This is a genomic window from Mesorhizobium sp. M1348, assembly GCF_040317925.1.
In the GTDB taxonomy this organism is placed as follows: domain Bacteria; phylum Pseudomonadota; class Alphaproteobacteria; order Rhizobiales; family Rhizobiaceae; genus Mesorhizobium.
On sequence record NZ_JAMYLH010000002.1, the window covers coordinates 445,772 to 498,681 of the forward strand.

65 protein-coding genes, 2 tRNA genes and 1 pseudogene (2 of these 68 running past the window's edge) are annotated in these 52,910 nt (G+C 63.1%); 29 read left to right on the top strand and 39 right to left on the bottom strand.

What is annotated here, in order from left to right:
- The 3 genes from NKH13_RS06265 to NKH13_RS06275 form a co-directional block, all read left to right on the top strand.
- Positions 1-296 carry the 3' portion of an RNA polymerase sigma factor gene (locus NKH13_RS06265; RefSeq protein ID WP_352911351.1) on the top strand. The gene continues 376 nt to the left of window position 1, outside the view, so only the last 296 of its 672 coding nucleotides appear in the window; the start codon falls outside the window, past its left edge; its stop codon occupies positions 294-296.
- Positions 297-400: 104 nt separating this feature from the next.
- Positions 401-925 carry a DUF4142 domain-containing protein gene (locus NKH13_RS06270; RefSeq protein ID WP_352911354.1) on the top strand — a complete coding sequence of 175 codons (525 nt, stop codon included), beginning with the start codon at positions 401-403 and terminating at the stop codon, positions 923-925.
- Positions 926-936: 11 nt separating this feature from the next.
- Complete coding sequence (locus NKH13_RS06275) at positions 937-1,251, top strand: cupredoxin domain-containing protein (RefSeq protein ID WP_352911357.1); 315 nt, start codon at positions 937-939, stop codon at positions 1,249-1,251.
- A gap of 107 nt (positions 1,252-1,358) precedes the next feature.
- Here NKH13_RS06275 and NKH13_RS06280 read toward each other — a convergent pair whose 3' ends face one another.
- From NKH13_RS06280 to NKH13_RS06290, 3 genes are all read right to left on the bottom strand, one after another.
- Positions 1,359-2,579, bottom strand: a complete 1,221-nt coding sequence (locus NKH13_RS06280; RefSeq protein ID WP_352911360.1) for an anion transporter — start codon at positions 2,577-2,579, stop codon at positions 1,359-1,361.
- Positions 2,580-2,637: 58 nt separating this feature from the next.
- Positions 2,638-2,714: transfer RNA gene (locus NKH13_RS06285), tRNA-Arg, on the bottom strand.
- Positions 2,715-2,764: 50 nt separating this feature from the next.
- On the bottom strand, positions 2,765-3,070 hold the full coding sequence (locus NKH13_RS06290) for an ETC complex I subunit (RefSeq protein WP_023677641.1): 306 nt from the start codon (positions 3,068-3,070) through the stop codon (positions 2,765-2,767).
- Positions 3,071-3,230: 160 nt separating this feature from the next.
- Here NKH13_RS06290 and NKH13_RS06295 point away from each other — a divergent pair.
- A tRNA-Pro gene (locus NKH13_RS06295) sits at positions 3,231-3,307 on the top strand.
- Between the two features lie 123 nt (positions 3,308-3,430).
- On the opposite strand, the gene NKH13_RS06300 is transcribed toward NKH13_RS06295, so the two are convergent.
- Positions 3,431-4,258 carry an alpha/beta fold hydrolase gene (locus NKH13_RS06300; RefSeq protein WP_352911363.1) on the bottom strand — a complete coding sequence of 276 codons (828 nt, stop codon included), beginning with the start codon at positions 4,256-4,258 and terminating at the stop codon, positions 3,431-3,433.
- A 129-nt stretch (positions 4,259-4,387) separates the two neighbouring features.
- On the opposite strand from NKH13_RS06300, the gene NKH13_RS06305 reads away from it, so the two are divergent.
- Positions 4,388-5,416, top strand: a complete 1,029-nt coding sequence (locus tag NKH13_RS06305; protein ID WP_352911366.1) for a GlxA family transcriptional regulator — start codon at positions 4,388-4,390, stop codon at positions 5,414-5,416.
- A 387-nt stretch (positions 5,417-5,803) separates the two neighbouring features.
- Here NKH13_RS06305 and hdaA read toward each other — a convergent pair whose 3' ends face one another.
- Genes hdaA through NKH13_RS06320 form a run of 3 tightly spaced genes read right to left on the bottom strand, consistent with a single transcriptional unit; the run spans position 5,804 to position 8,281 of the window.
- On the bottom strand, positions 5,804-6,505 hold the full coding sequence (gene hdaA, locus NKH13_RS06310) for a DnaA regulatory inactivator HdaA (RefSeq protein ID WP_254820322.1): 702 nt from the start codon (positions 6,503-6,505) through the stop codon (positions 5,804-5,806).
- Positions 6,506-6,510: 5 nt separating this feature from the next.
- Positions 6,511-7,752 carry an AI-2E family transporter gene (locus NKH13_RS06315; RefSeq protein ID WP_352911368.1) on the bottom strand — a complete coding sequence of 414 codons (1,242 nt, stop codon included), beginning with the start codon at positions 7,750-7,752 and terminating at the stop codon, positions 6,511-6,513.
- Positions 7,724-8,281, bottom strand: coding sequence for a CDP-alcohol phosphatidyltransferase family protein (locus NKH13_RS06320; protein ID WP_352911370.1), 558 nt, complete (start codon positions 8,279-8,281; stop codon positions 7,724-7,726). The genes NKH13_RS06315 and NKH13_RS06320 overlap by 29 nt, the downstream gene beginning before the upstream one ends.
- Positions 8,282-8,404: 123 nt before the next feature.
- Here NKH13_RS06320 and NKH13_RS06325 point away from each other — a divergent pair, with 123 nt between their 5' ends.
- A complete protein-coding gene (locus NKH13_RS06325; RefSeq protein WP_352911372.1) occupies positions 8,405-9,115 on the top strand; it encodes a hypothetical protein in 711 nt (236 codons plus the stop codon).
- Positions 9,116-9,198: 83 nt separating this feature from the next.
- Here the strand turns inward: NKH13_RS06325 and NKH13_RS06330 are convergent, their stop codons facing one another.
- Complete coding sequence (locus NKH13_RS06330) at positions 9,199-9,705, bottom strand: hypothetical protein (RefSeq protein WP_352911374.1); 507 nt, start codon at positions 9,703-9,705, stop codon at positions 9,199-9,201.
- Between the two features lie 65 nt (positions 9,706-9,770).
- Here NKH13_RS06330 and purM point away from each other — a divergent pair, with 65 nt between their 5' ends.
- From purM to NKH13_RS06360, 6 genes are all read left to right on the top strand, one after another.
- Complete coding sequence (purM, locus tag NKH13_RS06335) at positions 9,771-10,835, top strand: phosphoribosylformylglycinamidine cyclo-ligase (RefSeq protein ID WP_352717616.1); 1,065 nt, start codon at positions 9,771-9,773, stop codon at positions 10,833-10,835.
- Positions 10,832-11,539, top strand: a complete 708-nt coding sequence (gene purN, locus NKH13_RS06340; protein ID WP_352911376.1) for a phosphoribosylglycinamide formyltransferase — start codon at positions 10,832-10,834, stop codon at positions 11,537-11,539. The genes purM and purN overlap by 4 nt, the downstream gene beginning before the upstream one ends.
- A gap of 166 nt (positions 11,540-11,705) precedes the next feature.
- Positions 11,706-12,407 carry a class I SAM-dependent methyltransferase gene (locus NKH13_RS06345; RefSeq protein ID WP_352911379.1) on the top strand — a complete coding sequence of 234 codons (702 nt, stop codon included), beginning with the start codon at positions 11,706-11,708 and terminating at the stop codon, positions 12,405-12,407.
- Between the two features lie 48 nt (positions 12,408-12,455).
- Positions 12,456-12,659 (top strand): hypothetical protein, encoded by a 204-nt coding sequence (locus NKH13_RS06350; protein WP_352911381.1) that lies wholly within the window; start codon positions 12,456-12,458, stop codon positions 12,657-12,659.
- Between the two features lie 11 nt (positions 12,660-12,670).
- Complete coding sequence (locus tag NKH13_RS06355) at positions 12,671-12,772, top strand: hypothetical protein (protein ID WP_352911382.1); 102 nt, start codon at positions 12,671-12,673, stop codon at positions 12,770-12,772.
- A gap of 4 nt (positions 12,773-12,776) precedes the next feature.
- Complete coding sequence (locus tag NKH13_RS06360) at positions 12,777-13,292, top strand: SixA phosphatase family protein (RefSeq protein WP_352911385.1); 516 nt, start codon at positions 12,777-12,779, stop codon at positions 13,290-13,292.
- Positions 13,293-13,406: 114 nt separating this feature from the next.
- Here the strand turns inward: NKH13_RS06360 and NKH13_RS06365 are convergent, their stop codons facing one another.
- The 8 genes and pseudogenes from NKH13_RS06365 to NKH13_RS06400 form a co-directional block, all read right to left on the bottom strand.
- Positions 13,407-13,679: a DUF680 domain-containing protein gene (locus NKH13_RS06365; RefSeq protein WP_352911386.1), complete on the bottom strand. Its 273-nt coding sequence runs from the start codon at positions 13,677-13,679 to the stop codon at positions 13,407-13,409.
- Positions 13,680-13,949: 270 nt separating this feature from the next.
- Positions 13,950-14,182: pseudogene (locus NKH13_RS06370) on the bottom strand (DUF680 domain-containing protein).
- A 378-nt stretch (positions 14,183-14,560) separates the two neighbouring features.
- On the bottom strand, positions 14,561-16,783 hold the full coding sequence (locus NKH13_RS06375) for a cation:proton antiporter domain-containing protein (protein WP_502914280.1): 2,223 nt from the start codon (positions 16,781-16,783) through the stop codon (positions 14,561-14,563).
- A 185-nt stretch (positions 16,784-16,968) separates the two neighbouring features.
- Positions 16,969-17,667: a DUF2270 domain-containing protein gene (locus tag NKH13_RS06380; protein ID WP_352911389.1), complete on the bottom strand. Its 699-nt coding sequence runs from the start codon at positions 17,665-17,667 to the stop codon at positions 16,969-16,971.
- A gap of 56 nt (positions 17,668-17,723) precedes the next feature.
- Positions 17,724-19,832, bottom strand: a complete 2,109-nt coding sequence (locus NKH13_RS06385; protein ID WP_352911392.1) for a molybdopterin-containing oxidoreductase family protein — start codon at positions 19,830-19,832, stop codon at positions 17,724-17,726.
- Between the two features lie 42 nt (positions 19,833-19,874).
- The gene (locus NKH13_RS06390; RefSeq protein ID WP_352911394.1) at positions 19,875-20,069 is read right to left on the bottom strand and encodes a hypothetical protein; all 195 of its coding nucleotides are present in this window, start codon (positions 20,067-20,069) and stop codon (positions 19,875-19,877) included.
- Between the two features lie 4 nt (positions 20,070-20,073).
- On the bottom strand, positions 20,074-21,951 hold the full coding sequence (locus tag NKH13_RS06395; RefSeq protein ID WP_352911397.1) for an ABC-F family ATP-binding cassette domain-containing protein: 1,878 nt from the start codon (positions 21,949-21,951) through the stop codon (positions 20,074-20,076).
- A 437-nt stretch (positions 21,952-22,388) separates the two neighbouring features.
- Positions 22,389-22,568, bottom strand: coding sequence for a hypothetical protein (locus NKH13_RS06400; RefSeq protein ID WP_254820275.1), 180 nt, complete (start codon positions 22,566-22,568; stop codon positions 22,389-22,391).
- 132 nt (positions 22,569-22,700) lie between these two features.
- Between NKH13_RS06400 and NKH13_RS06405 the strand changes: the two genes are divergently transcribed.
- The 3 genes from NKH13_RS06405 to NKH13_RS06415 all read left to right on the top strand — a co-directional run bounded on the left by NKH13_RS06405 (position 22,701) and on the right by NKH13_RS06415 (position 25,515).
- Positions 22,701-22,874, top strand: a complete 174-nt coding sequence (locus tag NKH13_RS06405; RefSeq protein WP_023677660.1) for a hypothetical protein — start codon at positions 22,701-22,703, stop codon at positions 22,872-22,874.
- A gap of 93 nt (positions 22,875-22,967) precedes the next feature.
- Positions 22,968-25,049 (top strand): ATP-dependent helicase, encoded by a 2,082-nt coding sequence (locus NKH13_RS06410; protein WP_352911400.1) that lies wholly within the window; start codon positions 22,968-22,970, stop codon positions 25,047-25,049.
- Positions 25,050-25,212: 163 nt separating this feature from the next.
- Positions 25,213-25,515, top strand: coding sequence for a DUF982 domain-containing protein (locus tag NKH13_RS06415; RefSeq protein WP_352911403.1), 303 nt, complete (start codon positions 25,213-25,215; stop codon positions 25,513-25,515).
- Between the two features lie 12 nt (positions 25,516-25,527).
- Here NKH13_RS06415 and NKH13_RS06420 read toward each other — a convergent pair whose 3' ends face one another.
- From NKH13_RS06420 to NKH13_RS06430, 3 genes are all read right to left on the bottom strand, one after another.
- Positions 25,528-26,316 (bottom strand): GGDEF domain-containing protein, encoded by a 789-nt coding sequence (locus NKH13_RS06420; RefSeq protein WP_352717597.1) that lies wholly within the window; start codon positions 26,314-26,316, stop codon positions 25,528-25,530.
- 130 nt (positions 26,317-26,446) lie between these two features.
- Positions 26,447-26,812: a hypothetical protein gene (locus NKH13_RS06425; protein ID WP_352911406.1), complete on the bottom strand. Its 366-nt coding sequence runs from the start codon at positions 26,810-26,812 to the stop codon at positions 26,447-26,449.
- 52 nt (positions 26,813-26,864) lie between these two features.
- On the bottom strand, positions 26,865-27,377 hold the full coding sequence (locus NKH13_RS06430; RefSeq protein WP_352717594.1) for a DinB family protein: 513 nt from the start codon (positions 27,375-27,377) through the stop codon (positions 26,865-26,867).
- Between the two features lie 77 nt (positions 27,378-27,454).
- Here NKH13_RS06430 and NKH13_RS06435 point away from each other — a divergent pair, with 77 nt between their 5' ends.
- From NKH13_RS06435 to NKH13_RS06455, 5 genes are all read left to right on the top strand, one after another.
- On the top strand, positions 27,455-28,165 hold the full coding sequence (locus tag NKH13_RS06435; RefSeq protein ID WP_352717592.1) for a glutathione S-transferase family protein: 711 nt from the start codon (positions 27,455-27,457) through the stop codon (positions 28,163-28,165).
- Between the two features lie 414 nt (positions 28,166-28,579).
- Positions 28,580-29,215: a 5,6-dimethylbenzimidazole synthase gene (gene bluB, locus NKH13_RS06440; RefSeq protein ID WP_352911410.1), complete on the top strand. Its 636-nt coding sequence runs from the start codon at positions 28,580-28,582 to the stop codon at positions 29,213-29,215.
- Positions 29,216-29,371: 156 nt separating this feature from the next.
- On the top strand, positions 29,372-29,668 hold the full coding sequence (locus NKH13_RS06445) for a DUF1905 domain-containing protein (RefSeq protein WP_352911412.1): 297 nt from the start codon (positions 29,372-29,374) through the stop codon (positions 29,666-29,668).
- A gap of 142 nt (positions 29,669-29,810) precedes the next feature.
- A complete protein-coding gene (gene ndk / locus NKH13_RS06450) occupies positions 29,811-30,233 on the top strand; it encodes a nucleoside-diphosphate kinase (protein WP_023719783.1) in 423 nt (140 codons plus the stop codon).
- A 153-nt stretch (positions 30,234-30,386) separates the two neighbouring features.
- Positions 30,387-30,995, top strand: coding sequence for a class I SAM-dependent methyltransferase (locus NKH13_RS06455; RefSeq protein WP_352911415.1), 609 nt, complete (start codon positions 30,387-30,389; stop codon positions 30,993-30,995).
- Positions 30,996-31,066: 71 nt separating this feature from the next.
- Here the strand turns inward: NKH13_RS06455 and NKH13_RS06460 are convergent, their stop codons facing one another.
- Together NKH13_RS06460 and NKH13_RS06465 are read right to left on the bottom strand one after the other, a co-directional pair.
- On the bottom strand, positions 31,067-31,336 hold the full coding sequence (locus tag NKH13_RS06460) for a hypothetical protein (RefSeq protein WP_352911417.1): 270 nt from the start codon (positions 31,334-31,336) through the stop codon (positions 31,067-31,069).
- Between the two features lie 271 nt (positions 31,337-31,607).
- On the bottom strand, positions 31,608-32,063 hold the full coding sequence (locus tag NKH13_RS06465; RefSeq protein ID WP_352911420.1) for a MarR family winged helix-turn-helix transcriptional regulator: 456 nt from the start codon (positions 32,061-32,063) through the stop codon (positions 31,608-31,610).
- 65 nt (positions 32,064-32,128) lie between these two features.
- Here NKH13_RS06465 and NKH13_RS06470 point away from each other — a divergent pair, with 65 nt between their 5' ends.
- Positions 32,129-32,599, top strand: coding sequence for a cupin domain-containing protein (locus tag NKH13_RS06470; RefSeq protein WP_352911423.1), 471 nt, complete (start codon positions 32,129-32,131; stop codon positions 32,597-32,599).
- Positions 32,600-32,678: 79 nt separating this feature from the next.
- Here the strand turns inward: NKH13_RS06470 and NKH13_RS06475 are convergent, their stop codons facing one another.
- A complete protein-coding gene (locus NKH13_RS06475) occupies positions 32,679-33,446 on the bottom strand; it encodes a YbaY family lipoprotein (protein WP_352911426.1) in 768 nt (255 codons plus the stop codon).
- 295 nt (positions 33,447-33,741) lie between these two features.
- On the opposite strand from NKH13_RS06475, the gene NKH13_RS06480 reads away from it, so the two are divergent.
- From NKH13_RS06480 to NKH13_RS06495, 4 genes are read left to right on the top strand one after another with little or no spacing between them, the layout of a single operon-like run.
- A complete protein-coding gene (locus NKH13_RS06480; protein ID WP_352479258.1) occupies positions 33,742-34,065 on the top strand; it encodes a BufA1 family periplasmic bufferin-type metallophore in 324 nt (107 codons plus the stop codon).
- Between the two features lie 33 nt (positions 34,066-34,098).
- On the top strand, positions 34,099-35,019 hold the full coding sequence (gene bufB, locus NKH13_RS06485) for an MNIO family bufferin maturase (RefSeq protein ID WP_502914556.1): 921 nt from the start codon (positions 34,099-34,101) through the stop codon (positions 35,017-35,019).
- Positions 35,006-35,806 carry an HvfC/BufC family peptide modification chaperone gene (locus NKH13_RS06490; protein ID WP_352911430.1) on the top strand — a complete coding sequence of 267 codons (801 nt, stop codon included), beginning with the start codon at positions 35,006-35,008 and terminating at the stop codon, positions 35,804-35,806. Before bufB ends, NKH13_RS06490 begins: the two co-directional genes overlap by 14 nt.
- A 5-nt stretch (positions 35,807-35,811) precedes the next feature.
- A complete protein-coding gene (locus NKH13_RS06495) occupies positions 35,812-36,306 on the top strand; it encodes a DoxX family protein (protein ID WP_352911433.1) in 495 nt (164 codons plus the stop codon).
- 20 nt (positions 36,307-36,326) lie between these two features.
- On the opposite strand, the gene NKH13_RS06500 is transcribed toward NKH13_RS06495, so the two are convergent.
- The 5 genes from NKH13_RS06500 to NKH13_RS06520 form a co-directional block, all read right to left on the bottom strand.
- Positions 36,327-36,797, bottom strand: a complete 471-nt coding sequence (locus NKH13_RS06500; protein ID WP_352667162.1) for a molybdenum cofactor biosynthesis protein MoaE — start codon at positions 36,795-36,797, stop codon at positions 36,327-36,329.
- Positions 36,798-36,800: 3 nt separating this feature from the next.
- Positions 36,801-37,058, bottom strand: a complete 258-nt coding sequence (gene moaD, locus NKH13_RS06505) for a molybdopterin converting factor subunit 1 (RefSeq protein ID WP_023677674.1) — start codon at positions 37,056-37,058, stop codon at positions 36,801-36,803.
- A gap of 1 nt (position 37,059) precedes the next feature.
- On the bottom strand, positions 37,060-37,656 hold the full coding sequence (pgsA, locus tag NKH13_RS06510; protein ID WP_023719790.1) for a CDP-diacylglycerol--glycerol-3-phosphate 3-phosphatidyltransferase: 597 nt from the start codon (positions 37,654-37,656) through the stop codon (positions 37,060-37,062).
- A 100-nt stretch (positions 37,657-37,756) separates the two neighbouring features.
- On the bottom strand, positions 37,757-39,835 hold the full coding sequence (gene uvrC / locus NKH13_RS06515; RefSeq protein ID WP_352911436.1) for an excinuclease ABC subunit UvrC: 2,079 nt from the start codon (positions 39,833-39,835) through the stop codon (positions 37,757-37,759).
- Complete coding sequence (locus NKH13_RS06520; protein WP_352717574.1) at positions 39,832-40,608, bottom strand: SDR family oxidoreductase; 777 nt, start codon at positions 40,606-40,608, stop codon at positions 39,832-39,834. Before NKH13_RS06520 ends, uvrC begins: the two co-directional genes overlap by 4 nt.
- A 420-nt stretch (positions 40,609-41,028) precedes the next feature.
- Between NKH13_RS06520 and NKH13_RS06525 the strand changes: the two genes are divergently transcribed.
- On the top strand, positions 41,029-41,679 hold the full coding sequence (locus NKH13_RS06525; protein ID WP_292662341.1) for an outer membrane protein: 651 nt from the start codon (positions 41,029-41,031) through the stop codon (positions 41,677-41,679).
- A 77-nt stretch (positions 41,680-41,756) separates the two neighbouring features.
- Here NKH13_RS06525 and NKH13_RS06530 read toward each other — a convergent pair whose 3' ends face one another.
- Positions 41,757-42,353, bottom strand: coding sequence for a glutathione S-transferase family protein (locus NKH13_RS06530; RefSeq protein ID WP_352911438.1), 597 nt, complete (start codon positions 42,351-42,353; stop codon positions 41,757-41,759).
- 494 nt (positions 42,354-42,847) lie between these two features.
- Between NKH13_RS06530 and NKH13_RS06535 the strand changes: the two genes are divergently transcribed.
- Positions 42,848-43,309 (top strand): hypothetical protein, encoded by a 462-nt coding sequence (locus NKH13_RS06535; protein WP_292662348.1) that lies wholly within the window; start codon positions 42,848-42,850, stop codon positions 43,307-43,309.
- Positions 43,310-43,760: 451 nt separating this feature from the next.
- Here NKH13_RS06535 and NKH13_RS06540 read toward each other — a convergent pair whose 3' ends face one another.
- Positions 43,761-44,291 carry a DinB family protein gene (locus tag NKH13_RS06540; protein ID WP_352911441.1) on the bottom strand — a complete coding sequence of 177 codons (531 nt, stop codon included), beginning with the start codon at positions 44,289-44,291 and terminating at the stop codon, positions 43,761-43,763.
- 61 nt (positions 44,292-44,352) lie between these two features.
- Here NKH13_RS06540 and NKH13_RS06545 point away from each other — a divergent pair, with 61 nt between their 5' ends.
- Positions 44,353-44,988 (top strand): TetR/AcrR family transcriptional regulator, encoded by a 636-nt coding sequence (locus NKH13_RS06545; RefSeq protein ID WP_352911443.1) that lies wholly within the window; start codon positions 44,353-44,355, stop codon positions 44,986-44,988.
- A gap of 153 nt (positions 44,989-45,141) precedes the next feature.
- Here the strand turns inward: NKH13_RS06545 and NKH13_RS06550 are convergent, their stop codons facing one another.
- The 5 genes from NKH13_RS06550 to NKH13_RS06570 form a co-directional block, all read right to left on the bottom strand.
- Entirely contained in the window at positions 45,142-45,894 is a 753-nt protein-coding gene (locus tag NKH13_RS06550) for a sulfite exporter TauE/SafE family protein (RefSeq protein WP_352911445.1), read from the bottom strand.
- 125 nt (positions 45,895-46,019) lie between these two features.
- Positions 46,020-46,472 (bottom strand): hypothetical protein, encoded by a 453-nt coding sequence (locus tag NKH13_RS06555; RefSeq protein ID WP_352911446.1) that lies wholly within the window; start codon positions 46,470-46,472, stop codon positions 46,020-46,022.
- A 124-nt stretch (positions 46,473-46,596) separates the two neighbouring features.
- Entirely contained in the window at positions 46,597-47,445 is an 849-nt protein-coding gene (locus NKH13_RS06560; RefSeq protein ID WP_352911448.1) for a 23S rRNA (adenine(2030)-N(6))-methyltransferase RlmJ, read from the bottom strand.
- On the bottom strand, positions 47,442-48,053 hold the full coding sequence (locus NKH13_RS06565; RefSeq protein WP_352911450.1) for a hypothetical protein: 612 nt from the start codon (positions 48,051-48,053) through the stop codon (positions 47,442-47,444). The genes NKH13_RS06560 and NKH13_RS06565 overlap by 4 nt, the downstream gene beginning before the upstream one ends.
- A 4-nt stretch (positions 48,054-48,057) precedes the next feature.
- Positions 48,058-48,729 carry a TetR/AcrR family transcriptional regulator gene (locus NKH13_RS06570; protein ID WP_352911451.1) on the bottom strand — a complete coding sequence of 224 codons (672 nt, stop codon included), beginning with the start codon at positions 48,727-48,729 and terminating at the stop codon, positions 48,058-48,060.
- An 85-nt stretch (positions 48,730-48,814) separates the two neighbouring features.
- Here NKH13_RS06570 and NKH13_RS06575 point away from each other — a divergent pair, with 85 nt between their 5' ends.
- On the top strand, positions 48,815-49,216 hold the full coding sequence (locus NKH13_RS06575; RefSeq protein WP_352911453.1) for a carboxymuconolactone decarboxylase family protein: 402 nt from the start codon (positions 48,815-48,817) through the stop codon (positions 49,214-49,216).
- Between the two features lie 117 nt (positions 49,217-49,333).
- Here NKH13_RS06575 and NKH13_RS06580 read toward each other — a convergent pair whose 3' ends face one another.
- The 5 genes from NKH13_RS06580 to NKH13_RS06600 form a co-directional block, all read right to left on the bottom strand.
- Complete coding sequence (locus tag NKH13_RS06580; RefSeq protein ID WP_352911456.1) at positions 49,334-50,209, bottom strand: aminoglycoside phosphotransferase family protein; 876 nt, start codon at positions 50,207-50,209, stop codon at positions 49,334-49,336.
- A 120-nt stretch (positions 50,210-50,329) separates the two neighbouring features.
- Positions 50,330-50,779 (bottom strand): DNA polymerase III subunit chi, encoded by a 450-nt coding sequence (locus NKH13_RS06585; RefSeq protein ID WP_352911459.1) that lies wholly within the window; start codon positions 50,777-50,779, stop codon positions 50,330-50,332.
- Positions 50,780-50,816: 37 nt separating this feature from the next.
- Positions 50,817-52,313, bottom strand: a complete 1,497-nt coding sequence (locus NKH13_RS06590; RefSeq protein ID WP_352911461.1) for a leucyl aminopeptidase — start codon at positions 52,311-52,313, stop codon at positions 50,817-50,819.
- A gap of 85 nt (positions 52,314-52,398) precedes the next feature.
- Positions 52,399-52,782, bottom strand: a complete 384-nt coding sequence (locus NKH13_RS06595) for a VOC family protein (RefSeq protein ID WP_292664497.1) — start codon at positions 52,780-52,782, stop codon at positions 52,399-52,401.
- 73 nt (positions 52,783-52,855) lie between these two features.
- On the bottom strand, positions 52,856-52,910 hold the 3' portion of the coding sequence (locus NKH13_RS06600; protein WP_352911464.1) for a flavin-containing monooxygenase. Its footprint extends 1,112 nt past the window's final position; only the last 55 of its 1,167 coding nucleotides appear in the window; its start codon lies off the right edge, out of view; its stop codon occupies positions 52,856-52,858.

A 52,910-nucleotide genomic window follows, 5' to 3' on the forward strand; every position in this document is an offset into this window, starting at 1 on the left:
TGGCGCAACGGCAGATCCTTGAGCTTGTCGAACGGGCAACCGACAGTCTTCCCGATGTCTACCGGATGGTGTTCGTGGCGCGCGTCATCGAAGGATTGAGCATCGAGGAGACCGCCGAACTGCTTGGCGTGCGACCAGAAACCATCAAGACCCGGCTGCACCGCGCCCGTGCGCTGGTGCGCAAGGCGCTGGACGACCAGATCGGCCCGGTGCTGCCCGACGCCTTTCCGTTCGCGGGCCGGCGCTGCGAACGGCTGACCAATGCCGTGATGCAGCGGCTTGGTCTTTCCGGATAGGTCGCGCCGATTTTCGCGGGAACGTTTGCCGGCGACCTGCATCCAATGAGCGTCACTGAAAACGAAGCCCGATGCAGCTCCGCGTCGGGGTGAAGGAGAGCATCATGTTTATTCGACCGACCGCGGCACTGGCCGCATTTTTGCTGCTTAGCGCAGCGCCCTTGTCGCAAGCTGCCGACAAGCCGACCGATCCGCAGATCGCGCATATCGCCTACACAGCGGGCGTGCTTGACGTCGAAGCGGCCAAGCAGGCGCTGAAGAAATCGAAAAACAAAGAGGTCGTGGATTTCGCCAAGGACATGGTGCAAGATCACGAGGCGGTCAACAAACAGGCTCTCGACCTGGTCAAGAAGCTCAAGGTCACGCCTGAGGACAATCCGACCAGCAAGGCGCTGACCAAGGCGGCGGCCGAGGAACGTACCAAGCTTGCCAAGCTCAAGGGTGCGGCGTTCGACAAGGCCTATGTCGCCAGCGAAGTGGCCTACCACAAGCAGGTCAACGGCGCGCTCGAAACGCTGCTGATCCCGTCGGCCAGCAATGCCGAGCTGAAGAGCCTGCTGGAAACCGGCCTGAAAATATTCCAGGGCCACGAACAGCACGCCGAGCACGTCGCCGGCATGCTGAAGTGAGGATAGGGCCAATGGTGTCGAGGCGGCATCTGTGGGTCGCGCTGGCGCTGACCATCGGCGCCGCGCCGGCCAAGGCCGAAACCATCGAGGTGACGATCGACAAGCTTGTGTTTTCGCCGGCAAGGATCGAGGCGAAGGTCGGCGACACAATCAGGTGGGTGAACAAGGACGTGTTCGCCCACACGGCAACCGTCAACGGCGGCTGGGAAGTGATGATCCTGCCGAAGAAGGCGGCGAGCCTGACGGTGAAGAACGTGGAATCAGTCGATTATTTCTGCCGCTTCCATCCGAACATGAAAGGCCATCTCACGGTGACGTCGCCCTGACAGGCTACTGCATGTCGCGCAAAAGTGTGCAGCGGTTTTGCGATAACGACATGCATAAACAAGAGCCTAAAGCGCGTCGCATGAGGCGGGTCGAATGCGACGCGCTTTTAGGCCGCCAGCCATGCCGTCCCTACAAGAAGCGTGACCAGCGTCAATGGCAGGCCGACCTTGAAGAAGGCGATGAAGCCCAGCGGTTTGCCGGAGACCCGCGCGTGCTCGGCAACGATCAGATTGGCGACCGAGCCGAGCAGCGTGAAATTGCCGGCCAGTGTCGAGCTCATGGCGACGACCAGCCAGGCCCGCTCGGGGTTTTCCAGTCCGGGCACGAACGGCTTCAGCGCCAGCACGGCCGGGACATTGCTCATGATGTTGGACAGCACTGCGGTGAAGCCGGACAGCCGCCAGACATCATTTAGTCCAAGGTCTTTTGCCGAAGCGATGATGTCGGGCGTAAGCAGCGTCTTCTCCGCCCCGGCGACGACGATGAAAAGCCCGGCGAACATGAACAGCAGCGGCCCATCGATCTCGCGATAGATGCGCTCAGGCTTGATGGCGCGGGTCAGCAACAGAATCGCGCCGCCGATCAGCGCCGCCTTGGCAACGGGAACGCCGGCAAAGAAGGCGACCGCCAAACCGATACAGACGACCACCGCCTTGAGCACCTGCCCCGGCAGCATGCGACCGCGATAGACTTCGGGGCTGAGCTCGGCCTTGCGCGAAAATTCGGCGCGGTAGACGATGCGGATGATGACGATGACGGCGACGAGGCCGAACAGGGCCACCGGCGCAAGCGCCGCCGAGAAGGCCGGATAGGAAATCCCCGACAGGGCGCCGATGACCATGTTCTGCGGATTGCCGGTGATGGTGGCGACACTGCCGCAATTGGATGCGGTCGCCGTGGCGATCAGGTAGGGCACCGGGTTGCGGTTGATGACGCGGGTGACGTGGACGACGATTGGCGCCATGACCAGGCAGATGGCGTCGTTGACGAGGAATGCCGACAGGACGCCGGTCAACAGCGTCACCATCACCAGCAGCATGAACGGCGCATGCGCATGCTCGATGGCGAACCCGCCGAGCGCGCGAAAGGCGCCCGACACTTTCAGATGCGCCACGACGATCATCATGCCGAGCAGAAGCGTGATGGTGTCGAAGCTGATGGCGCGGTAGGCGTCTTCCATGTCGAGCGCGCCGATGGCGATCATCGCCGCACCGCCGAGCAGCGCGATGCCTGCCCGGTCGAGGCGCAGCCCGGGTACCCTGCCGACGGCAACGCCGGCATAGGTCAGGACAAGGACCAGCAGTGCCGCCGCGCCCATCGCTGTCATGTTTCGGAAATCCTGTGCGACTGGCGAGTGAACGTGTCCGGAATGGACCTAAAAATATTGGCGATCCCGACAGGATTCGAACCTGTGACCATCGGCTTAGAAGGCCGGTGCTCTATCCAGCTGAGCTACGGGACCGCTGGCCGGCCGCATGACCGGCGGATTGTGCCGGCAGGGCCGGTATGGGATCAATGCGTCCAGGGCGTCCTGCGGTCATAGCGGAAATTCTCCGCATAGGAAATCTGGCGGCGCTTGATTTCCTTCGGCTCCTCGACGCGGAAAGCCAGCCCTTCCTTCTCGGCATAGGCGACCGCCTCTTCTCTTGTGTCGAAGGTCAGCCTGATCTGGCTTCGCATGTCGCCGGACGTGGTGTAGCCCATCAGCGGATCGATCTTCTTGCGCTGCTCCGGATCGAATTCCAGCACCCAATAGCCGGTCTTGGCCTTGCCGGACTGCATCGCGGTTTTGGCTGGGCTGAAAATGCGGGCTGACATGACCACCTCATTGCTGGTTGCAAGCACACGACCCCGACACCAGATTACTGTTCTCTGGCCATGCACTAGCCCGTCATTACTGCGCAATGCCGCCGGCAGCAAGGCCGATGGCTTTTTACGCTTGCTTTGGTGGGCCGAAATCACTAGGCAACAGACCGTTCGGAGTGTAGCGCAGCCTGGTAGCGCATCTGGTTTGGGACCAGAGGGTCGGGAGTTCGAATCTCTCCACTCCGACCATTCATCAAGCGAATCTCGTCGGCAGCGCAAGCGGATCACGCTCGAGCGTGTCTCCGTCGTCGGTCATGCTTAAGCGACGGACGGACAGCACGAGCCCGCGCTGCCCGTCCGACATGCAAGCCGTCAGCCCTGGATGAAGGCCAGCAGATCCGGATTGATGATCTCCGGGTGGGTGGTGCACATGCCGTGCGGTAGGCCCTTGTAGACCTTGAGCGTGCCGTGCTTCACCAGCTTGGCCGCAAGCAGCGCGGAATCGGCGATCGGCACGATCTGGTCGTCGTCGCCATGCATGATCAGGACCGGAACCTCGATCTTTTTGAGGTCGTCGGTGAAATCGGTCTCCGAGAATGCCTTGATGCAGTCGTAATGGGCCTTGGCTCCGCCCATCATGCCCTGGCGCCACCAATTGTCGACGGCGCCTTGCGAAACCTTGGCGCCGTCGCGGTTGAAGCCATAGAACGGGCCGGCCGGCACATCCCTGTAGAACTGGGCGCGATTGGCGGCCAGAGCGGCGCGAAAGCCGTCGAAGACCTCGATCGGAAGACCGCCGGGATTGCTGTCGGACTTGACCATGATCGGCGGCACGGCGCCGATCAGCACCGCCTTGGCAACACGCCCCCCGCCGCCATAAAGCGCGACGTAACGCGCCACCTCGCCGCCACCGGTCGAGTGGCCGATGTGGATCGCATCCCTGAGATCGAGATGCGCGGCCAGCGCCGCCACGTCAGCAGCATAGGTGTCCATATCGTTGCCGGTCGCGGTCTGCGACGAGCGGCCGTGGCCGCGGCGGTCATGGGCAATGACGCGGTAGCCCTTTTCGAGGAAGAACAGCATCTGGTTGTCCCAATCGTCGCCGCTGAGCGGCCAGCCGTGATGGAAGACGATCGGCTGGCCCTTGCCCCAATCCTTGTAGAAAATCTCGGTGCCGTCATGGGTGGTGAATGTGCTCATCGTTCTACTCCTTGATGGAAAGTTGGGGGGTAACACGGAAGCTTTTAGCCCCTTCAGCTGGACAAATTATAACAGCGTGGTCAGGGTGAGCATTGGCAAAACGGACATTCAACGTGGCAAAACTGACAAATGACGGCTGCGCGTGATCTGATCGAAATCGGCCTTGTCTTGTATCCCGGCGTGCAGGAAGCAGCCGTGCTCGGCCTGACCGATCTTTTCATGCTGGCAAACCGGCTGGCTGTCGAGCGGTCGCCGGACGCGCTGAGGCTTCGCGTCAGCCATTGGCAGTGGCAGGAGGCGAGCCAAACGGTCATCCGCACCTTCGACAGCGGGTCCGGTGCTCGCCATGGACCTGCCATGGTCATCTTGCCTCCGACCCTAGGTGATCCGATTCCGCGCGAGGCGGCAGCACCCTATGCCGGCTGGCTCAGGGACCGTCATGCCGCAGGCGCGACGCTCGGCTCGGTCTGCGCCGGCGCCTTCGTGCTTGCCGAGACCGGCCTGTTGTCCGGTCGCGCGGCGACAACGCACTGGGCCTATCGCGACGCGCTGGCGCTACGCTTTCCAGACATCCTGCTCGACGCCGACAGGCTGGTCATCGACGATGGCGACATCATCACCGCGGGCGGCTACATGGCCTGGACCGACCTCGGGCTGAAGCTGGTGGACAGGGTGCTCGGGTCGGCCGTCATGATGGACACGGCGCGTTTCATGCTGGTCGACCCGCCGGGCCGCGAGCAACGTTTTTACAGCCCGTTTGCGCCGCGGCTGACCCATGACGACGAAGCGATCCTCAAGGTGCAGCATTGGCTTCAGGCGAACGGCGCGCGCGACGTGACGCTCGGCGCCATGGCCGAGCATGCCGGGCTGGAGGAGCGGACTTTCCTGCGCAGGTTCCGCAATGCCACTGGCCTCAGGCCGACGGAATATTGCCAGCACCTGCGAGTCGGCAAGGCGCGCGAGATGCTGGAAACCACGATACGGTCGATCGACCAGATCGCCTGGGAGGTCGGCTATGACGATCCCGGCTCCTTCCGCAAAGTATTCGCCAGGATAACCGGGCTGGTGCCCGGCGATTATCGCCGGCGCTTCGGCGCGGAACGAGCGGTGGTTGCAGGCGGCGATCGGGCTGAAGCGATAGCGAGGCTAGAGCAATGACCGATCGACCAAGCACGACCTGCGATGAGTGCGGCAGTACATACTTCGCCGACAGCAGTGCAATGGCCAGTGCCGAATGCGCATCTTGGCTCTATGGATATCCAAACTGCCAGCATCATTTCGAAAACGGCCGATGCACGGTCTGCGGGTGGGACGGCTCTCAATCAAAATACGTCGCCGACCTCGCTTCCAGGCGAGACCGATAGCGATCGGGATTGCCGCATGACGGCAAGCTCGCCGGGCGAGAACCCCAACCACCCATCTCCCGGCGAGCCCACTAACCTGATTTGATACGCAATCAGGACCGGGATTAGCCGGCAAGCTCTTTGCTGCAAGACAGATGCCAGCCTTTTTTCTCGAAATGGGACAGTGGCGGAACTGGAATCGTCAAATCTCGAACTCGCCCTGCCCTTCGTCCATGGCGCTGACCGTCTCGGCTGCCAGGGCGCGGGTGATCGGCGTCTTGCGCTCGAGCGCGGTGCGGTCGAGCCGTTCGACCACCCGCATGGCGGTGGCCAGCGAGCGTTCGATGCGGCGCACCAGATATTGCACGACATGCGGCTCGACCTCGACCTGGCGGTCGGCGAACAGCTTTGTGATGACGCCGGCCAGCAGAAGATCGTCGGGTTCGTGGATCTCGACGGTCGCCGCCGCCTTGAGCCGCGACGCCAGGTCGGGCAGCCTGACACCCCAGGCGGATGGAAAGCGCCGCGCCGTCAACAGCAAGGTCGAGCCGGCGCCGCGCACCGCGTTGATCAGGTGGAACAGACCGTGCTCGTCGACCGGGCCGGCGTCGACATCGTCGATCAGGGCCGGATGCGCGCCGAGATTTTCGATGCAGTCGCCGATGCGGCCTGCCTCCACTTTCACCGCGTCGGCGCGGGTCCGCCAGATCGAGGCCAGATGGGTTTTCCCCGAGCCGGCCGGCCCGGCCAGCACAACGACCGGCGACGGCCAGTCCGGCCAGCGGTCGACAAGCGCCGCCGCCTGGCTGTTGGTGCTGGAGACGACGAGCTCGTCGCGCGAATAGCCGGTGCCGTGGCCTAGATCGAGCGGCAATTGACGCGGCGGATCGATCTTGTCCGGCATCTGGCTCAACCGCGCGCGCCCCCGCGGCGGCGCACCTGCAGCGGCGGCACCGGCTCGTCGGCATGGCCCTTGTAGAGCGGCGATTCGAGATAGCGCGCGATGGCGAAGCGCACCAGAACGGCAACGGCGGCGGAAGCCGGTACGGCAATCAGCAGGCCGACGAAGCCGAACAGCGCGCCGAAGGCAAACAGCGCAAACATCAGCCACACCGGATGCAGGCCGACGCTTTTGCCGACTAGCCTGGGCTGCAGGATGTTGCCCTCGATGAACTGGCCGACGAAGAACACGCCGGCCACTGCCGCGACCATGGTCCAGTCCGGCCAGAACTGGACGAAGGCGACGCCGACGGCCAGCACCAGGCCCGTCAGCGAGCCGACATAGGGGATGAAGGAGATCAGCCCGGCGAACAGGCCGATGAGGATGCCGAAATTCAGTCCCGTCAGCGTCAGCCCGGTGGCATACATGGCGCCGAGCACCAGGCACAGCGTGCCCTGGCCGCGCACGAAGCCGGCGGTCGCCGTGTTGATGTCCCTGGCGATCGTCCTGACGGTCTTGACATAGTCGCGCGGCACCCAGCTGTCGACGATTGTCACCATGCGGTCCCAGTCGAGCAGCATGTAGAAGGCGACGACCGGCGTCACCACGAACAGGCTGATGACCGAGACCAGCGCCACGCCGGAGCTCCAGATCGAGGTGAAGACAGTGGTCAGGAGGCCGAAGCCGGAGGTCAGCAGCGAGTTCAAGCCTTCGCGCAGGCCGTTGGCGTCGACGCCAAATTTCTCTTCCAGCCATTTCGGGTCGAAGCTGGTGATCAGGCCTTGCAGCCGAGTCAGATAGTCCGGCAGCTTACTGGCGAAATCAGCCATCTGCGAGGCGAGCACCGGAACCAGGATGACGACGGCCAGCACCAGGACGACGATGAAGGCGATGAGGATGACCACCGTCGCCATCAGCCTGGACAGGCCGAGACGCTCCAGCCGGTCGGCGACGGGATCGAGGAAATAGGCGAGCACCATGCCAGCGACGAAGGGTAGAAGGATGCCGCTGAAGACATAGAGGAAGACGGCGAGGATGATGGCGCTGACCAGCCAGAAGCGGATCTGGCGGCGAAACGACGCCGATGCCGCAGCCTCCGCTGCCGCGGCTTCGGCCTCGGCGTCGATGGACCGTTCGTCAGGTGCCCGGTGTTCAGGTGCCCCGTGTTCAGGTGCCCCGCGTTCAGGTGCCGGGTGTGGAGCCTTCGCCATAGCCGCTCATATGCCTCAGCCAAGCCACGAGATAGGCCGCGGCCGAAGCCACGGTCAAGACCCCGGACAGCAATATGAGGGCCGGCCTCAGCGGATCGAGACTGATGTCAAAGGCGAGTTCGCCAAGCACCACCGCCGCCAGCACGATCTGGATCGCAGTATTGGCCTTCGACACCAGGAGCGGCTTCATCTCGACGGGATGCGCCATGACGGTGGACAAAAGCACGGCGCAGACGATCAGCGCGTCGCGCGACACCATGGTGATGACCAGCCACAGCGGCAGTTCGCCGCTGAAGCCCATGACCACGAAGACCGAGACGAGCAGCAGCTTGTCGGCCATCGGGTCGAGATAGGCGCCGAGCCTGGAAAACTGATTGAAATGGCGGGCAATGAAGCCGTCGACGCCATCTGAAATGCCGGCAATGAGGAAGCCGGCAAAGGCCCAGTCCCAGCGTTCCTGCAGCATGGCCAGCACCACGGCCGGCACCAGCACGAAGCGCATGATCGTGATCATGTTGGGGATGGTCAAACGCATATCCCGTCGCACTTGTTTGTCGATACATGATCGAGATGGAGGGTTACGGCAAGTGAGAAGCGACAAAAGTTGGGCCGTGCACGGGTTTGTCGAGAGCGCACTGGCAGCGAAGCTGTTTTGGAACAAGCGGCGCAGTGGCTGGACTCTTCGGCAACCATCAAGGGCACCATGGCGCAACAAAGAGGGAGTGAAACCTTGTCTTTGGCCGTTGGCGAAGCGCGTAAGTATCTCGATACGTTCATGACGGGACATGGCTTTCGCCGCATCCGGAAAGGCGTCTTCGAAGTCGACCGGAGCGACGATATCAGCCTAATTCTCGAAGAGGCCTTTACTGCGAGCTATGGCGATGTTCATGTGAACATGCTCGTTTACCTGGACTTTCTTACCGTCAGGCCGTTGCTTGAAAGGCTGTACGGCAAAAAACGGATCTGGCCCGGACTGTCGCAGTTTCATCCTGAAACGATATTTAACAATGAGCTGAAAGCTTATGCTCGTTACTTCGAGCACCTTGACCAGACGAGCATAGATAGGTTGCTGGGGAAATATGTCGAGCTGGCGCGACGGATCAGGGCTCAGAACCCGGACCTCGCCAGTTACGTCGCCGGACATAGCGAGTTGCTCGACAAACCTTACGAATTCACACAGCCCTTCGCAGTTCGGATCCTCGCGCTGATTGCCTGCGAAATCGAACTTGGGCACTACGAGCGGGTGAAGCAGGCTGTGCACTGGATTCGAACGAACAATAGCGGAATAGCGCTGAGCGGCTACGCCAAGGCACAACTCGACCGCGTCGACATGGTTCTGGCGGAACGAGAGGGGCGTCCGTAAGGGCGGCAGCTTGGGCGACTGTCCACTCTTTTGTCGAGCCAAGACCGTCTGATCCCGCCGTCATCCTTGCGAGGTGCGGCCGTTCATGCGAAGAGCCCGGGAAAGCAATAGCTTATTTTCCCAACTGCCGAACGACGATGGCGCAGAGAATCACAATCGCTTGGCGAGTCACGCTTTGCTATCTGGCCGGACTGACAGAAAGTCTGCTGGCTTTCGCATCTTTCGGAACCCCGCACCGCAACATAGCGACGCAAGATCTTCTGTGGGCCTTCGCTCTTGAGCTGGCCGTGGGCGTGGTCGTCTCTTGGCCCCTTTGGCTGACGGCTGCGGTCGTGGCGTTCTTGTTCGCGAGGTCGGTCGTTGCAAACCCCGGTCTGTGGGCTGCCGCGGCGGCTTTGGTCGCCGCCGGCTTCTCGTATGGAATTCTGCCCTTCGACGGCGAAATCAGGTCTCTTGCCACCGTCGGTGGCCTCGCCGCAATTCTGGCGGGGATTTCTTTTTACTGTTGGAGTATATCGCGCCCGGTTCCGCCGGTATCCAACTAAAAACACCATCATCGCGCGCTTGCCTTGCGGGGCAAAACCGTTCATGCGAAGAGCCCGCAAGCGAATGAAACCAGCGACAGGCAAGCGCAACAGATGAGCAGGCGCCGGAAATGAGCAAGCGCAAGAACGGGCTCACCTATGCCGAAGCGGGCGTCGACATCGATGCCGGCAATCTCATGGTCGAGAAGATCAAGCCGCTGGTGCGCGCCACCCGCCGGCCGGGCGCCGATGGCGAAATCGGCGGCTTCGGCGGCGTGTTCGATCTCAAGGCAGCCGGCTTTACCGATCCCGTGCTGGTCGCCGCCAATGACGGCGTCGGCACCAAGCTGAAGATCGCCATCGATGCCGGCAAGCACGACACGATCGGCATCGATCTCGTCGCCATGTGCGTCAACGACATCGTCGTACAAGGCGCCGAGCCGCTGTTCTTCCTCGACTATTTCGCCACCGGCAAGCTCGATCCCGACCAGGGTGCTTCGATCGTCGGCGGTATCGCTGCCGGCTGCCGGCAGGCCGGCTGCGCGCTGATCGGTGGCGAGACGGCGGAAATGCCCGGCATGTATCACGACAAGGATTACGACCTTGCCGGCTTTGCCGTCGGCGCCGCCGAACGCGGCCAGCTGCTGCCGACCGACGACATCGTCGAGGGCGATGTGCTGCTCGGCCTTGCCTCGTCGGGCCTGCATTCGAACGGCTTTTCGCTGGTCCGCCGCATCGTCGCGGTAAGCGGCCTTGGCTGGGGCGATCCGGCGCCGTTCAATGACGAGGCGACGCTGGCCGAGGCGCTGCTCGAGCCGACGCGCATCTACGTCAAGTCGATCCTCAAGGCGATCCGCAACACGCATGGCATCAAGGCGCTGGCCCATATCACTGGCGGCGGCTTTCCCGAAAACATCCCGCGCGTTCTGCCCAAGGATTTTTCGGCCGAGCTCGATCTCGGCGCCATCGAGGTGCCGCCGGTGTTTTCGTGGCTGGCCAAGACCGGCGGCGTCGCGCCGGAAGAGATGATGCGCACCTTCAATTGCGGTATCGGCATGATCCTGGTCGTCGCCTCGGGCCAGGCGGCTCAGGTCGCTGCCGTGCTACAGGAAGCCGGCGAGACGGTGACGCCGATCGGCCAGATCGTGCCGCGCCGCGATGCCGGCGTCATCTATCGGGGCTCGATCGGCCTATGAGCAAGAAACGGACGGTCGTACTGATCTCTGGGCGCGGCTCCAACATGACGGCGCTGATTGCGGCGGCGAGCAACCCGGCCTATCCGGCCGAGATCGTCGGCGTCATCTCCGATCGCGCCAATGCCGCCGGTCTCGGCATCGCCGCGGCTCGCGGCATCGCCACCAGGGTGATTTCGCGCTCGGACCATGCCAGCAAGGAAGCGCATGACGGGGCGATCGACGCGGCCCTTGTCTCTTTCGGCGCCGAGATCATCGCGCTGGCCGGCTATATGCGCATCCTCGGCGCGCGTTTCGTCGAGAAATGGCAGGGCCGCATGATCAATATCCACCCTGCCCTGCTGCCTGCCTTCAAGGGGCTGGATACGCACGCGCGAGCCATCCGCGCGGGCATGCGCATCCATGGCTGCACGGTGCATTTCGTCACGCTCGACATGGATGATGGGCCGATCATCGCCCAGGCCGCCGTGCCGGTGATGGTCGGCGACAATGAGGATACGCTGGCCGCGCGCGTGCTCAAGGCCGAGCACCAGCTCTATCCGCTGGCGCTGGGGCTGGTCGCCGAAGGCAAGGCGCGGATGGAAGGCGGCCGCACGGTGTTTTCGCGCTTCGCCGACGATGCCGACAACGCCACGTCGGTGGTGATCGCGCCCGACCCGCTGCGCGAAGAGACCGATCTCGAGCACCTGGCGCGGATCACGCCGTGATTGCTTTTTAATCGGCTGGGTCGTGAGCCCCACAAATTAGCCGTGCGGTGGGCTGCGAGAGTCTGCTGTCTCGACCCAGATTTTTCGGCAGCGCAGCGCAAGGATGCGATGTGCCAAAGGCAGACGCCAGTGATATTGATTTCGGGTACAACGAGGTATGACGTCCGTGCCCGAAACGACAGACTATGACACCATCGCAGGGCGTTACTCGGCGATGATCGATGACCGGCCCTGGAATGCTCTCTACGAGCGCCCGACGACCTTGCAGCTCCTGCCATCGGTCGACAATATCGATGTTCTTGACGCCGGTTGCGGTCACGGCTGGTACGCCGATTGGCTGACGTGCCACGGTGCTCGCGTGGTCGCTGTAGACCGCAGCGCCGCAATGGTTGCTCTCGCGCAGAAGCGCGTCGCAGGTCGCGCCCGCGTGATCAAGGGCGACGTGAGCAATCTGCGAGGTACCCTCGGCGACGAGACTTTTGACCTCGTGCTATCTTCGCTCGTCCTCCACTACCTGGCGGACCTACCAGCCGTCTTTTCTGAATATGCGCGGCTGCTTCGACCAACTGGCACGCTGGTATTTTCGACGCATCACCCAGTTCACGATCACGTCAGCATTCTCGATCCTGGATATTTGAATGCCGAACTGATCGAGGAGGAATGGGGATGGCTCGGCGAGAAAATGCTCTACTATCGAAGGCCGCTGCGCGATCTGACTGATCCTCTTGCGGATGCCGGATTTGTCATTGAGCGGATGTGCGAGCCGACGCCAAGTGAGGAACTGAGGCTGAAGGACCCAAAGGGACATGATCGACTTTGCCGCCTCCCGGCGTTCATTTTCGTGCGCGCCCGGAAGGGCAGCTCATAGATGACGTGATGTCGCCGACAACGCAGGTAAATCAAAGGAGACAGCTTGATGGTCACCGTCGAAAAAGTCAGCGAGGTGCTACCCGAATGGGGGCTTGACCAGCCCTTGCGCATAGCCGAAGCGGAGCGACTACGGAAAGCCTGGACAGATGGGCTGGAAAGCGGTCCGTTCGCGCGGTTCGACATCGGGGAGATAATACAGAAAGCTCGCGGCCGGTTCGGCAACGCCACCAACAACCAGCGGAATGGCTGACATCCAGATCGTTGACGATCGACAATTATCTCGTGCTTTATCGGCTGGCCGAACAGCGCGTCGAGACCGTCCGCGTCGTGCATGGCGCACGCGACGTTTCGGCCTTATTTTGAATCCATGAAGCAACTGCTGCTCCTGCGTCACGCCAAGTCGAGTTGGGACGATCCCGATCTCATCGACTTCGACCGGCCGCTGTCCGGGCGCGGGCTGAAGGCAGCGCCGCTGGTCGGCCGCGAACTGGCCCGGCGCGGCTGGCTGCCGGAGCTGGCGCTGGTATCGCCGGCGCTGCGCACCCGCGACACTTGGCGGCTGGTCTCGGCGGAATTGCCGGCGAAGGTGCAGGCCAAATTTGCCCAGGCGCTCTACGAGGCAGCGGCGGCGGACATCCTCGCCAAGGTTCGGCAAGTAAAGGCGGGGACCGGAACGCTGCTGGTGCTTGGCCACAATCCCGGGTTGGAGGAGTTCGCGCGCGGTCTTGCCGGGGCTGGATCGGATGAAGCGGCGCTGAAGAAGCTGGCGGAAAAATTCCCCACCGCGGCCCTGGCTCGGTTCGATGTCGATGGCGATTGGGCCGGTCTCAGCTTCGGCGGCGCCCGGCTGACGCACTGCATTTGGCCGAAGGATCTGCGTTAGGGATTTACCAACAGGCCGGGGGAAGGATCGCCGATCCTTTCGACCGACCGAGCTTCGCACAAACAAGAGCGGCGGGCCAGGCCCGCCGCTCTTTGTGCTCCGGAGTTTGAGGACCTATCGGCCCCAGTTGCCCCGGCCAGATTGGGGCACTACGGGTTGATCCGTGCCGAAGCGGGTCGTCGCCTCGGTGTCGACGGCGTTGTGCTCAGCCGTCAGCGGCTTGCGGATGGAACCGGTTAACCCGCCGTCGATATTGCCGACAGGCGCATTGCCAACAGGCGCGGCCGGCTGGTTGACGCCGTCCGAACCAAAATGATCGCTGCCGGCTAAGGCGCTGCCCGTGGCGATGAGGACGATGGTGGCGACGGTAAGAGCAATCTTGGTCATTTCAGGTACTCCAGTGTACTGGTCATTCGTGAGTTGTCGTTGCTTTCAACGCATTCGAGATGAGAGCGCTGTCCGCGCCGACGAATACGCACCCGGCCTTTTCCGACGTGCACGTTGCTGGACGATTTCAGCAACCGAGATTGTGGCTACAGATGAAACCTGCAAATCAAAGTATGGCGTAGGATACGACCCGGCGCGCACGCCCGTTGATAGGCGAAAGCAAGAGTAGCGGGCCAAGCCCGCCGCTCTTGTGTTCCAGGGCTGTGATAATCAGCGGCCCCAGATGCCTTGGCCGGATTCAGGCGCCACCGACTCGGAGGTCGTCTTGGCCCCGGTATGCTCGGAAGCGACCGGCTTGCGGATCGAACCGGTCAAGGTGTTGTCGACGTTGGGAGCAGGAGCGGCCGGCTGGTTGACTTGTCCGAGCCATAATGGTCGCTGCCGGCAAAAGCGGTGCCGGTGGCAACAAGGATGGCCGCGGCGGTAAGAGCGATCTTGGTCATTTCAGGTACTCCGGTATTTCTTCGTTCTGTCCGTCACGTGGCGTGCCTTGGGAGGAATTCGCGTCGCTCGGACCACCCCGAGATGGGTCGGCAAGCCTGTCGTTTCCAATCACGAAAATTTTGTACGGGTGCGCCAAATTGGCCGCTTGAAATTCGACATGCGGCTCCTTTAGCCACAATGTTATTCTTTCTTTTCAATTGGTTATGCGGTCATTGGTGATTTGCGGCGCTAACATTCTGTGAGCCGGCGTTCACCGCTTCCCGTACGCTCCGTCAACAGAACCGAACCGTTCGGTTCGAGTTCGTTTACGTTTGGCTGATCAGCGCTTTCAGAGCCTCGATCGACATGCCTGCCGACGGATCAATAGGCAATGAAAATCACGCTGCCAGTTCAGCGCCAGCGGTTTCATGCTTGGGCCGCGCGCTGGCCAGAAGCACGACGGGGCAGTTGCAGGCGGCTAAAACAGCGCCGGCGGTTTCGCCGAAGAACAGGTCCTCACCCGGACGTTGGGTAACGCCCATCACGACGATCGCCGCGCCTTTGGCCGCCTCCCGGGCGATCGCCTTGTCGGGTGTGACGCGGGTATGGAACGCTGTGTCGACATGCAGGCCGTAGCGGCCCGCCAGATCGGCGATGTCTTTCAGCACGGCCTCTTCGCGGCTATGCGACACGGATGTCGACCTGCGGCCCTTGGCTGCCCTTTGCGAGACGTAGAGAACCTTGATCCGCGCCCGGTTTGGACGGGCCAGCGCCAGTGCCAAGTCGGCGGCGCGACGCGCCACCTGGGTTCCGTTGACGGGGACGAGAATGCTGGTGCCGGCCTTCAGCGTCGGTATCTTTTCGGCAGCATTGCCGCCGTTCAGGACCAGGCAAAGCGGGCCGTCAAATCCTGCGGCAATGTCGTTGAGGGCCGGTGCAAAGGCGCCATCGGCGGTCAGCACATCGTCAAGGCCGACCAGCAACAGGCCGTATCCCTTGCGGGCCTCTTCGGCGATCGTCTTACCCGTGGCTTCCAATTCGGTGCGGGCCGTCAGGTGGACTTTATCGACAAGCGTATCATCGATCCGTTTCACCGCCTGGGCGCTTTTTCTTGCACCCTTCTTGATTTCCTGCAGGGCGCGCTCCTGTCCCTTGCTATCGGTTGGCCTGTCAATTCGGCCGTCTTTCGGCTGAAGCAAGGTGGTGGGCAGGCGAAGCAAGGTGGTGGGCATGCCGCTGCCTCCGCCGACTAGTCCGGCGAGATAGGCAGTGAACTTGCCGATCCTGCTGTCGTCGACCAGCACCAGCAGCCGCTCCAGCCTGGAAATGAAGCCGTATTCGTCCAACGCCTCGCGCTCGACACGCTGCTGCTCGTCGTGCCCAACCGGCAGCCGGCCGAGCGCCCAGCGCAGCATCGGAGGCATGGCCAAGGTGGTGATCACGGCCATGGTGACGATCATGGTGAAGAGATTGTGCGACAGGATGTTCATCGACAGGCCGATGCTGGCGACGATCACCTCGGTCGAGCCGCGCGCGTTCATTGCACTGCCGACGGCGATTGCTTCCTTGAACGACATGGCGGCGAATTTGGCGCCGATGAATGCGCCGCCAAACTTGCCGATGCTGGCGATGACCACGAGTGCGCCCGTCAGCATGGCAAGCGTCGGATCGGCGAGCACGGTGAGATCGGCGGAAAGCCCCGCCATGCCGAAGAAGATCGGCATGAACAGCGCGGTGATGACGCCGCGAAGCTGGCCTTCGATATGGCTGGAGAGGATAGGCGATTCCCCGACAAGGATGCCGGCGACGAACGCCCCCAGCACGGTATGGACGCCTATCAGATTGGTGATCAGCGCCATCGCTCCCATGATGATGAGGATCATGGTGATCACCGCAAACTCGCTGCGGAATTGATCGTTGGTCCAGCGGATCAGGGTGAAGACAAGACGGCGGCCAATGGTGAAGGAGAACACCATGAACAGTGCCACCGCGGCGATGGTGGTCACCAGCGGCGCGAACTGCAGCCTGCCGTTGGTGGCGATACCGAAGGTTACGGCGATGACCAGCCAGCCGATCGTGTCCTCGATGATCGCCGAGGAAATAATCACCTGTCCGAGGTTGCGGCGCATGAAGTTCATTTCGCGCACCACCATGGCGACGACCTTGACCGACGAGATCGACAGCGCGGTGCCCAGGAACAGCCCGGCGACGGTGCGTTGCGTGGGGTCAGCCAGCAATGCGTCCGGCAGGAACTGCGCCAGCGCGAAACCGCAGATGAAGGGCACCACGACGCCGGTAGCCGAAATGGAAAAACAGGCCGCGCCAACCCGGCGCACAAGCCGCAGGTCCGTCTCCATGCCGGTCAGCAAAAGCAGCATCAGGATGCCGAGCTGCGAGACCGCGTCGATCATGCCCTTTTGCGCGGGATCGCTGGGAAAGATCAGGTGCTGAGCCGACGGCCACAGCCAGCCGAACAGCGAAGGACCAAGCAGGATGCCGCCGATCAGTTGGCCCATGATTGCCGGCTGGCCATAGCGCTGCAGCACTTCGCCCAGGCCGCGCCCGACAAGCAGCAGAAGCACGATCTCGGCGACGAAAGCGCCCTCGCCCGAACCGCCCATGCCGGAGGCCTTGGACCCGGCAACAAGCGTCTCCGCCGCCCAGGCCGCGCCTGCGGGGACGAAAGCGCAAACCAGCAGCGCCAGGCTGGAACGTGTCGGAGCCTGCCAAGCCATGAAACCCCCATCGCCCAATGCACGTGTCCAACAACGCGCGACAGCGCGTTGCGTTGCCAGACAGGGCGTTGCTAGACGTGGACGTCACCGAAGGAGAGTTCGCCGTCGTCGCTCTCCGTCAGGAAGGCTGCCACCAATAGGCCGGCATAGAGGACGGCGACCAGCACGACGATGACCGCGCCCGGAACTGGGCCTAAGGCAGCACTGGTGACGGCCTCACGCATCGACCCAACGAAACCGATGCGGACGCCTTCGTTTAAGAGGCTGGGGGTCGACAGTTTGAGGATCCAGGCCAGCAGCAGGATCAGCAGCATGTAGATGTAATTGCGACGCAGGCGGCGCGCCAAAGCCACTCGTTGCGAAATCAGGAATTTTGGTGCGCGCAGGCTCTCGCCGACGATCAACAGCCAATCGGACGCGAAATCCGGCCGCGGCGAGAATACCTGCGCGAAATAGTGCCGTTCGAACTGGCGCACGCGAGCCCGATAGAAGTCGAAGAAGCGGTATCGCCGCGCCTCTATCCACAGCAGCAGCAGAACAAGCAGCATGGCAAACAGCAGCACGCCGTGGTGAGCGCTGGCTGTCGAAAGCGAGACAGACAGCATCGCCGCGACAACCGTTATCGCCCAGTTGCTCGTCCGGTCCAGGCGGTCGCGCCACCCAGCCATGCGCGCAATCTCGGCGCGATGAAAGTGGGACATCGTGGTTACGAGTTCGCCGGACGACAGTGTCCTTCCGATGGGATCCGGCGCCGCCAACGCTTCTGCCATGACCATGCCTCCACCCGCCACGCGAAAACGGCCGGATGGAGATATCGTTCCGACGCTCAATCCGCCGGGCGCAGCCAGACCTTGTTGTCGTGGAAGGCGGCGCCGCCATAGGGCGCCGGCGCATCGGCGCCGGTCAGCACGTTGATGCCCTCGCCGCGCTCATGGGCGCTGTTCGGCCAGATGCCTTCGGCGACGACCACGCCGCGCCTGATGCCGTCAAACAATCTTACGTGCAGCACCACCTCGCCACGCTGGTTGCCGACTTCGACACGGCCGCCGTCAGCAACGCCGAGTGCCGCCGCATCATCGGGATGCAAGAGCAGCTCCGGCCGGCGCTCTTTTGCCTGCGACACCGGCGTTTCGGCAAAGGTCGAATTGAGGAAATTGCGCGCCGGCGAGGTAGTCAGCCGGAACGGGTGCGCCTCGTCCGCCACCTCGATCAGGTCGACATGATCGGGGAATTCCGGCAGGCGCGCCACCGGCCCGAACAGGCCCATGGTTTTCGGTGGCCGATTGGGCGACGCCTGGCCCGTCCAGTCGGCGCGAAAATGGAATTTCTTGTCGGCATGGCCGAAGCCGTCCAGGAAGTGCGCGGCCGCGAAATTCGGCTGCAAATCGACCCATTTCTGCTCTTTCAGGCTCGAAAAGCTGCCCAGCCCGCGTTTGCCGAGAATGACATCGATATGCTGCTGCTCGGTCATGCCGAAGCCCGGGCGATCGGCGACACCGAGCCTTTTGCCGAGCTCCTCGATGACGAAATGATTGGTGCGCGGTCCTTCCGGCGGGTCGATCAGCTTCGGCCCGAGCGTGATGTGCTGGTTGCCGCCGCCCTTGTAGACGTCGTCATGCTCGAGAAACATCGTCGCCGGCAGCACCACATCGGCGAGTTTGGCGGTGTCGGTCATGAACTGCTCGTGCACGCAGGAAAACAGATCGCCGCGCAGAAAACCTTGCTTCACCAGCCGCTGCTCCGGCGCGACATTGACCGGATTGGTGTTCTGGATCAGCAGCGCCGTCACCGGCGGGCCGCCATAGAGCGCATCCTCAGCCCCGGTCAGCACCGGGCCGATGCGCGAATGATCGAGATGACGGATCGCGGGGTCGCGCATCCGCGTGCCTTCGAGCAGTTCCTGGTTGAGCTTGAAGATGCCCGAATTGGTATGGAAGGCGCCGCCGCCCTCATATTGCCAGCAGCCGGTGACCGCCGCGATCGAGGCCGCGGCATGCATGTTGACCGAACCGTTGCGCTGCCGGGAAAAACCGTAGCCGAGGCGGAAATAAGTCTTCTTCGTCGTGCCGACGAGACGGGCGAAGGCCTCGATTTCGTCGACGGAAAGCCCGGTGATGTCAGCGGCCCATTGTGGCGTCCGCGTCTTAAGATGCGCTTCCAGACCGTGCGGATCGTCGGTGTATTTTTCCAGATAGGCGCGGTCGGCCATGCCGTCACGGAACAGCACGTGCATCACCGCGCAGGCCAGCGCGCCGTCGGTGCCGGGCTTCAGCACCAAGCCGAGATCGGCCTGCTTCATTGTCGCATTTTCGTAGACGTCGATGACGACGATCTTGGCGCCGCGTTCCTTGCGCGCCTTGATTGCGTGTGTCATGACGTTGACCTGCGTGACCACGGCATTGGTACCCCAGATCACCACGCAGTCGGACTTCGCCATTTCGCGCGGATCGGGGCCGCGCAGCGCGCCGGCGCCCATCATCCAGCCGGTCCAGGCCAGATTGGTGCAGATCGAACCGAAGAAGCCGGAGTATTTTTTGGCGTGCCTGAGCCGCTCGATGCCGTCGCGCTGCACCAGCCCCATCGTGCCGGCATAGTAATAGGGCCAGACCGTCTCCGAGCCGTATTTCGCCTCCGCCGCAATGAACTTTTCGGCGACGAGGTCGAGTGCGGCCTCCCAGCTCGCTTCCTTCCATACGCCCTCGCCCTTGGCGCCGGCGCGGACCAGCGGCTTCAGCAAACGGTCGGGATGATGGATGCGGTCGGCATAGCGGGCGACCTTGGCGCAGACAACGCCGGCCGTATAGCTGTTGGCCTTGGCGCCATGGACCCGGCCGATGCGCCTGGCGTCGAGCAATTCGACCTCGAGCGCGCAGGTCGACGGGCAATCATGCGGACAGGCCGAATGGCCGATTTTGAGCTTGGCGTGCTGATTCATGGGAGCAAACTAGCCGGTTGTGATAGCGGCGTGTAGGGCCAGTTACCCGCCATCAATGCTCTTGAGCAAGGCGTTGTAGGCGCCGCATTTCGGGCAATGTATGTGGCGCTCGACATGCGATGATCCGGCTGCGTCGATGACCAGCAGATTGCCGTCTCCACACTCAGGGCATTTTACGACAGCTTCGGAATTGACAACCAAAACCTTGGCAGCTTCGATCCAGAGTTTTGTCGACATCGTCCTACTCCGCCGTGCCTTCCTCGTACTCCGCCGACATCGACAGCCATTTTTCCTCGTGGCCGGCCAGCTGTTGCGCAAGTTGTGAGCGCTCCTTGGCCAGCCTTGTCGCGGTTGAGGGGTCCTTTTCGTAGACGGCCGGGTTGGCGAGTTCATCCTCGATCAGGTCGATGCGCTTACGGAGGCGGTCCATCAGCGCTTCGGTGGCGCGGATTTCCTTGGCCAGCGGCTCGAAGGCAGCGCGGCGCGCGGCTGCATCGCGGCGGCGGTCGGCTTTCGAGGCTTTGTCCGCCTCGCGCTTGCCGCGGCGGTCGCCGGAGACGCCGGTGACCAGCGTCTTGTAATCTTCGAGGTCGCCGTCATACGGATTGACCGCGCCGTCCTTGACCAGCCACAGCCGGTCGGCGGTCGCTTCGAGCAGATGGCGGTCGTGCGAGATCAGCATGACGGCACCAGGAAAATCGTTCAGCGCATGGATCAGCGATTCACGGCTGTCGATGTCGAGATGGTTGGTCGGCTCGTCGAGGATGAACAGGTTCGGCCCCTCGAAGGCCGACAGGCCCATCAGGAGCCGGGCCTTCTCGCCGCCGGACAGATCCTTGGCGGCCGTGTTCATCTTTTCGGTGGTCAGGCCGAACTGGGCGACGCGGCCGCGCACCTTGGATTCCGGCGCGTCCGGCATCAGCCGGCGGACGTGCTCATAAGCGTTTTCGTCGGGCCTGAGGTCGTCGAGCTGGTGCTGGGCGAAGATTGCCGCCTTCAGCCCGGGCGCCACCGTCATGCTGCCGGTCTCCGGTTTCAGCCGGCCGGCCAAAAGCTTGGCGAAGGTCGACTTGCCGTTGCCATTGGCGCCGAGCAGCGCGATGCGATCGTCGGCATCGATGCGCAGCGTCATCTTTTTCAGGATCGGCTCGCCCTCGGTATAGCCGACATTGACGTTGTTCAGCGCAATGATCGGCGAGGCAACCGTCTTCACCGGCTCCGGAAAGGAGAACGGCCGAACCGTGTCGTTCACGATCGCGGCGATCGGCTTCATCTTCTCCAGCGCCTTGATGCGCGACTGCGCCTGCCTCGCCTTCGACGCCTTGGCGCGGAAGCGCTCGACGAAGGATTCCATGTGCTTGCGCGCGGCCTCCTGCTTGACGCGGCCCTTCTCCTGCAATTCGCGCTGCTCGGTATATTGGCGCTCGAACTGGTCGTAGCCGCCGCGCCAGAAGGTCAGCTTCTTCTGGTCGAGATGGACGATCGAGTTGACGGCGCGGTTGAGCAGGTCGCGATCGTGCGAAATCAAGAGCACGGTATGCGGGTATTTCGATACGTAGTTTTCCAGCCACAGCGTGCCTTCGAGGTCGAGATAATTGGTCGGCTCGTCGAGCAGCAGCAGATCGGGCTCGGCAAACAACACGGCGGCCAGCGCGACGCGCATGCGCCAGCCGCCGGAGAAGGACGAGGCCGGGCGCCGCTGCGCGGCATCGTCGAAGCCGAGGCCGGCGAGAATGGTCGCCGCGCGTGACTCGGCCGAGTGCGCATCGATATCGGCCAGCCGCATGTGGATGTCGGCGATGCGGTGCGGATCGGCCGCCGTCTTTTCCTCTTCGAGCAGTGCACTCCGCTCAAGATCGGCCTTGAGCACGATCTCGATCAGCGGCTCCTCGGTGCCCGGCGCTTCCTGCGCGACCTGGCCGATGCGCGTGTTTTTGGGCAGGCTGATCGAGCCGGTCTCGGAGGCGAGATCGCCGGTGATTGCCTTGAACAAGGTCGTCTTGCCGGTGCCGTTGCGACCGACAAGGCCAGCCTTGCTGCCGGCCGGCAAGGTCAGCGAGGCATGGTCGAGAAGCAGGCGTCCGGCCATGCGGAGCGAAAGGTCGTTGATGATCAGCATGGCCGCGCTTTTGCACGGGACAACCATGCTTCGCAAGGGCTGGAGCCCCGGTTCGCCGCATAAGGCGCGAAAACCGGCAAGCAGGTAAGTCAATCCGCCTGGCGGCGACTCCCGCAAGACGCAAAAAGAACCCGCTATCCTGAGGGGGGACAAGGAGAGCGGGTTCTTTCGTGAACGGCGGCCTTGGGAGCGTCCGATCGACACCCAAACACGCAGCAGGCGGGTTTGTTCCATGTGTTGATGAACAAACGCTGGCGTGGCCGGCAGGTTTGTCCACAGGGGCGTGCCGTCTGTACGCTATCGACCATGACGCTGCGGAAAGACTCGGCTATCCTTGGATGTGCGGCGGGCCTGATCTCCGCCTGGCCGGCGCCATCAGCTTCCTCCCAAGCGGCGCCGGCCACCTCTTTGACCGGTGCCGATGCTATTTCAGGTGGTCATTGTTTCGGCGGCGTGCCGGGCTGATCGCCGCCGGTCGTCGACTTCGGCACCGGATTCTTGTCGACCTGCGGGTTCTGCTCGACCGTGTCGCCAGGGGCCTTGGTCGGCTGGATGTTGTTGTCGCAACCCGCAACCGTCAGAGCTGCCATAAGCAGCAGGATTGAGCGCTTTTTCATCGCAGTCTCCTCTCGCCCGACAACGAGGCGTCGGCGATTTGGTTGCGCGGCCGGTGTCGTTCCTGCATTCGCCAAGGGGCCTGGGAACAAAATGCCGCGTCTCCGGTTGCTCCACAATCAATGGAGGAAGGCATGATCCGTCTGCTCATCGCCGGGGCAATCGTCTATGTCGCCTATCGCGTCGCCAAGAAAGTGATCGACGAGGTACCCGACGATTTTGATCCGCTGCTGCTGCCGCCGCCACAGGACGATCGCGAGGCGCTGCGGCGGCAATCGGCAAGGATGGGCGTCGAGCCCGAGCGTTAGTCGACAGGTCCGCCCGCAAGGCTCCGTCGCTCACGAGCCCTATTGGTCTCCGCAAACCGTTGCGAACAAAGCAGAAACGATGCTTGATGGGCGATGAACCTCGCCGCCAGTGATTCGTCTTTCCAGCCGGCCTATCTGGCGAAGCTCAATGCCGAGCAGCGGCTTGCCGTCGAACATGGCGACGGCAAGATCGCCGGACCGTTGCTGGTCATTGCCGGCGCCGGCTCCGGCAAGACCAACACGCTGGCGCACCGGGTCGCCCATCTGATCGTCAGGGGTGCCGACCCCCGCCGCATCCTTTTGATGACATTTTCGCGCCGTGCCGCAGCGGAAATGGCCAAGCGGGTCGAGCGCATCGCCGGCGAGGTGCTGGGCCGCGATGCTTCTGTCATCACCGATGCGCTGAGTTGGGCCGGCACATTCCACGGCATCGGCGCCAGGCTGCTGCGCGATTATGCGCTGGAGATCGGTCTCGATCCGGCCTTCACCATCCACGACCGCGAGGATTCCGCCGACCTGATGAACCTCGCCCGCCACGAGCTTGGGTTTTCGAAGACCGAAGCCCGCTTCCCGACCAAGGGCACCTGCCTTGCGATCTATTCGCGTGCCGTCAATGCACAGGCGCCGCTCGGCGAGGTGCTGGGTTCGGTGTTCCCGTGGTGCGCCGGCTGGGCCGAGCAGCTGAAACAATTGTTCGCCCGATATGTCGAGGCCAAGCAGGCGCAGAACGTGCTCGATTACGACGACCTGCTGCTCTACTGGGCGCAGATGGCCGGCGAGCCGGAAATCGCCGCGCATCTGGGTGCACGTTTCGACCATGTGCTGGTGGATGAATACCAGGACACCAACCGGCTGCAGGCATCGATCCTGACGGCGCTGAAGCCCGACGGATCGGGGCTGACGGTGGTCGGCGACGACGCGCAGTCGATCTATTCGTTCCGCGCCGCGGAAGTGCGCAATATCCTGGATTTTCCCAAGCAGTTCGCGCAGCCGGCCGAGGTCGTCATGCTGGAGCGCAACTACCGCTCGACCGAGACGATCCTGGCGGCGGCCAACGCGGTGATCGGCGAAGCGTCGGAACGTTTCACCAAAAATCTCTGGTCCGAGCGCAAATCGGCGGAAAAGCCGAAGCTGGTGAGCGTGCGCGACGAGACCGAGCAGGCGAGCTATGTCTGCCAGGCGATACTCACCGAACGCGAGGCCGGCACCGTTCTCAAAGCGCAGGCCGTGCTGTTTCGCGCCTCGCACCATAGCGGCCCGCTGGAGATCGAGCTGACGCGCCGCAACATCCCCTTCGTCAAGTTCGGCGGGCTGAAATTTCTCGATGCGGCTCACGTCAAGGACGTGCTGGCCGTGCTGCGCTTTGCCGAGAACCCGCGCGACCGCGTCGCCGGCTTTCGCGTGCTGCAACTTCTGCCCGGCATCGGCCCTTCGGCGGCGAATGCGATCGTCGAGACCATGGCCACGTCGCTCGACGAGACGATGGGGCTTGCCCGCTACCGGCCGCCGCAGCGGGCCGCCGACGACTGGCCGGGCTTTGTCGCGCTCTATTGCGGCCTGCGCGCCGGCGCGCAAAAATGGCCGGCCGACATCGAGCAGGTCAGGCTCTGGTACGAGCCGTATCTGGAACGCATCCACGAGGATGCAACGACGCGCCGGGCCGATCTCCTGCAGCTCGAACAGATCGCTTCCGGCTATGCCTCGCGCGAGCGCTTCCTCACCGAGCTGACGCTCGATCCGCCGGACGCGACCAGCGACGAGGCCGGCCCGCCGCACCGCGACGAGGATTATCTGATCCTGTCGACCATCCATTCGGCCAAGGGCCAGGAGTGGAAGAGCGTCTTCGTGCTCAACACCGTCGACGGCTGCATCCCGATCGATCTCGGCGTCGGCAGCAAGGAGGACATCGACGAGGAGCGGCGGCTGCTCTACGTGGCGATGACGCGGGCCAAGGACAGCTTGCACCTGGTCATGCCGCATCGCTTTTTCGTCCACGGCCAGGCGGCGCGCGGCGACCGCCATGTCTATGCCTCGCGCACGCGCTTCATCCCGCGCTCGATCCTCGGCGCGTTCGAGCAGGTGGCTTGGGCCAGCGTCCAGGCCAGAGACGATCCGCGCCGCCAGCCGCAGGTGCGTGTCGATCTCGGCGCCCGCATGCGCGGCATGTGGAAATAGGCACCCGCCTCGCCGCTGGCGCTGCTCGCCCGGCGACCGCTCCCAGAGCCGGCGAAAAACAATCCCGGCAACATGGAACCTCGCGCCGTGATCCGCGTTTCTGCCCGACCCCCAGACCGGAGAACGGCGTCCGCCGTGACCTCCGCCCATTCGAGAGGCCAGAATGCACGACAGGACGTTTTCCACCCCGGGCGCCCTAACCGTTGGCGCCGGCTACAAGCGTACGATCGCTTCGTTCTCCGAGATGCACGAATTCCTGACCGAGTTCCCGCCTTCGCGCCGGCGGCTGAGCTATGGCGCCGCGGTAAAGGCCTGCGAGGCGGCACGTGCCGGCGAGATCTCGGCCGAAGCGGCACGCGACGCCCTGATCACCTTCGCCGTGACGGCAGGCATCCTCTGGCCGGCCGCGCAGCCGGCAGTCTCGGTCAAGCCGGTCGCCCGGGGCCTCGGCGGCTACGCCGCCTGACAGAAACGACCGTCAATGGACCGTCATCGGGCCGCCGCCCGGCGGGTCGCCCGCTGCCGCGGTCTCGAAACTGACCTGATCGCGGCCGTTCGATTTGGCCTTGTAAAGGTGCTTGTCCGCCACCACGAACATCTCGGCGTAGGTGGTCGGCCCGCTGAAGGCGACGCCGCCGATGCTGACCGAGAGAGGACAGGGCCGGCCGCCAGGCGAGAACTCCGCCTCACGGACGCGTCGGCGAATTGTCTCCGCCACCAGCCAGGACTGCGAAGGATCTGCGCCGGGAAGGAAAACCGCAAATTCCTCGCCGCCGATCCGGCCGACGATATCGGCGCCGCGCAGCTGGCCCTGGATCGTCCTGGCGATCAGCTTGAGCGCCTGGTCTCCGCAGTCGTGGCCGAGGCGGTCGTTGACGGATTTGAAATGGTCGGCATCGACGATCAACAAGGCGCCGGCATTGACGACGGAATGGCTGCGGGCCTGTTCGAGATAGGCTTCGACGAGCATCGAAAACGCACCCCGGTTGAACACCGCCGTCAGGCTGTCGGTCGCCGCGACGATGGCCAGTGCCTTCTGCGCGATGGCCAGCTGGCGCATTTTCCACATCAGGAAAAAGAAGAACGAGCCGGCCAGCACAAGCGGCAGCAGCAGGTCGGTGAGCTGCGCCCGCCACAGCGCTTCCGGCGACAAATACGGGAAATTGAAGGAATCGACGAAGAACGCGGCTGCAATGCAGACCACGGTGCCAGCGACGGTAACCGCCACGACCCTGCCCCAGCTCGTCGGGGACAAATCGATCCGCATTTTTTTGCTCCTGCTTCAGCCGGCCACCTTGAAGCAACAGCGCAAACGAAGTCCTAAGACTTTGCTTTCAATTCGATCGCAGTCGAAGCGAACCGGCCGTCGAGATGGCGGCCAGATAAGCGGGTCGGTCCTAAATCAGCTGCCTTCTGACACTCATCCGGGTCACCGCAGTCACAAGAATGGCGCCGATCATGAAATAGATGGTCGCGACGATGTCCCCCTGGTGGAAATAATAACCGGAGTTGAGGAGCGCCAGGACCACGGCGAAGAACGCCACAAGGCGCAAGGGTTCATTGGGCATGCGTGCCAATTCTCGCTGTTGCTGCTGAATGCTGCTGAAGCGGCCGCCCTCACGACCGTGCGCTCCATAAAATGTTTTGGCGCGTTTTGCAATCTCGGCAGATCGTCCTCTATCCACCGTCCGCTTCACCAGCCGCCCCAGGGTTAATGCATGTCGCGCAAAAGTGTGCAGCGGTTTTGCGATTACGACATGCATCAAACAAGAACCTAAAGCGCGTCGCATGGAGGCCGGTCGAACGCGACGCGCTTTAGGCGAATGCTCTGCCCTCCTCGCTGCGCTGGAACATCGTCAGGTCCAGTCCGAGGCTTGGCTTGCCCAGAACGGTCAGGATCGCATGCGCCTGGCCGCGGTGGTGGGTCTGGTGGTTGAAGAAGTGATCGAGCGCCGGCGCCAGCCGCTGCGAGACGGTGCGCATATCCGAGACGGTCATGTAGGAGAAGCGGCCCGACAGCGCCTTGTCGCTCAGGCCGTCGACCCAGTCGATGATCCGTTTGTCCTCGGCCTCGCGCGCCAGCCGCAAGCCGGGCAAGGCGCGGTGCAGGATCGTGTCGAGCCTTGCCGGCGCGTCGCCCTCGCCGGTGAAGCGTTTCATCCAGATACGGTCGGCTGCCAGGAGGTGGTTGAGCGTTCCCATCATCGAACCGAAGAAGACGCCGACATTGCGGTCGAACTCTTCCTCGTCGAGATCGGCGGCGGCGTCGTAGATGCGGCCGTTGGCCCATTGATTGTAGGCCGCAAACATCCTGAAATGCTGTTTCATTCTTCTCTCGACCTGCGAGACCCTGTTTCGCGCGGGTCTGTTTCGGGCATAGTTAGACTGCAAGGACGCTGCCGCCAATGACCATTCTGCTCTATGACCTTGTCGGACGCGACGCCGCCCGCCCATTCAGCCCACATTGCTGGAAGGCGGCGATGGCGCTGGCCCACAAAGGGCTCGACATCACCAGCGTGCCGACCCGTTTCCTCGAAGTGCCGAAGGTGGAAGGCGGCGTCTCGAAGCTCGTTCCGGTGATCCGCGACGGCGAGACGGTGGTCGCCGATTCCTTCGCCATCGCGCTCTATCTCGAGGAGGCCTATCCCGAGCGGCCGACATTGTTTTCCGGCGACGGTGGTAAGGCGATGGCGCGCTTCATCGAACGCTGGTCGCAGCTGACCATCCATCCCTACGTCACCACCGCTGCGATACTGGACCTACACGCCATGCAGGACGAGGCGAACGCCGCCTATTTCCGGCAGACCCGCGAGCAGCGCTTCGGCAATCGCCTGGAGGCGGTATACGCCACCCGCGACGCTGGGCTCGCCAGCTTCCGCGCCTCGCTGGAGCCGCTCCGCTCGATGCTTGGCTATCAGCCCTTCATCAGCGGCCAGTCGCCGCTATTTGCCGACTACATCGTTTTCGGCGCGCTGCAATGGGCGCGCATCGCCACGCCCTACCGGCTGCTCGACGACAGCGACGTCGTGGCGCAATGGTTCGAACGATGCCTCGATCTGCATGGCGGCGTCGGCCGCACGGTCGCGCCGGCAGCGATCGCCCCGCTTGAGGGGTGAAATCGGCAGTTTCATCGGCAACGCCACATTTTGTTCTTGCTTTGTGCGGCAGCTATGCTACTAATTTGGGTATGGTGCTGATTCGTACCGACGACCCGCCCGGCTTGCCGAGGCGGGTTTTGTTTGCCGATCAAGGTCCAACGGCGTAGATCGCGGCAATGTCGTCCAGCCTTGGCTAGAGCGCGTCGCGTCCGACCGGCCTCATGTGACGCGCTTTAGGTTCTTGTTTTGATGCATGTCGTTACCGCAAAACCGCTGCACACTTTTGCGCGACATGCGTTAGAATTGCCGCCCGGCGAAATGCGACAATGCGGGTAGCAGACGTGTCGCTCGAAGCGCCTCATCAGCACCCGGATCGCAGCAAACAAGACGAACATCCGGCGAACCGGACAATCACAACAAAGGCAGCGCGCCATGACCGCAAACCCAGAGTTCCCGGCCGACTTTCGCGCCGGGCTCGCCAATCTCTTCCTGTGGCGACGCGACGTCAGGCGGTTCAAGCCGACGCCGCTCCCCGAAGGGGCGCTGGAGCGGCTGCTCGAGCTTGCCAGCGCCGCGCCGTCCGTCGGGCTGAGCCAACCTTGGCGCTTCGTCGTCGTCGAGAGCGTAGTATGCCGCGCTGCCGTCAGGACATGCTTCGAGCGCTGCAACGCGGAGGCACTCCAAACCTTTTGCGGCGAACGCGCCGCGCTTTATGCGCGCCTGAAGCTTGCGGGCCTGAATGAGGCACCCTGCCAGCTTGCGGTTTTCGCCGACCGTACAACCTCGCAAGGGCATGGGCTCGGCCGCCTGACCATGCCAGCCACCATAGACTATTCGGCTGTCATGGCGGTCCACACGATGTGGCTGGCTGCGCGCGCCGAAGGAATAGGCATGGGCTGGGTCTCGATCCTCGATCCGGCCGAGATGGCGACGATCCTGGACGTGCCGCCGGAGTGGACACTGATCGGTTACTTCTGCATCGGCTACCCGAGCGAGAACCACAGCGTGCCGGAGCTGGAACGGGAAGGCTGGGAAATCCGGCGGCCGTCTATCGTGACAAGGCGGTAGTGGTATGGCGGCGCTGCCATCCTCTTTGCGGGGAAGAATGACTCCTCCGCTGCAGGGCTGTGGATATCATGGATGGTTTCGCCGATCGTCAGCATTGCCAACAAGACACCATGGCAAAGCCGGTCGTGACGACCTTGACCTGAGGAAGGGCATAGAATGTTTCGCTACGACATGCAGGCCGAGATCTGGGTCTATCCGGGCAAGGGCGGCTGGCATTTCGTGACGTTGCCGCCGGAGCTTGGGACCCGGATCAAAACGGCGATGATGGGGATGGCACGGCCCTGGGGTTCGCTTGGCGTGGAAGCCGTCATCGGCCAGACCAGATGGCGGACATCGCTGTTTCCCGACAAGAAATCCGGCAGCCTGCTCTTGCCGATCAAGACGGCGGTGCGGGTCCGCGAAGGCCTTCGGGCTGGCGACACCGCCAACCTGACGATCGAGATGCAGTTATGACGACATTGGCCCTGACGGTGACGCGCTGTGCGGCGGCTAGTGCAGAAATGCGCGCCGCGCCAGCGTCCCCTTGGCAAGCCGGCGGGCGGCTTGTATAGAGCCCGCCACCCTCAATTCCACTCTCCATCACAAGGACGATCCCATGGCGCTCGAACGCACCTTTTCCATGATCAAGCCGGACGCGACCCGCCGCAATCTCACCGGCGCCATTACCAAGATACTGGAAGATGCCGGCCTGCGCGTCGTCGCTTCGCGCCGGGTGTGGATGAGCCGCCGCGAGGCGGAAGGTTTTTATGCCGTCCACAAGGAGCGTCCGTTCTTCGGCGAGCTGGTCGAGTCCATGTCGTCGGGCCCGACCATCGTGCAGGTACTGGAAGGCGAGAACGCCATTGCCAAGAACCGCGAAGTGATGGGCGCCACCAATCCGGCAAGCGCCGCCGAAGGCACCATCCGCAAGCTGCACGCGCTGTCGATCGGCGAGAATTCCGTGCACGGTTCTGATGCGCCGGAAACCGCCGCGCAGGAGATCAAATACTGGTTCTCGGACACCGAGATCGTCGGCTAAGCCGGCATCCCGAACCCCATCAAAGAGGCCGGCGCAACGCCGGCCTTTTTTGTTAGCGGACATTTTCAGCTTCAGGCTCCTCGACGGATCATGGGTGCGTTAAGCTCGAGGGCACCGATCAAACGCGGTCCCGACAATGGAGCCGACCAGGCCATGACCAGCACCATTCCCGGCTTCTTCCAGGGCACCGAAATGCCGACCGGCGGCTGGTGGGAAGCGCTGTGGCCCGAGCCTGCCAGTGTCGTGGCGGCAGTAGGCATGAAGCCCGGCACGGACGTGGTCGATCTTTGCTGCGGCGACGGCTGGTTCACGCTGCCAATCGCCAGGGTCGCCCGTCATGTAGTCGCCATCGACATCGATGCCGATCTCCTCGAAGTCGCCCGGCGGCGACTGGCCGAAGGTGGCGCGAGCAATTGCGAGTTTGTGGCGGGCGATGCCTATGAGCTTGCCAGGCTGGTGCCTCAAACCGTCGACTTCGTCTTTATGGCCAACGCTTTCCACGGTGTTCCGGATCGGCCGCGCCTTGCCCGCGCCGTGCGCGCGACGCTTGGCCCTGCTGGTCGTTTTGCCATCGTCAACTGGCACCAGCAGCCGCGCGAGCAAACCACGGTCCTCGGCGAGCCGCGCGGGCCAAAGACCGAGCTGAGGCTGTCACCCGAACAGACCACCGCGGCGGTGGAAGCGAGCGGGTTCAAGCTCGCCGAGCTGGTTGATGTGCCGCCCTATCACTATGGCGCGGTATTCAAACTCGCAACAAATTGAGAATGCCTGGTGTATGCGGTCGTCGCCCGATAGATCTCGCCCGCCGCCCCCTAGCGGCGGGTTCTGCCAGTCTATTTCGCCTGGCGTTCCTTCACGTTCGCATGTTCATTCGCCGCGTCCGTGTCGGTGGCCGGGGTCTTGGTCTCCTCACCTGTGAACGGGCTGCCCTGCCCGGGCGCGAGATCGCCGCTATGACCAGCCTTGTTGGTCTCGAAAGGCTGGCTGTCAGGACTGAGACCATGCTGAAGGGCATCGAACAGATGGTCGTCCGCCTTGGCAAGACCGGTAAAGGCAAGAAGCGATGCACCGGTGGCGGCAACGATAAGCGTATGCGTTTTCATCTCTGGACTCCTTTGAGTGGCCAGAACGAGCCGCAGCCATTCTGGCGGCTTCAACGAAGGGACAAACGTCCCTTTTGCCTTACCCGCCATCTTATGAACGACTAACGCGCCCCCTGCCCGGCCTATTCCCGCTGAAACACAACGTGATCGGCATGCGGCCGATCAGGCGACCGAATAGCCGCCGTCTGCGAGCAGGCCGTGGTCGGAGACAAACGAGGCGTCATCCAACGCCTCGGGAGTGAGCGGAGCGTCGAAGCTGCCGATCTCCTTCTCAGCGAATGAGCGGCGTGTCCCAAAGGTCGCCGAGCAGCATCTTCAGCTCATGAAAGCGTTTTGAGCCAAGTTCCTCAGCCCATTCCCGCTCGATATCCAGCAATATGTCGGCCATCTTCTGATAGGCGGCGCGCCCGCGGTCGGTGAAATTGACGATCGTCCCGCCGCTTTCGTCAGGTGCTGCGGAGCGCCTGATGTAGCCCATCGTTTCCAGCGTCTTCAGCAGCTGGTTCATGGCCTGTTTGCTCATGGCGGCGCGCTCGGCAAGCGCGCTTGGCCTCAGGCCGTCAGGGCCGGGATATTGGATCACGGCCATATGCGGCGGGCTGAGATCCTCGAAACCCGATGCCCTGAGTTCTCTGATCAGCTTGCGGTGGATGGCCATGGCAGGCACGCGCAGCAGCGCGCCGATCAGCGGCGGCTTCCTTGGCGGATCTTCAATGGGCGATGGCATTGACACCTTGGTAAATTGAGTTTACTCGTCATCGGTAAATTCGATTTACCACATGGGAGGATGGAATGCTAGAAAAAGCCAGCCAGGTCCGCGTCAATCCTGCTGACGAGACGATCAGCCATGGCGGTCTTGCCGTGCGTTTCCTGCTCACCGGCGATCAATCGGCCGGCAGCATCGCGGCCTTCGAACTGACTGTCCCCGGCTCGCAGCGCCTGCTCGCGCCGGCACACAGCCACGACCACTACGAAGAGACGATGTACGGGATCGATGGCGTGCTGACGCTGACCGTCGACGGATACCGGCACGATTTGGGGCCTGGACAGGCACTGTGCATTCCGCGCGGAGCAATCCATCGCTTCGACAATAACGGCACAGAGACGGCCAAGGTGCTCTGCATGGTGACGCCGGCGGCGATCGGGCCGGAATATTTCCGCGAGGCCTTCGCCATCTTCGGCGCCGGCGGCCCGCCCGACCGCGCCAGGATCATGGATTTGATGCACCGCTTTGGCCTGACGCCTGCGCCACCACAGGTGTGATCGTTTCGGAACGGTCCAAGGCCTGTTGAGATTCAGGGCAGGCCGAGCCGGTGAAGCCCTTACCTGAATAGCGACAGGCTCAGCTCGCAGCATTGAACCGCAGGATGACGCGATCATCCTTGTCGGCGATGATGAGCTTGCCGGCGTCGATATGGTACGACGCTGCCTTGGCCAGCGCCTCGAACAGCGCCTTTTCCTCGGCCATGGTCTCGGACGCGCAGGCCTTGAAGGTCGAACCGATGTCACTGATGGTAATCGTCGAACCATCGACTTTGGCGGTGGCGAAGTAGACGTTGCAAGGGCCGCTGCCGCCGGCCTTGCCGGCTTCGCTGATCCGGAACGTCGCCCGCGGCTCGGCAATCACGCCGATGCCGTCGATATATTCGATCAGCCAGCTTTGACCGAACACGGAGGCTGCCGCCGGCTCGTCGCTCGGCGCCGCCATTTTCAGCATGATGGTCAGCGGTGCATCGCTCAGCGGGTCGACCTGATGACGCTCGTCGGAGATGAACAGCAGCCTGTCGTCGGCGGTGATGCGTGCCTGCAGCACGTAGGTCATGTTCGGCCTGATCGCCTGCGGATCGAAGCTGATCTCGAACTTGATCGGCACCTGGCCGGTGGGCACGATCTTGCGTTCGCCGATAATTGCGGCCGGCGCGTCGGCCAGCGATACGTCGGCAAGCTGCACGGAAAGCACGGCGTTGGGCGGCAGCGTGATGCGCTCGCGATACATCACCTCGCCCTTGAGGGTCTTTTCGGCGGCCACGGAGTGATCCGGAACGGCCAGTATGCCGACGGCCAGCGGCACCAGCCCGAAGATGAAGAACTCGGCGATCCTGTCCAGCATGATCCTGCTCCCCTTCCGGCCAAAGGTCTCGCAGGATTGCGGTCAATGAATGGCTGGCGGGGTATGGGCACGGCTGTCCCAGGGATTTATTTGGACCGCGGGCGCTTCCAGTGGCCCGCCGCCTTGTCGTCGGCCTTCTTGGCCGCTCCGCAAACCCTGTTCAGGCCACCCTCGGCCAAGCCTCAGGCGATCACGAATTCGTGTTCCAAACAGACGTAACACGGCGGGCGTCCGGACCGAACTGACCAATGCGCACTGAGGAGAGTGCGCTTGAAACCCAACCGGAGGTGAAATCATGTCAACGAGATCAACCGTGAGCGCGGCCTTACTGGCCAGCGCCGTTGCCACGGCTCTTGCTTCTTTTGCGACGGCCGCGCCGCTGACCGAGGCACAGGTCAAGGCAGCAATGGACGCCGGCAAGGAGAAGTGCTTTGGCGTCGCCTTGAAGGGACAGAACGACTGCAAGGCAGGCCCGGGAACCACCTGCCAAGGTACCTCGACCGTCGACTATCAAGGCAACGCCTGGAAGTTCGTCGACGGCGGCACCTGCACGACGATGGACCTACCCGGCGGCCGCAAGGGCTCACCCACCGAGCTGACCCGCGACGTCCCATCGTAAGCGATGCACCCTGCCCGGAAAGTGGCGATGACAATGAACGGACCGACCCGTCCAGCATCCCGCATGTCGAAGACCTCGCGCTTTCCGGCGCACCCGGTCGCCGGCCTTGCCGGCACCAGTTTCAAGCATGAGCGTTTATCCGCAATCCTCGGCGACGGTCCCCAAAGCGGCTTCTTCGAGGTTCATGCGGAAAACTACATGGGCGCCGGCGGCCCGCCGCACGACGCGCTCGCCCGCATCCGCCGCAATTATCCCGTCTCGCTGCATGGCGTCTGCATGTCGATCGGCGGCCCGCAGCCGCTCGACAAGGCGCATCTTGGTCGTTTCAAGGCGCTGGTCGATCGCTACGAGCCGGCGCTCGTTTCAGAGCATCTCGCCTGGTCGACGCACGACACCACCTATTACAACGACCTGCTTCCCCTGCCCTACACGCCGGCAACGGTTTCGCGCGTGGCTGATCACATCGACGAAGTGCAGGGCACGATAGGCCGCCCGATCCTGCTCGAGAATCCTTCGACCTATGTGCTTTTTCCGGAATCGACGATGAGCGAGACGGATTTCATCCGCGAGCTGGTTCGGCGTAGCGGCTGCGGCCTGCTGCTTGACGTCAACAACGTCTTCGTCTCGGCCACCAATCACGGCTATTCGACACGTTCTTATCTCGCGGACTTCCCGCTCGAACATGTCGGCGAAATCCATCTGGCCGGGCACGCCAAGCAGGAGGACGACGAAGGCGACCTGCTGCTCATCGACAGCCATGACGGCCCGGTTGCCGACGCGGTCTGGAAGCTCTTCGATACCGTCATCGGCCGATGCGGGCCACTGCCGACGCTGATCGAATGGGACAGCGACATTCCCGAGTGGCCGGTGCTCAAGGCGGAGGCCGCCGCCGCCCAAGCCATCCTCGACCGTCATGCCGACAGCTATTTCGGAAAAGCCCATGCCGCAGGATGAGCTCCAGTCGGGCGATCTCGGCCACCGGTTTGACTATGCCGCGGCATTCACCGCCGGTTTGCTCGATCCTGACCGTGCCCCGCCTGACTCTGTCTCGGGGCCGAACGGGAAGGCTGTGGTCAAGCGATATGCCGTCTACCGCAACAACGTCACGGTCAGCCTGATCGATGCGCTGGCCGCCAGCTTTCCAGCGACGCTGCGCATCACCGGCCCGGATTTCTTTCGCGCGATGGCGCGCTTTCACATCCGCGAAACGCCACCCACCTCGCCGCTTCTATTCGAATATGGCCGCGACTTTCCCGATTTCATCGAGCGCTACGAATACGCGCAGTCAATGCCGTGGCTGGCCGACGTGGCGCGCATCGAGCGGGCCTGGCTCGACGCCTATCATGCCGCCGACGCGGAGGCGCTGTCGGCTGAGGCACTGGCGTCGATCCCTTGCGAGAGGCTTGCCGATACCGTGCTGCGGCCGCATCCGGCGACGCGGGTCGCGCGCTCCCGGTTCCCGGCAGTCACGGTCTTCGCGGCAAACCGGAACGAGGCTCCTGTTGGGCCGATCCGGGCAACGGGCGCTGAAGATGCGCTGGTCACGCGGTCCGGCCTCGAGGTCTTCGTTCGCCACCTGCGGCCCGGCGGCGCAGTGTTTATCTCGCATCTGATCGCGGGCGAGGCGCTCGGCGCGGCGGCCGCGGCGGCATTTGCGGAGAGTGCCGAATTCGAGCTTTCCGCCAACATTGCCGGCGTGCTGGAAGCGGGAGCCTTCACGACGGCACATCAGGAAAGGTGAGCACGATGAGCGATGGGCAGAACGCGAGCACCGAACCGCGAGGGGTCGCCGCTCTCGTCGAAAGGCTGAATGCCGCCCTGCGCACGATCGCGACGCCATCGCTGACGCAGCTTGTTCTGCGCTGCGCCCTCGCCGTCCCGTTCTGGCGGTCCGGCGTCAACAAATGGGACGGTTTTCTACAGTTGAACGATGTCGCCGTGCTGCTTTTCAGCTCGGAACTCAAATTGCATCTGCCGGGCGGCCCTTACGATTTTCCGGCACCTGGGCTGGTGGCGTTCGCCTCAGGGTCAGCGGAGATCGTGTTGCCAGTTCTCCTTGTTTTCGGCCTGGTGACGCGACTGGCGGCATTCGGGCTGCTGCTGATGACGCTGATCATCGAGCTCACCGTGCCGGACGGCTGGCCGCTGCACATTACCTGGGCGGCGATGGCGCTTGGCATCGTGGCTTGGGGACCCGGCCGGATTTCGCTCGATCATTTGATCGGCACCGACAAAGGCTGACGCCCTCGCGGAAAGCCTGGTCAGTCTCGCTTCCAGCGGCTCGCCGCCTTGTCGTCGGCCTCCTTGGCGTCGACCCAGCCGCCCTCGGAACCGTCGCTATGGTGTTCCTTTTTCCAGAACGGCGCCCGTGATTTCAAATAGTCCATCAGGAAATTCGCGGCCTCGAACGCCGCCTGCCGGTGGGCGGAAGCGGCCACCACCAGCACGATGTTTTCGCCGGGAGCGATCTTGCCGTGGCGATGGATCGCGGTGAGCCCCTGCAGTGGCCAGCGCTCGATTGCCTCGCCGGCGATGCGGGATATCTCGGCTTCGGCCATGCCGGGATAATGTTCGAGCTCGAGTGCGGAGAGCCTGCCTTGCTCGTCGCGGCAAAGGCCGGAGAAAGTCACCACGGCGCCGATGTCGTTGCGACCCCTGGTCAGCCTGGCGATCTCGGCGGCGACGTCGAAATCCTCCGCCTGGATGCGCACGACAGGCACCACCGCCGACATGGTTCAGCCACCGGTCATCGGCGGGAACAGCGCGATCTCGCGCGCGCCGGCGATCTTCTCGCGGTGCTCGACATGTTCCTGGTTGATGGCGACGCGGATCACGTCAGGATATTGCAGCGCGTTCTCGTATTCCTCGCCGCGTGATTTCAGCCAGCGCAACAGGTCGGCGACCGTTTCGATGCCGGCCGGCAGTTCGACCTCTTCCTCCGGTCTGCCGATCCGCTCGCGCACCCAGGCGAAATAGATGAGCTTCGTCGACATTTTATTCATCCATGATGTGCTTGAGGCCGGCGCGGAAATAGTCGTAGCCGGTGTAGAGCGTGACCAAGGCGGCGATCCACAGCAGCACCAGCCCGGTCTGGGTGGTCAGCGGGAAGATCTTGTCGCCGGCAGGTCCCGCCAGCAGGAAGGCGATGGCGATCATCTGGATGGTGGTCTTCCACTTTGCCAGTTGCGTCACCGGCACCGAGACCTTCAGGGCCGCCAGATATTCGCGCAGGCCCGAGACCAGGATCTCGCGGCACAGGATGATGATCGCCGCCCACAGCGACCAGCCGGCGATGCCGGCATGGCGGTCGGTGTCGGCGGCGAGCAGCAGCAGGCAAGTGGCGACCAGCAGCTTGTCGGCGATCGGGTCGAGCATCTTGCCGATGTTGGAGGTCTGCTGCCAGGCGCGCGCCAGATAGCCGTCGAAGTAATCGGTGATCGAGGCGAGCAGGAAAATGATGAGCGCCGACCAGCGAGCGAAGTCGCTCGATTTCAAATGCCCCTCCAGGAAAAAGCACAGCACGACCAGCGGCACCGCCAGGATGCGGGCGTAAGTGAGCATGTTGGGCAGGTTGAACGCGCGCTGGGACATGTTTTGGGAACTCTTTCTGCCTGCTTAGTCAAATCAGAAGCGAATGTGGGGGGTCAACAGGCCAGAATCGATTAGCCGGCCGAAATATCGGCAATAGGTCTTAGCTCTCGTGAAAATGATTGTAGACCAATTTCGCCACCTGCTCCGAAATGCCGTCGACCTTGACCAGGTCCTCGACGGCGGCGCGGCTGACCGCCTTGGCCGTACCGAAATGCATCAGCAGCGCGCGCTTGCGGCCGGGGCCGATGCCGCTGATCTCGTCGAGCGGGCTCTTGACCATCTCCTTTTTTCGGCGGGCGCGGTGCGAACCGATGGCGAAGCGATGGACCTCGTCGCGCAGCCGCTGGACGAAATAGAGCACCGGATCGCGTACGGGCAGCGAGAATGAGTCCCTGCCCTTGGCGAAGAAGCGTTCGCGGCCGGCGTCACGGTCCTGACCCTTGGCGATGCCGATGGCCACGACGCGGTCCTCGATGCCGAGATCGGCGAGAATCTTCCGCACCGCCGTCATCTGCCCTTGGCCGCCGTCGATGAGGATGACGTCGGGCCAGGCCGGGAAGCCGCCGGCGTCCTCGATATCGTCGCCCGGTCCGGTAGGGCTCGCCTCGTCCGCGCCCTCGGTTTGCGGGGCATCGCCATGTTCCTTCAACAGCCGCGAGAAGCGCCGCTGCATCACCTCGCGCATCATGCCGAAATCGTCGCCCGGCGTGATCTCGGTCGAGCGGATGTTGAACTTTCGATACTGGTTCTTCACAAAACCTTCCGGCCCGGCGACGACCATGGCGCCGACGGCGTTGGTGCCCATGATGTGCGAGTTGTCATAGACCTCGATGCGCACCGGCGGCTTTTCCAGGCCGAAGGTCTCGGCAAAGCCATTGAGCAGCCGCGCCTGGGTCGAGGTCTCGGCGAGCCGCCGGCCGAGCGCTTCGCGCGCGTTCTGCAGCGCGTTGTCGGTCAGGTCCTTCTTCTCGCCGCGCTGCGGCACGGAGATCGACACCTTGCGGCCGGCGCGGGTGGAGAGGGCCTCCGCCAGCAATTCCTGGTCCTCGATGCCATACGACAACAGGATGGTGCGTGGCGTCGGCTTGTCGTCGTAGAACTGCGCCAGGAACGAACCCAGCACCTCGCCAGCTTCGAGCGCCGGATCGGCCTTGGGAAAATAGGCGCGGTTGCCCCAGTTCTGGCCGGTGCGGAAGAAGAACACCTGGATGCAGACCTGGCCGCCCTCCTGATGGATGGCGAAGACATCGGCCTCGTCGACGGTCTGCGGATTGATGCCTTGATGGCTCTGCACATGCGACAGCGCCGCCAGCCGGTCGCGATAGATGGCGGCCCGTTCGAAATCGAGGTTCTCCGAAGCCTGCTGCATGGCGGCGGAGATCTCCGTCTTCACCTTCTGGCTGCGGCCGGAGAGAAAATCCTTCGCCTCGGCGACGAGCCTGGCATAGTCGACATGCGAGATTTCGCCGGTGCACGGGCCGGCACAGCGCTTGATCTGGAACAGAAGGCAAGGCCGGGTGCGGTTCTCGTAGAAGGAGTTGGTGCAGCTCCTGAGCAGGAAGGCGCGCTGCAGCGAGTTGATGGTGCGGCCGACGGCGCCGGCTGAAGCAAAGGGGCCGAAGTAGTCGCCCTTGCGCGAGCGCGCGCCGCGATGCTTGTAGATGCCGGGCGAGACATGGTCGCCGGTCAACAGGATATAGGGGAACGACTTGTCGTCGCGCATCAGCACGTTGAAGCGTGGCCGCAAGCGCTTGATGAGGTTGGCTTCAAGCAGCAGCGCTTCGATCTCGGTGCGGGTGACAACGAACTCCATCGTCGACGTCTCGCGCACCATGCGGCCGATGCGGCTGGTGTGGAACCGGCCTTGCGCGTAGTTGGTGACCCGCTTCTTCAGGCTGCGTGCCTTGCCGACATAGAGCACGTCGCCGGCGGCATTCATCATGCGGTAGACGCCGGGCGCATTGGGCAGCCGCTTGACCAGCGTCTGAATCACCTCGGCGCCGACCATGCCGTCGGCGTCGCCGGCATGCGGGGTCCAGTCGATGGCGGTGAAGGTGACGTCCGGACCGCTGGCTGCAGGCTCGACGACCTCCTCGGCCGCCTCGTCCTCGAGGTCGATTTCGGGCGGCAGGTCGTCGGCGCCGCCGCGCGTTTTGTGTTTCTGGTCCATCGGGCTCATTCGGTCATGCCTGTCACATCGGGCGTCTGCCATGCAAGATGCTGGCCGCCGTCAAGCGCGATCATCTGGCCGGTAACCGAGCGTGCCGCCCAGAGATAGCGGATAGTGGCACCGAATTCCGGCAATTCCGGGCCGCGCTTCAGGATCAGGCCGGCAATCTGGGCATCGAAATCGCTGTCGTGCTGGCGCGTGTTCTTCAAGGTCGGGCCAGGACCAATGGCGTTGACGCGGATGCGGGGACCCAGCGCCTGCGCCATCATCTCGGTCGCTGCCCACAAGGTCGACTTCGACAGCGCATAGGAGAAATAACGCGGCGTCGGCCGCCAGACGCGCTGATCGATCATGTTGACGATCAGCCCCTCACTGTTCTGCGGCAAGGCCCGGGCGAAAGTCTGCGCCAACAGCGCCGGCGCCTTGACATGCACGGCGAAATGGCGATCCCAGGCCGGCCAGTCGAAATCCTCAACGCTGTCGTGCTCGAACAGCGAGGCGTTGTTGACCAGCAGCGAGACCGGCCCGAGCGCCGCCGCCGCGCGGCCGACAAGGTTGCCGACGGCGTCCATGTCGGTCAGGTCGGCAGCAATCACAGCGGCCCGGCCATGTCGACCAAAATGACCACTGTTGATTTCGGCCGCCAGTGCCTCCGCCTCGGCCAGCGAGCGATTGCAGTGGATGGCGACGGCAAAACCATGCGCGGCAAGGTCCTCGACGATCGCCCTGCCGATCCGCTTCGCGCCGCCCGTCACCAGTGCCGTCGCGGCGACCTTGCTCATCTGTCAATCCTCAATCCGATGCCGATTCATACCTGCCGGGATCGTGCCGGCGAAATATGGCCCGCCAAGCGTTAAATCCCATTTCCACCTGGGGCAGGATTGTGGCAAAGTGGCCGGTGGGCGTTCTGGCTCGACCGGAATTCGGGCCAGCCCGTCCGCAATATAGGGCGCTGGAGCCCTTACACCAAGCCGTGTGCAGTGCAGCACGGCGAACCTGCTGACATTCGCTGTTGCGAAGATGCAACGTCAAGGTTCTGCCTCATTCGTGCCAGGGAATGACCCAAGTTCAGGTTCGCTTCAGCCGCATTTCGACACGACATTTGGAACCGTTGAACGCCGGATCCGTTTCACCCCCCGGACGGGTTGAGGGCGCTCATTAAAAAACAAGCCTGTGTCCTGTGGCTTAAGGAGTAAAGAACAATGCAAGCCAATCTTAAATTTGCGCGACCGCTCGCGGTGGCGTTTGGGCTGTTCGCCCTCGGCGGAACTGCCTATGCCGCGGACGTGGTTCAGGAAGAGCCGCCGGCACCTGCCCCGATTGCAGAACTTCCGGTCGCATCCTGGGCCGGTCCCTATGCCGGTGTGAGCGTCGGCTACGGCTTCGCCGGCCATGCCAAAGCCAAAGACATTGGTGTCGACGTCGACACGAAGGGTTTTGTCGGCGGCGTCTTCGGCGGCTATAACTGGCAGCAGGAGAACTTCGTCTACGGTGCTGAAGCCGATATCGGCTACAACGGCGTCAAGGGCGACGATGCCGGCATCGAGGCCAAGGGTGGCTTCGAGGGCTCGTTGCGTGCCCGCCTCGGCTACGCTGTCACCCCGGATATCCTGCTCTACGGCACCGCCGGTGGCGCGCTGAAGAACCAGAAGATTGAAGCGGCCGGCGTCAGCGACACCAACACCCAGTTTGGCTGGACAGCCGGCGTGGGTACCGACATCAAGATCACCGACAATGTGTTCGGCCGTGTCGAGTATCGTTACACGGACTTCGGCAGGAAGGACTTCGACGGTATCGGCAAGGTCAAGTCGACCGACAATCGCGTCACTTTCGGCGTCGGTATGAAGTTCTAAGTCGTCCAAGCCACGACACGAAAAAGCCGGGCCTCGCGCCCGGCTTTTTTTGTGGGCACCGGCTGAGACCCCCGCCCTCAAGCCGGGATGCCGGGCTTCAGCTCCGGGAATTTCTCGTCGAAGCGTGCCGCCCAGCGCGTCAGCCGGCCGCGGCCCTTTTCCCATTTTCCGGCGAAGCGCAGCGAGAGATAACCGAGGCAGGCGCGCAGCGCGATCTGACCGACGGTGATTTTCTTCGGCAGCTTCGGCGGGTTGGCGTTGAGCAGATCGAGCGCGGCCGAAATCTTCGTCCACTGGCGGTCAAGCCACGGCTGGTAGACCATCTCTTCCGGCCGCGTGCGCCGCTCATAGACCATCGACAGCGCGCAGTCGCAGATACCGTCGGCCAATGCCTCCAGCACCTCCGCCTCAAGGCGCTTGTCGGGATTGCGCGGAATCAATGCGTTCTTCGACATCCGGTTGAGATGCTGGGTGATGGCGCGGCTGTCGTGGACCGAGCGTCCGTCATCGAGCACCAGCACCGGGATCTTGCCGAGCGGATTGGCGCCGATCAGTTCGGCCGGCCTTTCCTCGGTCTTTATCGGCACGAGATCGACCGCAATGCCGGCATGAAGTGCTGCCATGCGCACCTTGGAACTGTAGGGAGAAGTAGACGCGTAGAGCAGTCTGGGCATTGTCGATTCCTGTTTGCCGGCTACAGCTCCATATGCCCTGTTGGACGCGCAAAAGGACGCGGTAGCATTGTGACTTCGCCATGACCCGTACCGAAAATCGATTCCGACAGGGGCTCGTGCGTGGGCACTGTTGACTGATCATGCAGTGTTCATCAACGGCCAGAGGCGGAAAACCGCGCCGCCAGCGTGCAACCATAGTCTCGACTTCGGATGTGATGAGCCGGAGGTGCGGCGGCAGACGCGAGCAGGTCGGACGATCCAAATCCGATCAGCTACCAACTCGGCCATTGCACCGAAGGTTGGTCTTTGGCAGCCACGAAAATCCCACCGGACTTCGCCGCATGGCGAAGTCCTGGGAGCTGCGAAAAGACGTCTTCCTCCCGCCTCTTTCTCGTCCTGCCCGATCGTCAACCAGCAAGCGAGGCGCCTGTTCGGCATCCCGCCCTGGCCGTCTTGAGTACTGTCCCCGGCGGTAGCAGGGCGGCGGCTACTTCTTGGCCTTCGCCTTTGCGGGCGCTGCCTTTGGCTTGGCCGCGGGCGCTGCCTTCTTCACTGCTGCAGAAGATTTCGCAGCGGCGGCCTTTGCCGGTGCTGCCTTCTTCGCAGCGGGCTTCGCCGCGGCCTTTGCAGCCGGCTTCTTGGCCGGTGCCGCCTTCTTAGCCGGTGCAGCCTTGGCCGGTGCTGCTTTTGCCTTGGCAGGTGCTGCTTTCTTCACGGCCGGTTTTGCCGCGGCCTTGGCGACCGGCTTTTTGGCTGGCGCTGCTTTTGCCTTAGGCGCAGCGGCTTTCGCTTTGGCAGCGGGTGCTGCTTTCTTCACAGCAGTTGCGGTCTTTGCCGCGGCTGCTTTTGCTGGTGCTTTCTTTGCCGGTGACTTTGCCGGTGCCTTGGATGCCGGCGCTTTGGATGACTGCTTAGCCATATCATGCCCCTTCCGTTGTGCCGACGGCCGTTATTGACCCGGCGCGCATTGCATATCTGACTCGCGGCTTGCTAGCCAGCGAAGCATTAGAATGATTTTTGCAGCTTAAGTTTCCGTTACGGCGAGCGCGCGACCATTTTACCGGCGCAAAAATCGGCTGCGAATCTTTGTGTCCCGCAGCGAAGTTCTGCGACAGAAATTCTGGTCGCTCTATCTCGACCGGTCTTCTCGTCAAGCTCAGGACCTTTTCGACCAGCTTAGCGCTTCAACGTCCGACGCTCGGCGCGAACATTGTCAAGAGCGAAGGCGGTCGCCCGCCTCGTCTTGTCCGAAACGATAAACTACAGGTAAGTAGGAAGCAACGCGACGAGCACGCCGCTGCACTATCTTGCACGACACGATGAAAGTAAGCAGATAGCTCGCATTTCTGAAAGACAGGATATCGCTCGATAGATCCGGTCGAGCCGACCTCGAATGCGCTCGGCTGTTCAGGCGCCGAGCGGCTCGCGCTGCATCTGCAGCCGGCGCGAAGGCTCGGCCCTGTGGAGGTGGACGGCGAAGGTATCCCATGGCGGCATGACGGAAATCTGCGCCAGGATGCGCCCCGCTTCACCGCGATGATAGCCGCCGTGCAGTACGACGTGGGTCAGCATTTCCTGTCGCGACATCAATGCCTTATCCCCGTCGGTGAACACGAATGCGACGGGCTCCGACAACTGCCGCGACGAAACGGTTTCGAGATAATCGAAATACCAGCGATCTGTCGCCGCGACCGCGGCGCGAAGTTCGTCGAACGCCGGCGTGTCCTCGGTGGTGTCGGCGGAGTAGCCATGGCTTGCGGCAATCAGGTGCGCCGAGAATATCCGCGACACCACATGGCTGTGATCGACGAGCCGTATCACGGCCTGCCGTTCCTTACCGTGAACGTGCGGGTCGAGACTCGCGAGCTTTTCCAACAGTTCGTCATTGGCCCAGGCCTGATAGGCAAACAGGCTGCGAAGCAGAGCGAGCGCACTCATGGTCCTGTCCTTTTTCGGAAATGCGAGTATGTTGTCTATATTTTCAGGGGAATGAGCGGGCGTGTCTACTCGCATTGCAAAACCGCATCCGCGCATGCGCAAGCAGCCGCGCCAGGCGCGTTCCAGGGCAACCGTCGAGGCGATCATCGAGGCGGCGGCTCATGTTCTGAGCGGGCTGGGCTGGGCCGGCTTCACCACCAACAAGGTGGCCGAGGCGGCAGGTGTGAGCATCGGCACGCTCTACCAGTATTTTCCCGACAAGCTTTCCCTGCTCGAAGCCGTCCGGCGCCGTCACTTCGATCATGTGCTGTCGGTCATTCGCGATTCGGCGGAAGACCAAAAGCCGCTCAGGAAATTCGCGCAGGAGCTGGTGCGCGGCATGATCGCGGCGCACAGCATTCACCCGACACTACACCAGGTGCTGCTCGACGAGGCGCCGGGCGATCGCGGCTCCAGGGCCGCCCATGCTTCGTTCCAGGCACAATACCTCAATCACTATGCGACTGCTGTCGCCACTTATCGCAAGCCAAGGAAAGGCGCCGACATGGAGACCGTGGCGCGCGTGCTGTCGTCGGCGATCGAAGGTGTGATTCATAACGCGGCACGCCGGAACATGCTCGCCGCGCCGGAGCTGCAAAAGCAACTCGTTGAACTGATCAGCGCCTACCTATCGGGAGCGGGCCGCATCGGTCGATAGCGCAGGCCACGACTGTGCACGTGCCGTTATAGGCGACACCAAGCCGATGGCGCGCCTTTTCACGACCATGTCGTGTTGCCGACATCTCAATTGCAACGCCGCGGCATTGGCAAACGACCTACGGCGGAAGTCGGGGATTTCTGTATGTCGGATTCAAAACCGGCTCATGAGATGCGGCAAGGACGATGCCAACAATGCTGCACCTGATGCGGCCAAGAGCGTAAGGACGATCTTTCGAAAAGTCGCCTCGCTAATGCCGATGTAGAGACTCGCGCCAAGGAGTGTCGGTATCAACATCGCCGGCGCGACGATGGCAAACATCGGCAGCATTTCGAGCTTGATCTTTCCGGCCGCAAGATACGCGGCCATCGTCATGGAGAGGGTCACAAGATTGAAATTCTGGATGACAATGCGCTGCCTGTCCTTTTCCCATTGGCGCAGCACGCACCACAGCGTTGGAACCGGGCCGGTGAAGCCGCCAAGTCCACCCATGATGCCGCCGACCAGACCTATTGCACCGTCTGCAACAGGACCCCCGACCGTGATGGGAGGGAGGCGACGCGCAAAGAGCATCAAGGGACACCAAACGACCAGCAGCGCGCCGAAGACCAGCTTGAACAACTGCACATCCAGCAAGGGCAGGATGGCCACACCGACCGGAATCCCTATGGTCCCGCCGATCAGGAAGGGCAGCAGAAGCTTGAGGTCGAAACCCCGGCGGACGGTGACGGCAGCGATGATCTGACCGGTGAGCGCCCCAAAGACCGCCATGGCGGCAGCAAGCTGGGGCTCCACGGTCCAAACCCAAAACGACATGGCAACCAGGCTGAAAGCGAACCCGGACAGCCCCTGGACGAAGCCAGCAACGACCGCCCCGAGAGCAACAACGTAGACAAGCGAATCCATGTAGTGCTGCTTCCCTGCAAACTCGTGACAGCAGATCGCGCTTCCCGCGAATGCTGCGCCGCGTGGAAGCGGTGACGGTCGATCAGGTGACCGGTGCTAAAAAGTCGGAATCAGCGAGTGCGCGATCAGCGCAGGACGCGGCAGCGGCCGTTATACACCATCCAGCGGTCGAAGCCCGAGACGCAGAATTCGACATTGTCGCCGATCGAGGCAAAGCCCTGGCCTTCTTCGATCAGGTACCAGATGGTGCGGGCGCGGCCGTCGGAGAGGCTAACGGTGGCGCCGCAATAACGGCGGCCGATCGGCCAGGTGTCGTCGGCCGGCAGATAGCGATGCTGGTGGATACGCTGGAAGTCGACGATCTGCACGTCGGGCAGATGCGGCACGTGATGCACCTGATAGGAGAAGCGGTCGGTGATCTTGTTCAGGACCCAGGCGTCGCCGCAGACGCCGCTATCCTCGTCGGTATAGATTGCAAGGTCGGCCGCCTGGACTGCCTGGGTGACGCCAAGAGGTGCGGCCAGCGGCGTGCAAAAGGCGAGCAGTGCGGCAAGGGCGGATTGGGCGAAGCGAGTCATGGCAGCCTCTCAAGGTCGACTGCGCGCACTGTGCGGATTCGCTGACGCGCGGTCAAGCGGTTGTAGTGACGATGGTTGTAGTGACGCGGTTGCGCTGACGGAACGGCAAGGACTGCATCTCAAACTACTCTCCCGCGAGCCAATCCAGCGTCCAATGCGACGGCTGCTCGAGTGCAAGCAGCCGGTGCAGCGCCGGCAGCAGTGTCCGTAACTCGCCTTCCAGCGTGAAGGGCGGATTGACCACCACCATGCCGCTGCCGTAGAGGCTCGGCTCGACGGAGGCCGGTCTGATCTCAAAACCGATGTCGAGCAGCTTCGGAATGCCCGTCTGCTTCAGCGCCTTTCGAAAGGCGGCGACCACCTTGCGGTCCTTGAGCGGATACCACAGCGCGTAAATCCCTCCTGGCCAGCGCCGATGGGCTCTTTGCAGCCCGTCGACCAAGCGACCGAACTCGCCCTCTTCCTCGAAAGGCGGATCGATGAGCACGAGGCCGCGCTTCTCCTTTGGCGGCAGATGCGCGCCGAGCGCCAGCCAGCCGTCGAGTTCGATCACCCGGGTCTGGAAGTCACCGTCGAACAGCGCCTTTAGCCTGGCAACATCCTTAGGGTGCAGTTCGACCGCCGACAGCCGGTCCTGCTTGCGCAGCAGGTGCCGGGCGATCAGCGGCGAACCCGGGTATTTTTTCACGCCGCCGTCCGGATTGAGCGAACGGACGGCTTCAAGATACGGCGCCAGCAGTGTTGCCGCCGGGGCATCCAGGGCCGCATCGACCAGCCGGCCGATGCCGCCTTGCCATTCGCCGGTCTTTTGCGCTTCGGTCGAGGACAGATCGTAACGGCCGATCCCGGCATGGGTGTCGATGACGCGAAACGCCTTGTCCTTCTGCTTCAGATATTCGATCAGCCGGCTGAGCACGACATGCTTGACGACGTCGGCGAAGTTTCCGGCATGGTAGGCGTGGCGATAGTTCAATTGGAGCCCCTGCCCCAGCGCGGCGGTGGCGGCTGCGAGTTCGGATTTTCCGGCCGGCGGCCGCCGAAACGAAATGCCAGCACCAGCCCGACCAGGCCGGCCGCCATCAGGGAAAAACCGACCGGGCGCGCCCGGCGGTCGACCTCGCCGGCAGCCGAGCGCAGCATGATGTCGACGGCCCGCATCGGAATGCCCTCGGCGTCGCCCGGACCGACGGTGAAGATGTAGGGCCCGGCGGCAACGCTCGGGATCAGGCCGGCGTCGTCGCGAAAGATCCTGTCCGGCAGCTGTGGACTGACCTGGCGCGGATTGTCGGAATGGTTGAACTGCAGCGTCGAGGCGAGCACCGTCCTGCCGCCGGTGGCGGCAGTGAGGGTTAACACGGTGCGCTGCTGCGACACGATGCGCTCGGCTCTTGCCGTAAGGTCGACCAGCACGCGCACCGGCCCGTCGCGTGCGCTCAGGGGCACCGTCACCGGCTTGAACCGGCCCTGGTCGTAAACCCGCCAGGTGCCGATCTCATGGCAGGAGAAGTTGGTCATCGCCCAGGGGTAGACGACGCCGATGCCGGTACCGATGAGCAGGATCAGGGCGAACAGAGAGCGCATGAGGTCAAGACCCGGTGTTCGGCGCGCTGGTGCCGTCGCGGGCGCGCTCCATTTCGTCCAGGAGCATGTCAAGGCCGAGATCAAACGTCCGGTCGAATTCGGCGGTGCCGAAATAACGCCCGGCCGCAGCTACTTTTGGAAAATCCTGCGCCAGTTGCTCATCGCTGACGGTGGTCACGGCCGAAGGCCCCTTCGCATAGCCGGCAGTCTCGTCGAGGATGGCACCCATCAGATAATAGCCGGTGGTGCGGAACAGCCGCGCACCAAGTTCCGGTCCGAAGCCGCCGGCCTCGAACAGGCCGAGGATGCCGTTCAGCCACGCAAGGCAGGTCGGCGAGTTCATCCGGTAGGTGACGAAGAAGCTGGCGAAAGCCGGGTGCTCACGCGCGACGCGGCGGAAATCCTGCACGGCGATGGGCAACCTTTGTCGCCAAGGTAGGTCCGCGTCGGGCATTTCGAGGGAGCCGATCAGCCGATCCACCAAGGCTGCGAAGAGATGCGCCGCCGAAGGAAAGTGGTGATAGATGCTCATTGCCTCGCAGCCGAGTGCAGTCGCCAGCTTGCGCATCGAAAAACCGGCGAGGCCCTCGCTCTCGATCACCTTCAAAGCGGCATCCTCGATCATCTCGCGAGACAGCCGGCCGCGGGGTCGCTTTTTTTTGATCGATGTGTCCATGATGCCGCTTAACAACTTACGCTGTAAGGTTCATTTTCAACATTACCTTACATCGTAAGGCCAACAAAAACCAGAGGAGAACATCATGTCTGTCTGTCGTACTCGTTCATCAAAGCATTCTTCCGTCCGCCGTGCCTGCCTGCTCGCCGCCGCCTACGGGCTGACCCTGGCTGCAGCCCCTTCTTATGCCGATGAGTATGACGCAACCGTCAAGGACATCCAGTCGACCATGGGCGGGGTGCCCGGTTTCGTAAAGCAGTTCCCGAAAGCCGGTCTGCCCGGTGCATGGGCCGAGGTCAAGGCCATCCAGCTCAGCGACAAGACGGCGCTGCCGCCGAAGGTCAAGTCGCTGATCTCGCTGGCGGTGGCGGCGCAAATCCCGTGCAACAACTGTATCTGGTCGGACACGCAGGACGCCAAGCGCGCCGGCGCCACCGACGAGGAGATCCAGGAGGCGGTCGCCGTTTCAGCGCTGACCCGCCATTGAAGCACCATCTTCAACGGCATGCAGGTCGATTTCGATACGTTCAGGAGGGAGATGGGCGGGCAGTAATGCTTTCGTTATTAGAGCGGGATGCGTTCAAACTGAATTAGCCATCCCGCTCTAACGGTTTGTATGATCCGCCAGCACCTCATTGATAAGTCGCCACGATTTTTCCGCCTCGCGCTGGTTGCCGTCATGTCCCGAAGCGACGATCAGCGCCTTCCACAACGCCCAGCCCCTTGCGCGCGCCCAGCTGTGCTCGTCAAGGGCAATGCCGTCGCGGAACGCCTGACGGCTCTCGCCGTAAAATTCCGTCCACGCGATCACCAGGTCACAGGCAGGATCGCCGATAGCCGAACTGCCGAAATCGACGACCGCACAGAGCTTGCCATCTTCGACGAGCAGATTGCCCGAGGCGACGTCGCCATGGACCCAGACCGGCGGCGCTTGCCATCCAGAGGCAAGCGCAGTCGCCCACACCGCCTCGGCGGCGGCCTTGTCGATGCGGCCGCCGAGCGCCGAAAGCGCACCTCGGGTCTCGGCGTCGTAGACCGAAAGCCGGCCACCGCGGTGGAAATTATGCTGCCCTGCCAGTGGCCCACCGACGGCGTCGATCCGGTAGAGCGCGACCAGAAAGCCGGCCAGCGAACGGGCGAACTCAGTGAGATCGGCAATCAGTTCACCAGCCGCCGGTCTGCCGCCAAGCCAGCGATAGACGGACCAAGGCCATGGATAGCCTTCCCCGGGCGCGCCTTTGGCCAGCGGCACGGGTATCGGCAGAGGCAGGTGAGGCGCCAGGCGGGGCAGCCAGCGATGCTCCTTCTCGACCTGGGCAACATAGGCGGCAGCGCTCGGCAGCCGCACCGACATGCTGTCGCCCAGCCGGAACGTGCGGTTGTCCCAGCCGCCAGGCTCGACCGGCTCTACCGGCAGGTCCGCCCATTTGGGGAACTGCGCGACAATCAGCCGGCGAACAAGTGCGGCATCTATCGGCATGCCTGGTGTTCGTTCATCGTGCGGCATCGGGCTTGCTCAGATCTTCTGGATAGCCGGCGGTCCATCTTTTTGTTTTTCGCATTCTTGCGGCGCCAGTGATTTCACTTGGCTGCAAATGCTCTAAGCTTTGCGTTCCCAGCGCCGGTCGGGCGTTTGCTGCCAGTAGGTCACGGTGTGGCCGGCCTCCTTCATTGTCTTCCAGTACGTGCGTGCCGCCTCGACCTGAGCCGCATCGTGGCCGTCGAACAGGAACACGGCGCGCTGGTAGCCGCCAAGCTCCGGCGGCACCGCCCCATCGACCAGGAAGCGTATCTGCGCCTGGTTCGGATTGTCGGGGCCGACGGTCAGAAGCACCGGCTGCTCGGCGGGATGGGCTTCGCGGTCCGTTGCGTGGGCCAGGAACGAATCGTCCCGGAAAGTCCACAGATGCTGGTCCAGCGCGTCGCGCCGTTCCTCGGTGCCGGTCTGCACCACGGCGCGCCAGCCACGATCGATACTGCGCTCCAGGAGGCCGGGCAGCGCATCCTCCAGCGTCGATTCGGTCAGGTGATAAAACAGAATCTCGGCCATGCGTTCAGTCTACATTGTCGGAGTCCGCCCCAGCCGCTCATTGCTCGTAATGATCGCGTAGCAGCCGGTCGAGCAGCCTGACGCCGAAGCCGGAAGCCCATGACTGGTTGATCTCGTTGGAGGGCGCGCCCATCGCGGTGCCGGCAATGTCGAGATGCGCCCAGGGCGTGTCCTTGACGAAGCGCTGCAGGAACTGCGCGGCGATGATGGCGCCGCCATGGCGGCCGCCGATGTTCTTCATGTCAGCATTCTTGGAATCGATCAGCTTGTCGTATTCGGCGCCGAGCGGCATGCGCCACACCCGCTCCTGCGTCGCCTGTCCGGCCGCCGTCAGCCGGTCCGCCAACTCGTCATTGTTGGAGAACAGGCCGGCATAATGCTGGCCGAGCGCGACCATGATGGCCCCGGTCAGCGTCGCCAGATTGATCATGAATTTCGGCTGGAAGCGGTCGTTGCAGTACCACAGCGCATCGGCCAGCACGAGGCGGCCCTCGGCATCGGTGTTGAGCACTTCGATGGTCTGGCCAGACATCGAGGTGACGATGTCGCCCGGTCGCTGAGCGTGGCCGTCGACGGCATTTTCAACCAGCCCGACAATGCCGACGACATTGACCTTCGCCTTGCGCGCGGCCAGCGCGTGCATCAGCCCGGTGACGGCAGCAGCGCCGCCCATGTCGCCCTTCATGTCCTCCATGCCGGAGGCCGGCTTGATCGAATTGCCGCCGGTGTCGAAGGTGACGCCCTTGCCGACGAAAGCGACCGGGCTTTCCTTGGCCTTGCCGCCGTCCCACCGCATGACCGCGATGCGGGCGCCACGCGGCGAACCCTGCGCTACGCCCAGCAGCGAACCCATGCCGAGCTTCTTCATCTCCTTCTCGGCCAGGATCTCGACCGTGACGCCGAGCGCCTCCAGTTCGGCGATGCGAGCGGCGAATTCCACCGGTCCCAAAACATTGGCCGGTTCATTGACCAAATCGCGTGCCAGCAAGACGCCGTCGATCACCGCCGCTTCATCGGCGAAGGCCTTCTTTGCAGCTGCCGGATCGGCGGTGTGAATAGTCACCTTGATCGGCTTTTTTGGCTCGCGCTTGTCGTCACCATTGTTCTTTTTGGTCTTGTACTTGTCGAAGGAATAGCTGCGCAGCAGGATGCCCGCTGCAAGCTGAACGGCTTGCCTGCCGCTGACGGCCGCACCGGGAAGATCGAGCACGACGGCCACTTCGGTTGCCTTGCGAAAAGACGCGGCAATCGTGCCGCCGAGCTTCAGCCAACCGTAATCATCGAGATTGGAGCCCCTGCCGGCACCGACCGCCACCAGCCGCTCGAGCGATGTCCCTTCCGGTGCCAGCACTTCGACCAGGCTGGCGAATTTGCCGGTGAAGTCGGCGACCGGAAAAGCCCGCTCGAGGGTCTTTGCCGGATCGCAAGCCCTGGCGGCATCGCTGAGGCCGCCCTCGTCGGCCGCCAGAACGAAAACGCTGCCCTTTTTGGGCGCGGCGAATTTGGCGAAGGCGATCGAGGGTCTCGAATTCATGATGTCCTGCTTTCGGGAAGTGCGTTGGATTATCGCGGGAGGCGTTCGATTGGGCAGATCGGACCGAAGGTGCCGTGTTGTTGCGTCAGTGAGCGGCGGGTTGAAACAGCTCGATGACATTGCCCGATGGGTCTTCGAGCAGGGTCTGGGAACCGCCGACGCCCGTTATGATATCGTTGCGAAAGACAAGTCCAGCACTCTTGAGGCGCGCAACCTCTTCTTTCAGGTCCGGCACCACCAACAGGATGCGGTTCCAGCCTCCCGGAACCGGCTGCCGGCCATCCGGCATAGCCCGTGCACCCGAACTGCCGGGTCCGCTTAGAAGGAGCCGTAACGCGCCGCGCGTGACGGAAGCAAAAGCCGGTCGCGCGTCCTGTTCGACGGCGAAGCCAAAATGTCCACAGTAGAAGTCGATCGAGGCGGCGACATCATCGACCATGTAGCGAATGCTGACTGGCGTCATGATCATTGACCTTTCGGTTCGAGCACGTTTCGACAAGGCGTGTCTATTGCGGGCGGAACAGTCGGCACAGTCCTGCTCATCATCGCTGCTTGACAATCCGCGCCGCTATCGCCCTGGCCTGAATGCGGGCATTG

Excerpts from the sequence above, each read along its gene's own strand:
- NKH13_RS06270 (WP_352911354.1), top strand. The coding sequence starts at position 401 with ATGTTTATTCGACCGACCGCGGCACTGGCCGCATTTTTGCTGCTTAGC.
- NKH13_RS06275 (WP_352911357.1), top strand. The coding sequence starts at position 937 with ATGGTGTCGAGGCGGCATCTGTGGGTCGCGCTGGCGCTGACCATCGGC.
- NKH13_RS06280 (WP_352911360.1), bottom strand. The coding sequence starts at position 2,579 with ATGACAGCGATGGGCGCGGCGGCACTGCTGGTCCTTGTCCTGACCTAT.
- NKH13_RS06290 (WP_023677641.1), bottom strand. The coding sequence starts at position 3,070 with ATGTCAGCCCGCATTTTCAGCCCAGCCAAAACCGCGATGCAGTCCGGC.
- NKH13_RS06300 (WP_352911363.1), bottom strand. The coding sequence starts at position 4,258 with ATGAGCACATTCACCACCCATGACGGCACCGAGATTTTCTACAAGGAT.
- NKH13_RS06305 (WP_352911366.1), top strand. The coding sequence starts at position 4,388 with ATGACGGCTGCGCGTGATCTGATCGAAATCGGCCTTGTCTTGTATCCC.
- hdaA (WP_254820322.1), bottom strand. The coding sequence starts at position 6,505 with ATGCCGGACAAGATCGATCCGCCGCGTCAATTGCCGCTCGATCTAGGC.
- NKH13_RS06315 (WP_352911368.1), bottom strand. The coding sequence starts at position 7,752 with ATGGCGAAGGCTCCACACCCGGCACCTGAACGCGGGGCACCTGAACAC.
- NKH13_RS06330 (WP_352911374.1), bottom strand. The coding sequence starts at position 9,705 with ATGAACGGTTTTGCCCCGCAAGGCAAGCGCGCGATGATGGTGTTTTTA.
- purM (WP_352717616.1), top strand. The coding sequence starts at position 9,771 with ATGAGCAAGCGCAAGAACGGGCTCACCTATGCCGAAGCGGGCGTCGAC.
- purN (WP_352911376.1), top strand. The coding sequence starts at position 10,832 with ATGAGCAAGAAACGGACGGTCGTACTGATCTCTGGGCGCGGCTCCAAC.
- NKH13_RS06350 (WP_352911381.1), top strand. The coding sequence starts at position 12,456 with ATGGTCACCGTCGAAAAAGTCAGCGAGGTGCTACCCGAATGGGGGCTT.
- NKH13_RS06360 (WP_352911385.1), top strand. The coding sequence starts at position 12,777 with ATGAAGCAACTGCTGCTCCTGCGTCACGCCAAGTCGAGTTGGGACGAT.
- NKH13_RS06365 (WP_352911386.1), bottom strand. The coding sequence starts at position 13,679 with ATGACCAAGATTGCTCTTACCGTCGCCACCATCGTCCTCATCGCCACG.
- NKH13_RS06375 (WP_502914280.1), bottom strand. The coding sequence starts at position 16,783 with ATGGGCGGTTCGGGCGAGGGCGCTTTCGTCGCCGAGATCGTGCTTCTG.
- NKH13_RS06380 (WP_352911389.1), bottom strand. The coding sequence starts at position 17,667 with ATGGCAGAAGCGTTGGCGGCGCCGGATCCCATCGGAAGGACACTGTCG.
- NKH13_RS06385 (WP_352911392.1), bottom strand. The coding sequence starts at position 19,832 with ATGAATCAGCACGCCAAGCTCAAAATCGGCCATTCGGCCTGTCCGCAT.
- NKH13_RS06390 (WP_352911394.1), bottom strand. The coding sequence starts at position 20,069 with ATGTCGACAAAACTCTGGATCGAAGCTGCCAAGGTTTTGGTTGTCAAT.
- NKH13_RS06395 (WP_352911397.1), bottom strand. The coding sequence starts at position 21,951 with ATGCTGATCATCAACGACCTTTCGCTCCGCATGGCCGGACGCCTGCTT.
- NKH13_RS06400 (WP_254820275.1), bottom strand. The coding sequence starts at position 22,568 with ATGAAAAAGCGCTCAATCCTGCTGCTTATGGCAGCTCTGACGGTTGCG.
- NKH13_RS06405 (WP_023677660.1), top strand. The coding sequence starts at position 22,701 with ATGATCCGTCTGCTCATCGCCGGGGCAATCGTCTATGTCGCCTATCGC.
- NKH13_RS06410 (WP_352911400.1), top strand. The coding sequence starts at position 22,968 with ATGAACCTCGCCGCCAGTGATTCGTCTTTCCAGCCGGCCTATCTGGCG.
- NKH13_RS06415 (WP_352911403.1), top strand. The coding sequence starts at position 25,213 with ATGCACGACAGGACGTTTTCCACCCCGGGCGCCCTAACCGTTGGCGCC.
- NKH13_RS06420 (WP_352717597.1), bottom strand. The coding sequence starts at position 26,316 with ATGCGGATCGATTTGTCCCCGACGAGCTGGGGCAGGGTCGTGGCGGTT.
- NKH13_RS06425 (WP_352911406.1), bottom strand. The coding sequence starts at position 26,812 with ATGCATGTCGTAATCGCAAAACCGCTGCACACTTTTGCGCGACATGCA.
- NKH13_RS06430 (WP_352717594.1), bottom strand. The coding sequence starts at position 27,377 with ATGAAACAGCATTTCAGGATGTTTGCGGCCTACAATCAATGGGCCAAC.
- NKH13_RS06435 (WP_352717592.1), top strand. The coding sequence starts at position 27,455 with ATGACCATTCTGCTCTATGACCTTGTCGGACGCGACGCCGCCCGCCCA.
- bluB (WP_352911410.1), top strand. The coding sequence starts at position 28,580 with ATGACCGCAAACCCAGAGTTCCCGGCCGACTTTCGCGCCGGGCTCGCC.
- NKH13_RS06445 (WP_352911412.1), top strand. The coding sequence starts at position 29,372 with ATGTTTCGCTACGACATGCAGGCCGAGATCTGGGTCTATCCGGGCAAG.
- ndk (WP_023719783.1), top strand. The coding sequence starts at position 29,811 with ATGGCGCTCGAACGCACCTTTTCCATGATCAAGCCGGACGCGACCCGC.
- NKH13_RS06455 (WP_352911415.1), top strand. The coding sequence starts at position 30,387 with ATGACCAGCACCATTCCCGGCTTCTTCCAGGGCACCGAAATGCCGACC.
- NKH13_RS06460 (WP_352911417.1), bottom strand. The coding sequence starts at position 31,336 with ATGAAAACGCATACGCTTATCGTTGCCGCCACCGGTGCATCGCTTCTT.
- NKH13_RS06465 (WP_352911420.1), bottom strand. The coding sequence starts at position 32,063 with ATGCCATCGCCCATTGAAGATCCGCCAAGGAAGCCGCCGCTGATCGGC.
- NKH13_RS06470 (WP_352911423.1), top strand. The coding sequence starts at position 32,129 with ATGCTAGAAAAAGCCAGCCAGGTCCGCGTCAATCCTGCTGACGAGACG.
- NKH13_RS06475 (WP_352911426.1), bottom strand. The coding sequence starts at position 33,446 with ATGCTGGACAGGATCGCCGAGTTCTTCATCTTCGGGCTGGTGCCGCTG.
- NKH13_RS06480 (WP_352479258.1), top strand. The coding sequence starts at position 33,742 with ATGTCAACGAGATCAACCGTGAGCGCGGCCTTACTGGCCAGCGCCGTT.
- bufB (WP_502914556.1), top strand. The coding sequence starts at position 34,099 with ATGAACGGACCGACCCGTCCAGCATCCCGCATGTCGAAGACCTCGCGC.
- NKH13_RS06490 (WP_352911430.1), top strand. The coding sequence starts at position 35,006 with ATGCCGCAGGATGAGCTCCAGTCGGGCGATCTCGGCCACCGGTTTGAC.
- NKH13_RS06495 (WP_352911433.1), top strand. The coding sequence starts at position 35,812 with ATGAGCGATGGGCAGAACGCGAGCACCGAACCGCGAGGGGTCGCCGCT.
- NKH13_RS06500 (WP_352667162.1), bottom strand. The coding sequence starts at position 36,797 with ATGTCGGCGGTGGTGCCTGTCGTGCGCATCCAGGCGGAGGATTTCGAC.
- moaD (WP_023677674.1), bottom strand. The coding sequence starts at position 37,058 with ATGTCGACGAAGCTCATCTATTTCGCCTGGGTGCGCGAGCGGATCGGC.
- pgsA (WP_023719790.1), bottom strand. The coding sequence starts at position 37,656 with ATGTCCCAGCGCGCGTTCAACCTGCCCAACATGCTCACTTACGCCCGC.
- uvrC (WP_352911436.1), bottom strand. The coding sequence starts at position 39,835 with ATGAGCCCGATGGACCAGAAACACAAAACGCGCGGCGGCGCCGACGAC.
- NKH13_RS06520 (WP_352717574.1), bottom strand. The coding sequence starts at position 40,608 with ATGAGCAAGGTCGCCGCGACGGCACTGGTGACGGGCGGCGCGAAGCGG.
- NKH13_RS06525 (WP_292662341.1), top strand. The coding sequence starts at position 41,029 with ATGCAAGCCAATCTTAAATTTGCGCGACCGCTCGCGGTGGCGTTTGGG.
- NKH13_RS06530 (WP_352911438.1), bottom strand. The coding sequence starts at position 42,353 with ATGCCCAGACTGCTCTACGCGTCTACTTCTCCCTACAGTTCCAAGGTG.
- NKH13_RS06540 (WP_352911441.1), bottom strand. The coding sequence starts at position 44,291 with ATGAGTGCGCTCGCTCTGCTTCGCAGCCTGTTTGCCTATCAGGCCTGG.
- NKH13_RS06550 (WP_352911445.1), bottom strand. The coding sequence starts at position 45,894 with ATGGATTCGCTTGTCTACGTTGTTGCTCTCGGGGCGGTCGTTGCTGGC.
- NKH13_RS06555 (WP_352911446.1), bottom strand. The coding sequence starts at position 46,472 with ATGACTCGCTTCGCCCAATCCGCCCTTGCCGCACTGCTCGCCTTTTGC.
- NKH13_RS06565 (WP_352911450.1), bottom strand. The coding sequence starts at position 48,053 with ATGCGCTCTCTGTTCGCCCTGATCCTGCTCATCGGTACCGGCATCGGC.
- NKH13_RS06570 (WP_352911451.1), bottom strand. The coding sequence starts at position 48,729 with ATGGACACATCGATCAAAAAAAAGCGACCCCGCGGCCGGCTGTCTCGC.
- NKH13_RS06575 (WP_352911453.1), top strand. The coding sequence starts at position 48,815 with ATGTCTGTCTGTCGTACTCGTTCATCAAAGCATTCTTCCGTCCGCCGT.
- NKH13_RS06580 (WP_352911456.1), bottom strand. The coding sequence starts at position 50,209 with ATGCCGATAGATGCCGCACTTGTTCGCCGGCTGATTGTCGCGCAGTTC.
- NKH13_RS06585 (WP_352911459.1), bottom strand. The coding sequence starts at position 50,779 with ATGGCCGAGATTCTGTTTTATCACCTGACCGAATCGACGCTGGAGGAT.
- NKH13_RS06590 (WP_352911461.1), bottom strand. The coding sequence starts at position 52,313 with ATGAATTCGAGACCCTCGATCGCCTTCGCCAAATTCGCCGCGCCCAAA.
- NKH13_RS06595 (WP_292664497.1), bottom strand. The coding sequence starts at position 52,782 with ATGATCATGACGCCAGTCAGCATTCGCTACATGGTCGATGATGTCGCC.